49 protein-coding genes (2 of these 49 cut by a window edge) are annotated in these 57,671 nt (G+C 53.1%); 13 read left to right on the top strand and 36 right to left on the bottom strand.

Translation table 11 applies throughout. The features are described 5' to 3' along the window. Positions 1 to 1,859 carry the 3' portion of an ATP-binding protein gene (locus tag ACIKP9_RS10375; RefSeq protein WP_400882341.1) on the top strand. Its footprint begins 277 nt before the window's first position, so the window shows 1,859 of its 2,136 coding nt (coding positions 278-2,136); its start codon lies beyond the left edge, outside the window; its stop codon occupies positions 1,857 to 1,859. Between the two features lie 3 nt (positions 1,860 to 1,862). Here the strand turns inward: ACIKP9_RS10375 and ACIKP9_RS10370 are convergent, their stop codons facing one another. Beyond that, positions 1,863 to 2,753 carry a crotonase/enoyl-CoA hydratase family protein gene (locus tag ACIKP9_RS10370; RefSeq protein WP_230348433.1) on the bottom strand — a complete coding sequence of 297 codons (891 nt, stop codon included), beginning with the start codon at positions 2,751 to 2,753 and terminating at the stop codon, positions 1,863 to 1,865. Between the two features lie 164 nt (positions 2,754 to 2,917). Here ACIKP9_RS10370 and ACIKP9_RS10365 point away from each other — a divergent pair, with 164 nt between their 5' ends. Beyond that, positions 2,918 to 4,219, top strand: coding sequence for an OmpP1/FadL family transporter (locus tag ACIKP9_RS10365; protein ID WP_400882336.1), 1,302 nt, complete (start codon positions 2,918 to 2,920; stop codon positions 4,217 to 4,219). 19 nt (positions 4,220 to 4,238) lie between these two features. On the opposite strand, the gene ACIKP9_RS10360 is transcribed toward ACIKP9_RS10365, so the two are convergent. The 3 genes from ACIKP9_RS10360 to ACIKP9_RS10350 all read right to left on the bottom strand — a co-directional run bounded on the left by ACIKP9_RS10360 (position 4,239) and on the right by ACIKP9_RS10350 (position 8,174). Continuing rightward, a complete protein-coding gene (locus ACIKP9_RS10360; protein ID WP_400882333.1) occupies positions 4,239 to 4,496 on the bottom strand; it encodes a DUF2171 domain-containing protein in 258 nt (85 codons plus the stop codon). Positions 4,497 to 4,609: 113 nt separating this feature from the next. After that, positions 4,610 to 5,476 carry a universal stress protein gene (locus ACIKP9_RS10355; protein WP_400882330.1) on the bottom strand — a complete coding sequence of 289 codons (867 nt, stop codon included), beginning with the start codon at positions 5,474 to 5,476 and terminating at the stop codon, positions 4,610 to 4,612. Between the two features lie 16 nt (positions 5,477 to 5,492). Then, positions 5,493 to 8,174 carry a cation-transporting P-type ATPase gene (locus ACIKP9_RS10350; protein ID WP_400882327.1) on the bottom strand — a complete coding sequence of 894 codons (2,682 nt, stop codon included), beginning with the start codon at positions 8,172 to 8,174 and terminating at the stop codon, positions 5,493 to 5,495. Between the two features lie 309 nt (positions 8,175 to 8,483). Here ACIKP9_RS10350 and thiD point away from each other — a divergent pair, with 309 nt between their 5' ends. The 7 genes from thiD (at position 8,484) to ACIKP9_RS10315 (ending at position 13,685) form a co-directional block, all read left to right on the top strand. Further along, entirely contained in the window at positions 8,484 to 9,323 is an 840-nt protein-coding gene (thiD, locus tag ACIKP9_RS10345; RefSeq protein WP_400882325.1) for a bifunctional hydroxymethylpyrimidine kinase/phosphomethylpyrimidine kinase, read from the top strand. Beyond that, positions 9,310 to 9,939 (top strand): thiamine phosphate synthase, encoded by a 630-nt coding sequence (thiE, locus tag ACIKP9_RS10340; protein WP_400882322.1) that lies wholly within the window; start codon positions 9,310 to 9,312, stop codon positions 9,937 to 9,939. The genes thiD and thiE overlap by 14 nt, the downstream gene beginning before the upstream one ends. 9 nt (positions 9,940 to 9,948) lie before the next feature. Further along, positions 9,949 to 11,229: a glutamate-1-semialdehyde 2,1-aminomutase gene (gene hemL, locus ACIKP9_RS10335; protein ID WP_400882319.1), complete on the top strand. Its 1,281-nt coding sequence runs from the start codon at positions 9,949 to 9,951 to the stop codon at positions 11,227 to 11,229. 13 nt (positions 11,230 to 11,242) lie between these two features. After that, entirely contained in the window at positions 11,243 to 12,307 is a 1,065-nt protein-coding gene (gene hemE / locus ACIKP9_RS10330; protein ID WP_400882316.1) for a uroporphyrinogen decarboxylase, read from the top strand. Between the two features lie 125 nt (positions 12,308 to 12,432). Further along, entirely contained in the window at positions 12,433 to 12,909 is a 477-nt protein-coding gene (gene lysM / locus ACIKP9_RS10325; RefSeq protein ID WP_400882313.1) for a peptidoglycan-binding protein LysM, read from the top strand. 20 nt (positions 12,910 to 12,929) lie between these two features. Beyond that, positions 12,930 to 13,181: a hypothetical protein gene (locus tag ACIKP9_RS10320; RefSeq protein ID WP_400882311.1), complete on the top strand. Its 252-nt coding sequence runs from the start codon at positions 12,930 to 12,932 to the stop codon at positions 13,179 to 13,181. A 213-nt stretch (positions 13,182 to 13,394) separates the two neighbouring features. Beyond that, positions 13,395 to 13,685 carry a DUF5666 domain-containing protein gene (locus tag ACIKP9_RS10315; protein ID WP_400882308.1) on the top strand — a complete coding sequence of 97 codons (291 nt, stop codon included), beginning with the start codon at positions 13,395 to 13,397 and terminating at the stop codon, positions 13,683 to 13,685. On the opposite strand, the gene ACIKP9_RS10310 is transcribed toward ACIKP9_RS10315, so the two are convergent. Together ACIKP9_RS10310 and ACIKP9_RS10305 are read right to left on the bottom strand one after the other, a co-directional pair. After that, a complete protein-coding gene (locus ACIKP9_RS10310) occupies positions 13,682 to 14,746 on the bottom strand; it encodes a glycosyltransferase family 2 protein (RefSeq protein ID WP_400882305.1) in 1,065 nt (354 codons plus the stop codon). The two genes, ACIKP9_RS10315 and ACIKP9_RS10310, sit on opposite strands and share 4 nt — an antisense overlap. A gap of 3 nt (positions 14,747 to 14,749) precedes the next feature. Further along, entirely contained in the window at positions 14,750 to 16,960 is a 2,211-nt protein-coding gene (locus tag ACIKP9_RS10305) for a primosomal protein N' (RefSeq protein WP_400882302.1), read from the bottom strand. A gap of 107 nt (positions 16,961 to 17,067) precedes the next feature. Here ACIKP9_RS10305 and argS point away from each other — a divergent pair, with 107 nt between their 5' ends. From argS to ACIKP9_RS10285, 4 genes are all read left to right on the top strand, one after another. Continuing rightward, a complete protein-coding gene (gene argS / locus ACIKP9_RS10300; RefSeq protein WP_400882299.1) occupies positions 17,068 to 18,726 on the top strand; it encodes an arginine--tRNA ligase in 1,659 nt (552 codons plus the stop codon). 112 nt (positions 18,727 to 18,838) lie between these two features. After that, positions 18,839 to 19,447 (top strand): SPOR domain-containing protein, encoded by a 609-nt coding sequence (locus ACIKP9_RS10295; RefSeq protein WP_400882296.1) that lies wholly within the window; start codon positions 18,839 to 18,841, stop codon positions 19,445 to 19,447. 64 nt (positions 19,448 to 19,511) lie between these two features. Continuing rightward, positions 19,512 to 20,147 carry a thiol:disulfide interchange protein DsbA/DsbL gene (locus tag ACIKP9_RS10290; RefSeq protein ID WP_400882293.1) on the top strand — a complete coding sequence of 212 codons (636 nt, stop codon included), beginning with the start codon at positions 19,512 to 19,514 and terminating at the stop codon, positions 20,145 to 20,147. A gap of 16 nt (positions 20,148 to 20,163) precedes the next feature. Then, positions 20,164 to 20,958, top strand: a complete 795-nt coding sequence (locus tag ACIKP9_RS10285) for an SDR family oxidoreductase (RefSeq protein ID WP_400882290.1) — start codon at positions 20,164 to 20,166, stop codon at positions 20,956 to 20,958. 15 nt (positions 20,959 to 20,973) lie between these two features. Here the strand turns inward: ACIKP9_RS10285 and ACIKP9_RS10280 are convergent, their stop codons facing one another. The 30 genes from ACIKP9_RS10280 to ACIKP9_RS10135 form a co-directional block, all read right to left on the bottom strand. Then, positions 20,974 to 22,383, bottom strand: a complete 1,410-nt coding sequence (locus ACIKP9_RS10280) for a porin family protein (protein WP_400882287.1) — start codon at positions 22,381 to 22,383, stop codon at positions 20,974 to 20,976. 116 nt (positions 22,384 to 22,499) lie between these two features. Further along, on the bottom strand, positions 22,500 to 23,270 hold the full coding sequence (locus ACIKP9_RS10275; protein ID WP_400882284.1) for a transferrin-binding protein-like solute binding protein: 771 nt from the start codon (positions 23,268 to 23,270) through the stop codon (positions 22,500 to 22,502). Between the two features lie 195 nt (positions 23,271 to 23,465). Continuing rightward, positions 23,466 to 26,615 (bottom strand): TonB-dependent receptor, encoded by a 3,150-nt coding sequence (locus tag ACIKP9_RS10270; RefSeq protein WP_400882281.1) that lies wholly within the window; start codon positions 26,613 to 26,615, stop codon positions 23,466 to 23,468. Positions 26,616 to 26,829: 214 nt separating this feature from the next. Continuing rightward, a complete protein-coding gene (locus tag ACIKP9_RS10265; protein WP_400882279.1) occupies positions 26,830 to 27,792 on the bottom strand; it encodes a FecR domain-containing protein in 963 nt (320 codons plus the stop codon). A 13-nt stretch (positions 27,793 to 27,805) separates the two neighbouring features. Continuing rightward, complete coding sequence (locus ACIKP9_RS10260) at positions 27,806 to 28,300, bottom strand: RNA polymerase sigma factor (RefSeq protein WP_400882277.1); 495 nt, start codon at positions 28,298 to 28,300, stop codon at positions 27,806 to 27,808. Positions 28,301 to 28,735: 435 nt separating this feature from the next. Next, positions 28,736 to 28,972, bottom strand: coding sequence for a DUF2789 domain-containing protein (locus tag ACIKP9_RS10255; protein ID WP_400882274.1), 237 nt, complete (start codon positions 28,970 to 28,972; stop codon positions 28,736 to 28,738). Positions 28,973 to 29,061: 89 nt separating this feature from the next. Next, the gene (locus ACIKP9_RS10250) at positions 29,062 to 29,397 is read right to left on the bottom strand and encodes a hypothetical protein (RefSeq protein ID WP_400882271.1); all 336 of its coding nucleotides are present in this window, start codon (positions 29,395 to 29,397) and stop codon (positions 29,062 to 29,064) included. Position 29,398: 1 nt separating this feature from the next. Next, on the bottom strand, positions 29,399 to 30,202 hold the full coding sequence (locus tag ACIKP9_RS10245) for a DUF3325 domain-containing protein (protein WP_400882268.1): 804 nt from the start codon (positions 30,200 to 30,202) through the stop codon (positions 29,399 to 29,401). Beyond that, on the bottom strand, positions 30,199 to 30,489 hold the full coding sequence (locus ACIKP9_RS10240) for a DUF3649 domain-containing protein (RefSeq protein WP_400882265.1): 291 nt from the start codon (positions 30,487 to 30,489) through the stop codon (positions 30,199 to 30,201). Before ACIKP9_RS10240 ends, ACIKP9_RS10245 begins: the two co-directional genes overlap by 4 nt. Further along, entirely contained in the window at positions 30,486 to 32,087 is a 1,602-nt protein-coding gene (locus ACIKP9_RS10235; protein ID WP_400882262.1) for a PepSY-associated TM helix domain-containing protein, read from the bottom strand. The genes ACIKP9_RS10240 and ACIKP9_RS10235 overlap by 4 nt, the downstream gene beginning before the upstream one ends. Before the next feature lie 295 nt (positions 32,088 to 32,382). Then, positions 32,383 to 34,836, bottom strand: coding sequence for a TonB-dependent siderophore receptor (locus ACIKP9_RS10230; protein ID WP_400882259.1), 2,454 nt, complete (start codon positions 34,834 to 34,836; stop codon positions 32,383 to 32,385). A 102-nt stretch (positions 34,837 to 34,938) separates the two neighbouring features. After that, the gene (locus ACIKP9_RS10225; RefSeq protein WP_400882256.1) at positions 34,939 to 35,925 is read right to left on the bottom strand and encodes a FecR domain-containing protein; all 987 of its coding nucleotides are present in this window, start codon (positions 35,923 to 35,925) and stop codon (positions 34,939 to 34,941) included. After that, positions 35,922 to 36,452 (bottom strand): sigma-70 family RNA polymerase sigma factor, encoded by a 531-nt coding sequence (locus ACIKP9_RS10220; RefSeq protein WP_400882253.1) that lies wholly within the window; start codon positions 36,450 to 36,452, stop codon positions 35,922 to 35,924. The genes ACIKP9_RS10225 and ACIKP9_RS10220 overlap by 4 nt, the downstream gene beginning before the upstream one ends. A 216-nt stretch (positions 36,453 to 36,668) precedes the next feature. Continuing rightward, on the bottom strand, positions 36,669 to 39,068 hold the full coding sequence (locus ACIKP9_RS10215) for a TonB-dependent siderophore receptor (protein ID WP_400882251.1): 2,400 nt from the start codon (positions 39,066 to 39,068) through the stop codon (positions 36,669 to 36,671). Positions 39,069 to 39,149: 81 nt separating this feature from the next. Further along, positions 39,150 to 40,121, bottom strand: a complete 972-nt coding sequence (locus tag ACIKP9_RS10210; RefSeq protein WP_400882248.1) for a FecR family protein — start codon at positions 40,119 to 40,121, stop codon at positions 39,150 to 39,152. A gap of 8 nt (positions 40,122 to 40,129) precedes the next feature. Next, positions 40,130 to 40,660, bottom strand: a complete 531-nt coding sequence (locus ACIKP9_RS10205; RefSeq protein WP_400882245.1) for a sigma-70 family RNA polymerase sigma factor — start codon at positions 40,658 to 40,660, stop codon at positions 40,130 to 40,132. A gap of 124 nt (positions 40,661 to 40,784) precedes the next feature. Next, positions 40,785 to 43,211 (bottom strand): TonB-dependent siderophore receptor, encoded by a 2,427-nt coding sequence (locus ACIKP9_RS10200; protein WP_400882242.1) that lies wholly within the window; start codon positions 43,209 to 43,211, stop codon positions 40,785 to 40,787. An 84-nt stretch (positions 43,212 to 43,295) separates the two neighbouring features. Then, a complete protein-coding gene (locus ACIKP9_RS10195; RefSeq protein WP_400882239.1) occupies positions 43,296 to 44,279 on the bottom strand; it encodes a FecR family protein in 984 nt (327 codons plus the stop codon). Then, a complete protein-coding gene (locus tag ACIKP9_RS10190) occupies positions 44,276 to 44,794 on the bottom strand; it encodes a sigma-70 family RNA polymerase sigma factor (protein ID WP_400882236.1) in 519 nt (172 codons plus the stop codon). Before ACIKP9_RS10190 ends, ACIKP9_RS10195 begins: the two co-directional genes overlap by 4 nt. A 400-nt stretch (positions 44,795 to 45,194) precedes the next feature. Beyond that, complete coding sequence (locus tag ACIKP9_RS10185; protein ID WP_400882233.1) at positions 45,195 to 45,848, bottom strand: FxDxF family PEP-CTERM protein; 654 nt, start codon at positions 45,846 to 45,848, stop codon at positions 45,195 to 45,197. A 199-nt stretch (positions 45,849 to 46,047) separates the two neighbouring features. After that, on the bottom strand, positions 46,048 to 48,546 hold the full coding sequence (locus tag ACIKP9_RS10180) for a TonB-dependent siderophore receptor (protein WP_400882230.1): 2,499 nt from the start codon (positions 48,544 to 48,546) through the stop codon (positions 46,048 to 46,050). A 117-nt stretch (positions 48,547 to 48,663) separates the two neighbouring features. Further along, positions 48,664 to 49,620, bottom strand: a complete 957-nt coding sequence (locus ACIKP9_RS10175; RefSeq protein ID WP_400882227.1) for a FecR domain-containing protein — start codon at positions 49,618 to 49,620, stop codon at positions 48,664 to 48,666. 6 nt (positions 49,621 to 49,626) lie between these two features. After that, positions 49,627 to 50,142 carry a sigma-70 family RNA polymerase sigma factor gene (locus tag ACIKP9_RS10170; protein ID WP_400882225.1) on the bottom strand — a complete coding sequence of 172 codons (516 nt, stop codon included), beginning with the start codon at positions 50,140 to 50,142 and terminating at the stop codon, positions 49,627 to 49,629. 187 nt (positions 50,143 to 50,329) lie between these two features. Beyond that, positions 50,330 to 52,801, bottom strand: a complete 2,472-nt coding sequence (locus ACIKP9_RS10165; RefSeq protein WP_400882222.1) for a TonB-dependent siderophore receptor — start codon at positions 52,799 to 52,801, stop codon at positions 50,330 to 50,332. 79 nt (positions 52,802 to 52,880) lie between these two features. Then, positions 52,881 to 53,861, bottom strand: a complete 981-nt coding sequence (locus ACIKP9_RS10160; protein WP_400882219.1) for a FecR family protein — start codon at positions 53,859 to 53,861, stop codon at positions 52,881 to 52,883. Continuing rightward, positions 53,861 to 54,388 (bottom strand): sigma-70 family RNA polymerase sigma factor, encoded by a 528-nt coding sequence (locus ACIKP9_RS10155; protein ID WP_400882217.1) that lies wholly within the window; start codon positions 54,386 to 54,388, stop codon positions 53,861 to 53,863. The genes ACIKP9_RS10160 and ACIKP9_RS10155 overlap by 1 nt, the downstream gene beginning before the upstream one ends. 91 nt (positions 54,389 to 54,479) lie before the next feature. Continuing rightward, the gene (locus ACIKP9_RS10150) at positions 54,480 to 54,656 is read right to left on the bottom strand and encodes a hypothetical protein (RefSeq protein WP_400882214.1); all 177 of its coding nucleotides are present in this window, start codon (positions 54,654 to 54,656) and stop codon (positions 54,480 to 54,482) included. Continuing rightward, a complete protein-coding gene (locus tag ACIKP9_RS10145; RefSeq protein ID WP_400882211.1) occupies positions 54,653 to 55,798 on the bottom strand; it encodes a PepSY-associated TM helix domain-containing protein in 1,146 nt (381 codons plus the stop codon). The genes ACIKP9_RS10150 and ACIKP9_RS10145 overlap by 4 nt, the downstream gene beginning before the upstream one ends. Before the next feature lie 56 nt (positions 55,799 to 55,854). Beyond that, the gene (locus ACIKP9_RS10140) at positions 55,855 to 56,772 is read right to left on the bottom strand and encodes a tetratricopeptide repeat protein (RefSeq protein ID WP_400882208.1); all 918 of its coding nucleotides are present in this window, start codon (positions 56,770 to 56,772) and stop codon (positions 55,855 to 55,857) included. A gap of 187 nt (positions 56,773 to 56,959) precedes the next feature. Beyond that, positions 56,960 to 57,671 carry the 3' portion of an efflux transporter outer membrane subunit gene (locus ACIKP9_RS10135; RefSeq protein WP_400882205.1) on the bottom strand. The gene runs 674 nt beyond the window's last position, so 712 of the gene's 1,386 nt are visible here — the last part of the coding sequence; its start codon lies off the right edge, out of view; it ends in the stop codon at positions 56,960 to 56,962.

The raw sequence follows: 57,671 nt of genomic DNA, 5'->3' as shown, positions 1-57,671 counted from the left end.
TCGATATCGGTTTGCCCACCATGTTCATGGCCATGACCGGCGAACTGGGGGTGATTCTGGTCGGGGTATATTTGTGGGTCACTTTTGGCAACGGCTTCCGCTTTGGCAACAAATACCTGTTCCACTCCCAGTTCCTCAGCGTTGTCGGCTTTCTCTATACCATCAACATCAATCCATTCTGGTTGCAGCATCAGGCTATCAGCTACAGCTTGTTGCTTATGCTCGCCGCCTTGCCGATTTATGTAGCCACACTGATCACGCGCATTGAGGAAGCCAAGCAAAAAGCCGAGGTGGCCAATCATGCCAAGACGCGCTTCGTCGCCAACATGAGCCATGAAATTCGTACACCATTGAATGGCATCATCGGCATCAGCACATTACTGCGCAATACCCCGCTCAATAGCGAGCAAGATGAGCTGTTGCGCACCCTGGAAAGCTCATCCAAACAACTACTATCGCAACTCAACAATGTGCTGGATTTCGCCAAGATTGAGCAGGAAAAGCTACAGGTAGAACAAGCTGAGCTTTCCCTGCGCGAATTGGCAGCACAGACCATTGAGGTGTTCAAGGGCCAAGCCTTTAATAAACGTATACGGCTGGAAAAAATCATTGAGCTTGATGAAATTCGCGTCAAGAGTGACCCCTATATCCTGCAACAAATCCTCGCGAACCTCGTTGGCAATGCAGTGAAGTTTACGGAGCAGGGTGCTGTCACCCTCACTGTCAAAACACTTGAATCAACAGCGCATCACGGTGTATTCCGCATTGAGGTGCTTGACACAGGGATTGGGATTTCCGACGAACAGCGCGCCCGTATTTTTGACAGTTTTACCCAAGCAGATATTTCCACCACCCGCAAATTTGGCGGCAGCGGCCTCGGGCTCACGATTGCCAAAGGCCTGGTTGAAGCGCTGGGTAGTGAGCTAAACCTGAACAGTGCACCAAATGTTGGCAGCCGGTTCTGGTTTGATCTTACCCTTGAGATTAGCAGCCGTGCCCCGGCCGCCACACCAGTACCTATCAACGAGATACCGCCAGCCACGACCAAGCCACTGAGGATATTGGTCTGCGAAGACAATGTCACCAACCAGACCATCATTGTCAAACTGCTACAACTGCCTGGTCATCATGTTTCCGTGGTCAACAACGCCGATGAACTGCTGGACAAGCTGGAAGTAGAGCAATTTGATCTGGTGGTATCCGACCTAAACATGGCTGGCATGACCGGGATTGATGCATTAAAACTTTACCGCTTCCTGCGCCCAGATGACCGGGACACCAAATTTATCCTGTTTACCGCAGATGCCACGGTGGAAACCAAATCTGCTGCAGAGGTGGCCGGGTTCGATGCCTACCTGACCAAGCCAATTGAAACCAAGCTACTCTTTGATACCATTGCCAATCTCAAGGGCGGCTTACCTGTATCTGGCCAGGTTGCCCAGCTATATGCAAAGAAAGAGGAAGCAACAACCCCCGCATCATCTGCCCATGTGAGCGATGTGCTGTCTGCTGCTACATTAGCCGAACTGGAGTTGTTAGGTGGGCAGGACAGCATGTTTGTGCCGCGCTTGTTAGGTAAATACGTGACCGATTGCGGGGCGCTGATCAAGCTGATCAAGCAGAACCTTGCCGCCAAGCGCTATGGTGAGTTGCATGAATTCCTGCATGCCTTAAAAGGTAATAGCCTGAGTATAGGCGCCATCGCCGTAAGCCAACAGGCAGAGTTGATGGACAAAGCCAGCCCCGAGGAACTGCGCTTCCGCGGTACCATCATGTTCGAGCAACTGGATAAAGCTTTTGAGGCAGCCAAGCAAGCAATCAACGATTACTTGAGTAGCCGGCAGGCTGCCTCAAGTTAGCTTTCATCTTGCAACTCTAACCACTTCTTCCTGCTCACCAACCTTGGTGTTCTGTGCACGGACCAGACGCTCCATAACCTTGAGGTTACGCTCGGTCAAACGCAGTGCCGCATCGACCCATATCTCGGTAATATCCAGCAACTCCTGCTTGGTAAGCGGGTTCACACGCTGCTTGGCCTTCTGGATAGCCTGGAAGGAGTTCAGCGACTTATGCGTTTTACGCACCCAATCCTGTAACGCCTTTTCGCCCTCACCAGCTTCCGCCAACACATCCACAACCCCTAGGTCATACAACTCCTCAGCGGTGTAGACCTTGCCAGAACGTATCATCTTTTCTGCAGCAGTCAGGCCTATACGACGTGAAAGAAAGCTCATTGCACCCATGCCAGGGAATAGATTGAACAACACCTCCGGCAAGCCCATCAACGAGCCTTTTTCCGCTACCAGCACATGGGCAGAAAGCGCAGCCTCAAAACCACCACCCATGGCCTGGCCTTGCACCAGCGCAATAGTGGTGATCGGAGCCTGCATATTGTAGAAAGTCCACAGGTTCTCAATGCATAACTGGGCATATTCAAGCAGCTTTGCTCTTTCCTGCTGCTCAATTGCCGCCTTGAAAATCGCTAAATCGCCACCGAGGTTAAAGATACCTTCCACATCCGATGCCAACACCAGATAATTCGTCGCCTGTTGTGGGCGATGTTGAGGATGCAAGTGTGCGGCTTCGATCTGGGTTTGATTCAGCAGCAGTTCGCGCATGCAAATACGATTGAAGCAAGGCCTTGGATTCGGCTGCATGAACAGCCAAGAAATACCGAACTCGGCATCATAGCGAGTGCGTACTTGCTCAAATTGAACAGTGTCTAACGGATTGAAATCAACAACAGCATTCATGATAAAACTCCCCATAATGAAGGTTAAAAAAAGCACTACATGTACACACGTAGCATAATTGTGTTGCAAGGTAAATGTCTGATTGATTATTGAAAATTCAACAATCTTTACGCTTTGCCGTTAATATGAAGACTTGATGCCAATATCACCGATGGAATTAAAAAATGATCAAGCGTCTATGCTTTTTATTGGTTTGGGGAGTGAGTAGTGGAGCGAGCCTAAGTGCTCATGCAGCAGGCTTTGCCCTGATTGAGCAAAGCGCCTCTGGCTTTGGTAATGCGTACGCTGGCATGTCAGCGCGCGCCGATGACGCTAGTATCCAGTTTTTCAATCCTGCCAGCCTGTCATGGTTGCCCCCAGGCAAGCAAATTATTGTTGGCGGCAGTGCCATCTTGCCCAGTGCAAAACTGAGGAATGCCCAAGCCAACTATATAAACCCTACCACTGGAGCACTCACACCAATTGCCGGTAACGATGGTGGTGATGCCGCTTCGTTGGAGTTGGTGCCCAATTTCTACTTTGCTGGCGACCTGAACCCCGACCTAAAGTTTGGTTTAGGCATCACGGTGCCGTATGGACTGACTTCGGAATACGATAACGGCTGGAAAGGCCGCTACCAGGCGCTGAAGTCCGAGGTCATGACTATCAATGTCAACCCGGCGCTTTCGTTCAAGGCCAGCGAAAAGCTGTCAATTGGTGGCGGTATCAGCCTGCAATACGTGAAGGCTGAACTCACCAATGCCATAGATGCTCGCACCATGACCAGTGGTCTGGTAACTACAGATAGCTATGGAAAAATGAAGGGGGACGATATTAGTTGGGGCTTCAATCTAGGTGTGCTTTACAAGCCATGGGAAGGTACCGCGCTAGGCGCGAGCTATCGCTCCCATATCAAGCACAAGCTGGAAGGTGAGGCCAGTTTCCGGCATGCATCTCCAATACTGGCCTCTCGATTGAGTAATTCCGACATTAGTGCCAATCTCTCCATGCCAGAAACCGTCTCGCTTAGCTTGGCACAACAGCTGAATGACAGAGTGGAGTTACTTGCCGATGTCACCTGGACCAACTGGAGTCGCTTTAAGGAATTACGCGTACAGTTTGACAGTAGCTTGCCTGACAATGTCACGAATACCAAATGGAATGACAGCTACCGATTTTCGCTGGGTGGCAACTACCGATACAACGACCAACTCACACTGCGTGCAGGCGTCGCCTATGACCAAACACCTGTGCCTGATGCCAGCCACCGCACCCCACGCATTCCAGATGCTGATCGTACCTGGTTTGCGGTTGGTGCAAGCTGGAAGCTAGATCCATTCAACACTATTGATGTTGGCTATGCCTATCTGCGGATGAAGGATTCCAGCATCAATCACAGTAGTGAAGGGGCAGTACGCCATAATATCCAGGGAGAATTTTCCGCCCGCGTGGATATTCTAAGCGCGCAGTGGAGCCGCTCGTTCTGATCGGGCAAGGCATTAGTACTTACTGGTAAGCATTCGGTTGTTCAGGTTTGGGGGTGGTAGACCATTGCCGCTTCACCTCATCACCAGGACGGTTCAGCGTCACTTCTGCGTTATCCGTGGCAGCTACCCAACTCACGGGAATGAAGTGATGCTGACCGCTTTCATCCTTGGTGAGCTTGATCTGGTTGCTACCTTCCATGTGATCCACGGTGGCAAACTGCTTGCCTTGGGAACAGATCACAGGCATGCCGGGGAGTATTCCGTGAGAGAGACTCATGATATTGCTCCTTGCAAATGCAAAAATGATGAGTCTCCAGATTAGCGGGGGATGACATCGCGCTGGATAGGGCACTGACTGAAAGCGCTGTCAGAATTACCTAAAAGTCCATATCAGCTGCGCACGATCAGTACATCACAGGCAACGCTATCCAGGATGCGAATTGCGATGCTACCCAGCAACACCCCCAATAAGCCACTGCGTCCATGTGTCGCCACCACCACCAACTCTATGCGCTTGTCTTGCACATAGGACTCCAGCAGCAGGTCAGGCTCTCCATATTCCACCACTACATCAATGTTGGCTGCCGCTGTTTCACCGGCAACATCCCGAATAAAATCACGGCAATTCTGGATGGCGTCCTCGCGCAATTCACTTTCATAAGCCACGCGATCATCCATGCGGCTGGCAAAGTGAGCAAAAGCAGCGTGGAAAACAACGAGGTTCTCCGGGCCAAACATATCGACCGCCCTGGCAAGTGCCGCACGCGACAACTCTGAAAGATCAGTAGCCACCACAATCTTGCCGTAAGGCTTGCGTAGACGCTTTTTCACCACCAGCACAGGCACGGGGGATTGGCGTGCCAGCGCTGCCACGGTATCGCCAAGCAAAGCCTTCTCAAAAGCGCCATCACGCTTGACCCCGGTCAAGATCAATTCTGCCTGCACATCCTCAGCCACTTGCAACACCACCTCACTCGGCTTGCCGCGCACCACACGCGCACTGATACCTGGGAGGCCTGTCTCGCTTAACTCCTCTACCAACTCAGCCTGGATCGCCAAGGCAATATCCTGCGGCTGACGCCAGCCGGGTGTATCGGCAATCGGTTCAATCTGCTCAAAAGCATGCACAACCGTCAGCGGTGCATGCCAAGCCTGCGAGAGTTGTACCGCACGATCAAGGGCACGATCGCAACGCGCACCGAGATCTGTCGCCAGTAGTAACTGGCGGGGTTGTTTGGTCTTGAATTCTGTCGTCACCGGGGGATTTCCTTCCTTAAGATTCTGCCAACACATTGGTTTTGCCGCGTTTTCGCATCAGAGTTTTCTCAACTTCCAGCACCAACATGAAGACAATACCGATCAATATGATCACGAGACCATCTTTCCAGTCAATCGGCGCGCTGGCAAACAAGGCATGCAAAGGTGCAGCATAGGTGAACGCCAGCTGCGCCAATATCACAGCGGCCAGTGCAATCAAGAGTATGGGCGTGCCAAGCAAGCCGCGCCAGCTGAACGACTTGGCATTGAGGTAACGCACGTTGAATAGGTAGAATATCTCCAGCACCACCAGAGTATTCACCACCATGGTACGCGCCACTTCCTCACCCAGCTCACGTCGCATGGCATATTCAAAAATGATGAATACGCCGATGGTAAACAGCACTGACACAAAGCCCACGCGCCAGAGCAGGAAAGGAGAGAGCAGGGCGGCATTGCGCGGGCGCGGAGGGCGCTCCATGACATCAGGCTCGGCAGGCTCGAAAGCCAGCACCAAGCCCAATGTCACCGTGAGCACCATATTGATCCACAGAATCTGCGCCGGGATCATCGGTAACGACATGCCCAGCAACAAGGCCACCACCACGGCGAGCGCTTCACCGCCGTTGGTGGGTAAAGTCCAGGCAATCACCTTACGCACATTATCGTAGACCGTGCGCCCAGCATGCACGGCCGAGACAATGGTGGCAAAGTTGTCATCTGCCAGTACCATTTCCGAAGCCTGCTTAGCCGCCTCCGTGCCTTTTTTGCCCATGGCAATGCCTACATCGGCCTGCTTGAGTGATGGCGCATCGTTGACGCCATCACCCGTCATAGCGACCACTTCGCCTTGTTGCTGCAAGGCTTTGACGATGCGCAGCTTGTGCTCAGGCGTGGTACGCGCAAATACACTGGTTTTCGCCAGCACAGCGCTCAACTCTTCATCTGGCACCTTGTCGAGGTCTGCCCCGGTCATAACGCCAGGCTCTTCCGCAAGGTGCAGCTGTTTTGCAATCGCCTGTGCTGTCGCGGCATGATCCCCAGTGATCATTTTCACCTTGACCCCGGCAGAGCGGCAGCTGGCGATTGCATCAAGCACCTCTTCACGCGGCGGATCAATGAAGCCCATGATGCCGAGAAAATCCAGGTCATTCTCGACATCCTTGAACTCAAGCTGCTGCTTGCCATCATCGCAGCGCCGGGCAGCAAAACCGAGCACGCGCTCACCGTGATGGGCCGCCTCGCTAATGCACTCAGCCCAATAGTCGTGATCAGGTTGCTGGCATCGCTCCAACACGCTTTCCGGAGCACCCTTGATGAACATCCAGGTGCCATGCTCCTCATGGCGGTGCAGCGTTGCCATGAACTTGTGCTTGCTATCGAAAGGCACTTCATCAAGCCGCTTCCAGGCATTGCGCTCCTGCTGAATGTCTTGCCCAGCCTTCATCGCCAGTGCCACCAAGGCACCTTCCATAGGGTCGCCCAGCACGTGCCATTGCCCGGATTCTTGCTTCAGCTTGGCATCGTTGCAGAGGAAGCCTGCCAGCACCAGATCTTCCCACCCACGACCAGAGGCACCTTCCTGCGGCTTGATCTCGCCCTCGGGCACATAGCCTGTCCCCTCCACCAAATAATGCGCCTTGCCTGCAACCAAGCGTCTGACTGTCATTTCATTCCGGGTGAGGGTACCGGTTTTATCCGAGCAGATCACTGAAGTCGCGCCCAGCGTTTCCACCGCGGGCAAGCGTCGAATAATGGCGTTGTGCCTCGCCATGCGCTGCACACCAATCGCCAGGGTGATGGTAATCACAGCAGGTAAGCCCTCCGGCACCAAACCCACCGAGATCGCTACCACCACCATAAATCCATCGATCCAGCTATAGTTCTGCACCAGCTTGGCAAACGCCAGCAGGCCAAGGGCCAGGCTGAGGGCAAACCAGGTGAACAGGCGCCCGAAATGATTGATTTGTTGTAACAAGGGTGTTTCCAGGGTTTCCACCTTGGCAATCATGCTGCTGATACGGCCGATTTCCGTTGCGCTACCGGTTTCCACCACCACGGCACGCCCCTGGCCTGCCGCAATGATGGTGCCGGAATACAGCATACAATGTCGATCTCCCAGGTCGGCATTCTCTGCCACCGCATGCTCCTGTTTCTGGCTGGGCACCGATTCGCCAGTAAGAATGGCCTCCTCGCTGGAAAGCTGCCTGGCCTTGAGCAAACGTGCATCAGCCGGCACGCTGTCGCCAGCTTCCAGCACGATCACGTCGCCGGGTACCAGATCGCCCACTTCCAGGGTTTGGCGGTGCCCATCCCGCACCACCGTGACATGGGGCACCATCATATTGCGGATCGCATCCAGCGCCTGCTCAGCCTTGCCTTCCTGGATATAACCGACAATTGCGTTGATCAGCACCACCGCCAGGATCACGGCTGAATCGACAGCATGATCAAGGAAGAAAGCAATCACTGCCGCCGACAACATGAAGTAGATCAAGGCATTATTGAACTGCGACAGGAAACGCATCACGGGATGTTGACGTTTAGGGGGAGGCAACTCGTTCCTGCCATACTCCTGCAAGCGCTTATCCGCTTCCCTACTACTTAGGCCTTCTTGGGTGGACTGCACACGCTCAAGCACTTCGCTGGTCTTGAGTGCATGCCAAAGAACTGCATCATTCTGGCTGGATTGCGGCATGGGCAATGGCCTTTTCAATGGTAGGTGTCTTTTTATTCTAAAAGGCTTTAGCGCCATCATGCAAAACCATTTTTATAAAATGGCTTATTTATCAGAGCACACTACTCGATATACAACTGCCCAAGAAATAAGCGTAGCAAGCGCTCAAGGCAACACCACCCAATAGCACTTTCACGACATCTTGCCTCTCAACACAAGCCTATCCTCTCCTTTCAATGTCGATTAGGCTAAAATGACGTCCTACATGAATATTTATCTGACCAACTCTTTGCCTGGCTCAAGCCCGCTTATCCATTGACAGGACCCGCCATGGAAACAATCAACCTCATGCCACCCTGCGTGCTGACCTTCGCAGCCACTGACCCAAGTAGTGGTGCAGGCTTGCAAGCCGACCTTCTGGCGCTATCCAGCATTGGCTGCCATCCCGTATCTGTTGTCACCGCCATTACCGTACAAGATACGGTGGGCGTGGAAAATGTCGTCTCGCTGGATGCCGAGCTGATCAACGAGCAAGCCCGTACCATCCTTGAAGACATGCAGATTTCTGCCTTCAAGCTGGGCATGTTGGGCAGCGTGGAAAATATTGCCGTGATCGCCGAAATCGTCGCCGATTATCCCGATGTGCCCTTATTGATTGACCCAGTGCTCTCCTCCGGGCGAGGCGATGAATTGGCCAACGAAGCCATGCAGGAGGCCATGATAGACCTGCTGTTCCCACAGGCCACACTGATCACGCCAAATAGCCTGGAAGCCAGGCGACTGGCATTTACCGGCGACTATAGCGATGAGGTTGAGCATGCCTCCATCGATGAAGTCGCAGAGCGCCTGTTGGCACTGGGGCCTGAATATGTACTGATTACCGGCACCCACGAACGTGCGCCGCAAGTCATCAACAATCTTTACGGCTCGCAAAAACTGCTGCGCTCCTACCCTTGCGAGCGCTTGCCTGGTAGCTATCATGGTTCCGGCTGTACGCTGGCATCTGCCATCGCGGCCTGCCTGGCACACGGCTTGGGCATGGAGGAAGCTATCGCAGAGGCGCAGGAATACACTTGGCACTCGCTACGCCATGCCTTCCGCCCTGGCATGGGGCAATATATTCCCGACCGCCTGTTCTGGGCACGCGAAGAGTCTGATGACGAAGAATAGCCCCGTGGCCATCCGCGGGTTGTATGCCATCACCCCGGATGAAACAGATACCGCCCGCCTGCTGGACCTCTGCAAAATGGCACTCGCAGGAGGGGCCACCGTACTGCAATATCGCAACAAGCGCGTATCCGGCGAGCAAGCACGGGAACAAGCCCAAGCCCTGCTGGCAATGTGCCGGGCTTACCGGGTGCCATTAATCATCAATGATGATGTTGAGCTTGCCGCCAAGCTGGATGCCGATGGCGTTCACCTTGGCATAGACGATGGCGACATCACTGCCGCACGCAGCACACTGGGAGCCAGCAAGATCATTGGTGCCTCATGCTACAACAACCTTGGACTTGCCCAGCAGGCAGCCAGGCTGGGGGCTGATTATGTGGCCTTCGGCGCCTGCTTTCCCTCATCCACCAAACCCCACGCACCACGTGCGGATATGACATTGTTCCAGCAGGCGAGAGAACTAGGCGTACCTGTCGTTGCCATCGGCGGGATCACGCTGGACAATGCTGCCAGCGTGGTCAGCGCGGGTGCCGATGCCATTGCGGTGATTGGTGCCTTGTGGAATGCAGCGGATATCAAGGCGCAAGCCAACCAATTCAACCAACTTTTTAGCTAGAGCCAGGCCATGAGTAGAAACCAGCAATTATTCGAGCAATCCCAGACACTGATCCCCGGCGGCGTGAATTCACCAGTACGCGCTTTTGGCTCGGTGGGCGGCACACCGGTGTTCTTCAAGCGCGGCCTAGGCTCCCGCTTGTGGGACGAAGATGGGCAGGAATATATCGATTACGTTGGCTCCTGGGGGCCGATGATCCTGGGGCATGCCCAGACCGATGTGATTGCTGCAGTGCAGGCTACAGCCGCTAACAGCTTGTCTTTCGGCGCACCCACTGCGCTAGAGTTGGACATGGCGCAACTCATCACCCACTTAGTGCCGAGCATGGAACAGGTACGCCTGGTCAGCTCCGGCACCGAAGCCACTATGAGCGCCATTCGCCTGGCACGCGGTTTCACCAGCCGCAGCAAGATCCTCAAGTTCGAGGGTTGCTACCATGGCCATGCCGACTCCTTGCTGGTCAAGGCTGGTTCGGGAGCGCTCACTTTTGGCCAACCCAGCTCTGCGGGCGTTCCTCCTGAACTCGCAGCGCATACATTAACCCTGCCATACAATGATGTTGCAGCGCTGGAACAGTTATTCAGTGAGCTTGGCGAGCAGATTGCCTGCGTCATCCTTGAGCCTGTGGCAGGCAACATGAATCTGGTGAACCCCAGCCCCGCGTTCCTCAATGCACTACGCACCTTATGCACACAATCCGGCACCTTGCTAATTTTCGATGAGGTGATGACCGGTTTCCGCGTTGCCTTGGGTGGTGCACAGCAGCTGTTTGGCATCAAACCCGACCTCACCACGCTAGGCAAGGTGATTGGCGGTGGCCTGCCCGTTGGCGCATTCGGTGGCCGTGCCGATGTCATGGCATTCCTCGCGCCATTAGGGCCGGTCTACCAGGCAGGGACATTGTCTGGCAACCCTGTCGCCGTGGCTGCAGGCCTGGCGACATTACAGCAATTGCAACGCCCAGGTTTCCATGACGAACTGGCCGCCAAGACGCGCCAGCTGACTGATGGCCTGGTGCAGGCAGCGCGTGATGTTGGCGTTACCTTCAGTGCACAAAGCGTGGGCGGCATGTTCGGCCTCTATTTCAGTGAGCACTGCCCCAATAGCTTTGCCGAAGTCATGCAATGCGACAAGGCAGCATTCAACCGCTTCTTCCACGGCATGTTGGAGCAGGGGGTTTACCTGGCTCCATCTGCCTTCGAGGCCGGTTTTGTGTCAATCGCGCACAGCGAAGCCGATATCGACCAGACCATAGCGGCCGCCCGCCAAGTGTTTGCCAGCTTGCGTTAATCAGGAACTATCCATGACCACATTGAAAAACGATGTTTTCCTCCGTGCACTGCAACGCCAGTCCACCCCCTACACACCAGTATGGATGATGCGCCAGGCCGGGCGCTACCTGCCTGAATACCGCGCCACGCGCAAACAGGCGGGTAGTTTTCTTGACCTGTGCAAGAACTCGGATTTGGCGACTGAAGTCACCATGCAACCGCTGGATCGCTACCCGCTGGATGCCGCCATCCTGTTCTCCGACATCCTCACCATTCCCGATGCTATGGGGCTGGGCCTGTATTTCGAGGAGGGCGAGGGACCAAAATTCGAGCGCACCCTGCGCGAAGAGGCTGATATCCGCAAACTGGCAGTTCCCGATATCGGCACTGAGCTCAAGTATGTCACCGATGCCGTCAGCCAGATTCGTCGCACCCTGGATGGACGAGTTCCTCTCATCGGCTTTTCCGGTAGCCCCTGGACGCTGGCAACCTACATGGTGGAGGGCCGCGGCGGTACGGATTTCCTCACCATCAAGCAAATGGCCTATGCACGGCCAGAACTCTTGCACCATATCCTCAGCATCACTGCACAGACGGTGACGCAATATCTCAATGCCCAGATTGCTGCTGGCGCACAAGCGGTCATGATCTTTGACTCATGGGGCGGGGCGCTTTCTCATCACGCTTATGAAGAATTCTCGCTGCAATACATGAAGCAGATCGTCAGCGGACTCACCAAGGAAAACGATGGCCGCACCGTGCCCAGCATTGTCTTCACCAAGGGTGGTGGATTATGGCTCGAAGCCCAGACCGAGACTGGGGCTGACGCGCTGGGGCTGGATTGGACAGTGTCGCTAGGCGAGGCACGCAAGCGCGTTGGCCACAAAGTAGCGCTGCAAGGCAATATGGACCCTGCCATCCTGCTTTCCACGCCCGAAGCCGTGGAAAAAGAAGTCGCGCGCATCCTCGCCAATTACGGCATAGGCAATGGCCATGTGTTCAACCTTGGCCACGGTATCACGCAATTCACACCGCCCGAAAATGCCGAGGCGATGATCAAGGCCGTGCACGCCATCAGCCGCAATTACCATCTCTGATGCCGACTTCACCGCGATTGACAAAAAATGACAATCGCGGCCGCCAGCGCCCTTCAGATGAGAGTAAGATGAACTATTACCGCGTTGCGTTTGTCACGACTTCATAACAACAAGGAGATAAGCAAATGGGTTTGATTTCATTCATCAAAGACGCTGGCGAGAAACTGTTTGGCACGCACCCGGCTGTTGAAGCAAAAGCCGAGAATCCGGTCACCTCTGCGAATGCCACTGCCAGTCAAGCCATTCTCAACTACATCCACAAAATGGAATTGGATGCAGAAGGCCTGCAAGTGGATTTTGACGGCGCCACAGGTAAAGTCACCGTCGGCGGCACCGCAGCTACCCAGGAAATCAAGGAAAAAATTCTCCTCTGCTGCGGCAACATCAATGGTGTCAGTGAGGTTGTGGACAACCTCAAGGTCACAGCCGCAGAAACCGCCCCGGTATTTTACACAGTAGTGCGTGGCGACACCTTGTCCAAGATCGCCAAGGAACATTATGGCAACGCTAATGCCTACATGAAGATTTTTGAAGCGAATAAGCCCATGCTCAACCATCCGGACAAAATCTATCCGGGCCAGACCTTACGTATCCCCCAATAACCTCAATCAGGAGACCCAGAATGACATTACGATCAACATCCATCCTTGCTATTTTCCTTGCCGGCTTGGTGCTGGGAGGCTGTAGCAACAAGGAAGAAGAGAACGTTGAAGCTGCCGCTGCACAAGCCGTAGAACAAGCACATGAGCACGCAGAACATGCGGTAGATAAGGCAGAAGAAGCCGTTGACGAAGCCAAGGATGCTGCGGAAGATGCTATCGAAAAGGCACGTGAAGCCGCTGCCGAGCATCAGGAAGAACATAAGTCCGAGTAACAAGCCTCCATCCCCGGGCCAAGCCCGGGGATCTTCCTGTCACTCCCAAATACTGCTGCACCGCCCCCTATACCAACCTCCCTCCTATGTTTACCAGCAAGCCAGCCTGCCGGTAGTACTCCTACACCGAGATCAGCCTGATACCGATACGGTGCTTCAATCTCCATAGTTATGCTGTGTTCATGCAAGCTCAACCATTGGAAAGGATGCATCATGAAGCTCTCCCATCTATTCAGTACCATCTCCCTGCTGACTGTTAGCACATTGTTGGTTAGCACCCCAGCCCTCGCAGATAAAGAATTCGTCGGACGTATTGATGCGCGCCCAGCTGGCAACCTAGGTATCTGGACGATCAGCGGTCAACAGGTGGAAGTCACCGAAAAAACAGACATTGAGCCGGAACAAGGCCCATTGGTCGTAGGCGCTTGTGTCGAGGTAGAGCATGACAAGGGTGTCGCTTCCGAAATCGGAACCATCAAGCCTGAAAAATGCGGCAAAAATTAAATACTGCGTTGCCGCAGCAGCTCACGTTCAAGATTGGCAAAGTATTCAGCTTGGTCCGTCTGTCCCAAGCTCAGGTGAAAAGCATGCAGGTTCTTGGCCGCCAGGAAGCTTCCCCTACCGATTACTGTGCTGTTGAGGGTGGGGTTATCGCCGATTTCCAGGCATCTTTCCCAGCTTGAGGCAATCATGGGCAACAAGACTTCTGCTTGTGCTGGGTCAGCAATGGCCCAGTCAAGCAAAACGTCGCCAATCGCAAAAAAGAAATCGGGAGAATGCTGCCAATACGGCATCTCTGCTTCTGCCAAATGAAGCGCCCGCTCGAATTTGCCTGCTTTTTTCAGACTGAACAAACTGCGCACGACCAGATCGTGACGCCAGTTCGCCTCTGCCTCCGTATGCAGCAAAGCCTTTTCGTAACATGTTACCGCCTCAGCAAAGCGTGCATAAATTTCCAGCTCCTTGCCTAGTTGGTAATTGAAATAGGCATCCTCCGGGTTACGCGCCAACTCCATACGCAACAACACCTCGTTGCGACCTTGCTTAACTGCTTTATGCTGCTCCAGATAACCATCATGCCCCACGACTAGGGCCAATTGCCGCCTAGACATGCCAGGAGACACTGGCTGTTCATGAATGCGTCCGACATAGCGCACATGCTGGGGCAAGATACGAGAAAGCCAAGTCTTGGAAACTTGGCGTTGGCCCTCTACCTCCGCCTCATCATCCAGACGCAATACCCCAATAAACTCTTCATTGACATGCCGCAAAGCAGCCAGTGTTTCGCCGCCTGAAATAATCCACTCATCAGCATCCAGCACCAAGTTCCAATCGGCGGAGGAAAGTGCCAGCGCTGCATTCCTCGCAGCAGAGAAATCATCACACCAAGTAAAAACATGCACTTTGGCACCTAGCGACTCGGCAATGCTGACCGTGTCATCATCAGAACCCGTATCCAGCACGATCATCTCGTCCACCCAGGGCCGGACGCTTTGCAGGCAGCGCGCTATCGAACGGGCCTCATTGCGGACTATCATCACCAGAGCAATGCGCTTGCTGGGCATCAGCTAAAACTCCTGTGGATCGACATCTACCGCCCAGCGTATCTTGTTGCTGAGCGGGTGCGCACGCAATTGCGGTGTCAATTGCCTGAGAACGATTTGAAGCGCCTGTCGTGTCGTCGCCTGGAACAGCAACTGCCCGCGCTCCATGCCTTTCAGCCGTTCCATTTGCGGGCGTATCGGGTCATAGACCAAGGCATCGGTCGCCATTGCGCGGGTAGTATCGGCAGCAAACTGCAAAAAGCGCTGCACAGGGCCGTATTCATTGGCCTCTGCCTTGATCAAGGCCAGAAACTCATAGGGTGGAAACTGGGCGATCTCGCGCTCCTGCAACAGGCCAGCCGCATAGGTGCCATATTCCTGGCTACGCAAGGCATTGAATAACTGATGCTCGGGGAAAGTCGTCTGGATCAACACCTCACCGGGCTTATCTGCACGGCCCGCGCGACCTGCCACTTGCATGAGCTGGGCAAACAGGCGCTCTGCCGCACGAAAATCGGGGCTGAAAAGGGCACTGTCAGTATCCAGCACACCGACCAAGGTGAGATTAGGAAAATCATGGCCTTTGGCCAGCATTTGCGTCCCGACCAGGATATCCACCTCCCCAGCGTGTACTGCAGAGAGCATCTCGCTCAGGGCGTGCTTGCGGCGCGTGCTATCACGATCTACCCGCAAGATGCGCGCCTCTGGCAACAGCTTGGCCAGCGTTTCTTCCAGCCGTTGCGTACCATGCCCGGTAGGGTGCAGGTCCGCATTGCCACAGCTCGGGCACTGGCGCACGATCTTTTGTTCGTGTCCGCAGTGGTGGCAACGCAAAAAGCCCTGGCGCAAGTGCACGACCAGGCGGCTGCTACAGCGCATGCAAGGCGCAATCCAGTGACAGGCATTACATAGCAATACAGGCGCATAACCGCGACGGTTGATGAACAGCAGGCTCTGCTCTCCACGCTGCAGACGTGTTTTCAGGGCCTTGATGAGTGGAGGGGACAGCCCCTCCTGCATCTGCACCCGGCTGACATCCACACAATTCACCTGGGGCAATTGTGACTGGCTAACAGCGCGTTGCTGCATGCTGAGCAGGCCATAGCGGCCACTCTGGGCGTTATGCCAGGTTTCCAGCGCTGGAGTAGCAGAACCCAGCACAATAGGGATATTGCGGCGCTGCGCTCGCACCAAGGCCACATCGCGCGCATGGTAGCGCATGCTGTCCTGCTGCTTGTAGGAAGTATCATGCTCTTCGTCCACGATCATGAACTTGAGGCGGGGCAAAGGCGTAAACACCGACAAGCGCGTGCCGATGACAATGCGTGCCACTCCAGTTTGCGCCAACCGCCAATTTTGCAAGCGCTCACTCTCACCAAGATTGCTATGCAACGTGACTAACGGGTATTGCGGCAAACGGGTACGGAAGCGTGCCTCCAGCTGAGGCGTGAGGTTGATTTCAGGCACCAACACCAAGGCCTGATCCTGATTACCCTCCAGCACCGCCTGCAACAGGCGAATATAAACCTCGGTCTTGCCACTGCCGGTAATGCCGTGCAGCAGCCATGGCTTAAAACGCTCCCGCTGCTGCAAAATGCTCTGCACCGCATGGGCTTGTTCGTCGTTCAACTCCGGCTGCACATTGGAGGCGTGCAGTGTCGCGCTCAAGCCAGCATAGATTTGCTCCTCGTCTATCCACCCCTGCTCACGCAGTGCCAGCAGGCCCTTGCGCCAGCTCGGGCTCAATTCGGATAGCTCGGCCTCGCTCAGGCGACCACGCTCACGTAAAGCAGTAAAAATACGCCGCTGCACCATTTGCCGGGCGGGAATGGCTTCAATGTCAGCCGATTGACCTGCCTCATTCAGCCAATAGCAGAACTGCTGCCGAGCTTGGGCAGGCTCGGTTTGACGCAAACGGGCAGGCAGGGCAGAAAGCAGGGCCTGTCCGTAAGGGTATTGGTAGTAATCTGCGCAGAATTTCAGCAGCGAGAAAAACTCGCTATCAAGCACAGGCTCATGGTCGAAATGCTGGAGAATGGATTTGAGCTTGGCCGGGGCAATCTCGCTATTGTCGGCAATATCCACCACGACCCCGACTTGCTTGCGTGGGCCAAACGGCACAACCACGCGCTGCCCCACCTGCACCGGCACATCGCTGCGGTAATCAAAAACACCATCAAGCGGAACATCCAGTGCGACCTTGAGGATAGTGGCATGCTGAGCGCTTTCGGTCATGCGCCCCCCATCATCTGCCATCTATATGACGAAGTTCGACAATTGCATATCAGTGCAAGCTTGCAGTAGGTTAAAATAGTGCTTTTATTCACGTTTCGTCGCTCGCCTTGAAAGCACATCTTACCGAATTACTACAGGTCGCCGCAAACAGCCTCAATGCTGATGCAGACCTTGTCGCCATCCAGCTAGAACGTCCCAAGAATGCTCAGCATGGGGATTTTTCCACCAACCTGGCCATGATATTGGCCAAACCCCTGCGCCAGAATCCACGCGCCATTGCTGAAGCGCTGATCCAGGCACTGCCTGCTTCGGAATATATCGCCAAAGTTGAAATTGCCGGGGCTGGCTTCATCAATTTCACCCTAAGCCCAGCCGCCAAGCAGGCCGTGGTGCGCGACATCCAGCGGGAAGGTGCGCAATTCGGACACAATCAAGTTGGCCAGGGCCGCAAGATACAAGTGGAATTCGTCTCTGCCAACCCCACCGGCCCATTGCACGTTGGCCATGGCCGTGGCGCGGCAGTGGGAGATTGTCTTGCCCGCCTATTGGCTGCCAATGGCTGGGCCGTCACACGCGAGTTCTACTATAACGATGCCGGTGCGCAGATTGATAACCTGACCGTTTCCGTACAATCTCATTGCAAGGGCATCACGCCCGAGCATGCTGCATGGCCGGAAGCAGGCTATCGCGGCCATTACATTGCCGATGTCGCTGCTGCCTATATGGCAAAAGAAACCGTTACGGCGGATGACCAAGTAGTGACGGGCATAGGCGATGCCGATAATGCCGAGGCGATCCGCCAGTTTGCCGTGGCCTATCTGCGCCACGAGCAGGACTTGGACCTCAAGGCCTTCCAGATCAACTTCGACGTATTCTCGCTCGAATCGGCGCTTTACAGCGATGGCAAGGTGGAAAGCACCGTAGCCAACCTGATCAAGAGTGGCCACACCTACGAGCAAGACGATGCCCTCTGGCTGCGCACTACCGATTTTGGCGACGACAAGGACCGTGTCATGCGCAAGCGTGAAGGCGGCTACACTTATTTCGTGCCTGATGTCGCTTATCACCTGGACAAATGGCAGCGTGGCTTTGAGCGCGTTATCAACGAACAGGGTGCAGACCACCACAGCACCATCACCCGTGTGCGCGCTGGCTTGCAGGCGTTGAATGTCGGCATTCCACAAGGCTGGCCGGAATACGTATTGCACCAGATGGTCACGGTGATGCGCGGCGGTGAAGAAGTCAAAATCTCCAAGCGTGCAGGTAGCTACGTCACCTTGCGCGACCTGATCGAGGAAGTGGGCTGTGATGCCACACGTTATTTCCTCGCCGCACGCCGTGCCGATTCGCAATTAGTGTTCGACATCGACCTTGCCCGTGCACAAAGCAACGACAACCCGGTGTATTACATCCAGTATGCCCATGCCCGCATTTGCAGCGTGCTGAACGAATGGGGCGGCGATATTGCCAGCTTGTCACAAGCCAAACTGACTGCGCTGGATACCGAGCATGAAGCAACACTCATGCAACGCCTGGGCGAATTCCCCGAGCTACTCACCAATGCCGCACAAGAGCTGGCTCCACATATGGTCGCTACCTATCTCAAGGACTTGGCGGGCGATTTGCACAGCTATTACAACGCCCACAAGTTCCTGGTTGACGATGCTGACCTGACCACCGCACGTATGGCCCTGATCAGCGCCACTCGCCAGGTATTGCGTAATGGCCTGGCACTGCTGGGCGTAGGTGCGCCAGAGAAGATGTAAATTTGTAAGATAGAATATGATGGTTGACGGGGAACCATCGCCACCCAAGTCGCTAGGCAGGCCTCCAAGCAAGGCCCGCCAGGACATGAATGAATGAGGAAGAGGAAATATCGTGAGTCGAGATTACAAGCCTGCACAGCGCAAATCGAGCTCCAGCAGCAGTAGCAAGGGCAGCCCATTTTTTACCGGCTTGCTGGTGGGCCTGCTATTAGGCGTCGGCATTTCTGTGGGCGTTGCTATCGTTGTCATGAAGAGCGATAGCCCATTTGCCGACAAGGCTGGCAAAACCAAGCTGGAACCTGATGAAATTGCACTGCCCAAGGCAGAAACCAAGCCAGCAGAAGCCAACAAGGCTCCAGCTGGCAGCGAAAAACCACGTTTCGACTTCTATACCATCTTACCCGGTAGCGAAAGCCAGGTAACGGAGCAGGAAATCAAGCAGAAGGAAGCCGACCCGGCCCCGGCACAAACCCAGGAGAGCTACTTCCTCCAGGTAGGCGCATTCCAGACCGAACAGGAAGCCGACAACATGAAGGCCAAGCTGGCCTTGCTGGGCCTGGAAGCCATCGTGCAGACCGCCACCATTCCCGACAAGGGCGTATGGCACCGTGTACGCGTTGGCCCATTTGCCGACCTGAACCAAATCAACAATGCCAAGTCTGATCTGGCGCAGAACGGTTTCAAGGCAGATTTGATCAAGGTGAACTCACCTGGGCAATAAGCCAGTGTCATCCCAACCAGATTTCTCTACGTTAACTCTATCAATTCGATTGTAAGGACAAGATATGAAAAAGCTGCTCGCTGCCTTGATGTTGCTGGTCTCTGCAACTGCCATGGCAGAACCGCAACTGGGTAATGACTTCAACCAGACAGCAAAAACCATCAAGACTGATAACCCAGCCAAGATCGAAGTGCTGGAAATCTTCTGGTATGGCTGCCCGCATTGCTACCATTTGGAGTCAAGCCTGGCTACCTGGGTCAAGAAGCTGCCGCAAGATGTCTACTTCAAGCGCGTACCCGGTGTCCCGCGTCCTGACTGGGCGCCTGCTGGCAAGGCATTCTATGCCCTTGAAGCACTCAATCTCACCGATAAGCTGCACACTCAATTGTTCGATGCTATCCACAAGGCTCGCAACGTCAACCCAGCGTCCGAAGCACAGTTGATTGACTGGATCACCAAGCAGGGCGGCCAGGATCGCACAAAAGTGGAAGAAGCTTTCAAATCCTTCTCCACCAACAACAATATTGTGCGCGCCATGAATGTGTTCCGCGACTCCGGCGCCACAGGCGTGCCAGCATTGGTGATTGATGGTCGTTACATTACTTCCAGCTCAATGGCGGGGGGCAACCAGAACGTGCTGCAAGTGGCTGACTACCTGATTGAGAACGTGCGCAAGGAAAAGAGCGGCGGCGCCAAGTAATACCCGCTACTCGCCCATGACACACACATCCACACCCGCTGCCAGTCAGCGGGTTTTTATTACCGGTGCTTCCAGTGGCATTGGCCTGGCATTGGCACGACACTACCTCAAGCAAGGTGCCATCGTCGGTGTCACAGCACGCCGCCTAGCACTGCTTGACGACCTGGCGCACGAATTCCCAAGCGGGCAATGCCACATTTACCAGGCTGATGTACGTGATGCCCAGGCCATGCAGGCCACTGCACAAACCTTCATCGCCAAGGCTGGCGTGCCCGATATCGTCATTGCCAACGCAGGCGTGAGTTGCGGCACCCTCACTGCTGAAGTGGAGGATATTGAGGCTTTCCATACCGTGTTCGAGATCAACGTCTTTGGCATGGTGCATACCTTCCAGCCCTTCATTGCCGCCATGCAGGCGGCAAACAAACATGGGCAACTCGTTGGCATTGCCAGTGTCGCGGGTATACGTGGATTGCCTGGTGCCGGAGCCTACAGCGCCTCGAAATCTGCTGCTATCACCTATCTCGAAAGCCTGCGTACCGAGATGCAACACTTTGGCATTGCCGTCACCACCATCGCCCCTGGCTATATCCGCACCCCGATGACTGACGTCAATGGTTACCGCATGCCTTTCCTCATGGAAGTGGACATCGCCGCAGCAAAGTTCGCCGCTGCCATCGCCAAGCGCCAGCGCTTTGTCATCATCCCTTGGCAAATGGGCTGGATAGCGCGCATCCTACGCATTATCCCGCGCTGGCTATGGGATAGGCTCACACGCAATGCGCCGCATAAGCCCAGGATAGATATTTAATAAAACGCATACAACTCAGAATGACTTCTCCATCCTGATCCCTGCCTGGGTCCTGCGATAAGAGAAAAATAGCGGTAGCGTACTTTCAGTGTCGTAGTGCTGTACATACAGCGAAGGCTTGATACCTTGCACCTGCAAGCTGGGGAAACCCACTGCAAGACTATAGAAATCCTCGGTATCCTTTCTTAATCCTCCAAAAATCGGATTGTATTCGTCATATTTCCGCCAGCGCCTGGACGCGGACATGGTCACGTCCAACCATGAATTGAAAGTATGAAATATACCGACGCGCACACCGGAACGATGAAAACTGGCAATTGGATAATCCAGCTTGCGGCGAATGTAATCCACACCGCCAAAAAGCAATGTTTTATTGGAAAGCGCATATAGCTGATTCAACGTCACAAGATATTGCTGAGCATCATTGTCTTTTTCTTCATCCCTGACATATTGGATATCCTGCCAGTTAATCGTCAGGGTATTCTGCCAATTGGGAGTCACTTGGCTACGTACCTCTGCAATCAGGCCACCCGCTGTGTAGAGCCTACGATTGCTCTGCCAGTAAGTTTCAAAAGTTGGTGCCAGAAACCAACGGTGATTAGGTGTACGGTAAGCATAGCCAAGCGCCATGTTCAATATCCCGATGTTATAGAGATTATCCTGCGTATAGTCTGATCCATAGACCAGCGAACGGAACATCAACCCATGGCGACCTTTCCAAGGCGTGAACTTCTCTGCGGTCAACGTATAGTTCACCCCGTGGCTCGGCAACGCCGAGGGTGCAGACCACCGGGCCACGCATAGATCATTGCCGATTGAAAGCAGGCAAAGCGACGCGTCGGAAGTCAGGTTGATGTTGTCGTCCTTGAAATAATCCAAGCTCGCATAGAATTTCCACTCATTGCGCTTTTCCAATGCGTCCAGATATAAATTGATATTGCTTTGCACTGCTACAGGCAAGTCGGGCGTCAATACTGAAAGAAAAATCTGTCTAGCCTCTTTATCCTCACCATATTTAAACAAGGCTCGCGCATAATCCATTTTCCCTCGCGTGAATTGCGGCAGGTAGGACAAGACTCGCTCATATTTCTCCAAGGCTAGAGGTAAGTTACCTTGGGCTTCTGCCAAATTTGCTTCAGCATAAGCCACCAAGCTAGGATCACGCTGTGGAGAAACCAGATAATGCCCCAATAATTGCTTCACGCGGGGCCAATTCTGCTGATTGATCTGAACGAAAATTTCCTGCGCCAATGTCGCAGTGCTGTTCTGATCCTCTCCCAAAGCCATGACAGGCTCAGCCTGAATCTGTTCCTCCAACGTCGGCTGGCTGCGGCTGTTATCAAGCCGGTCTCGTGCTTGGTCAATCAACTGCCACTGGTTAGAAGTATTATCGAGGAAATCGTTGGCCCATGTCAGGGGTGACAAGCACAGGCCAATCAGAAGGGGGAAAAGAGCTTTCAAAAGTCCACCTGGTCAGCTACAAGATACATAACAAAAAAGTACAAGCCCGCAGGCTTGTACTTTCATGGCTAAGAACTCAATTAACGGGTGCCAGCAAAGCCAACGCTCTTGCTTGGATCAGCCAAATGATCAGCCACTCCACCCAACGCCTCTGCATTGGCACCATAGAATAGGCCTCGGACATCATAAGCTCCAGTATTGGCAGAGCCTGAGAAACCTGCCGTTGCTACAGCACCAGCACCGCTAATGCTGATGTTGGTACCGCTATCCAGGGTAATAGTATTGCTTGCGCTGGCAATACCTCCAGTCACGGTACCGCCTGTGCCGGCAGCATTGAAATTGGCAGTCAAAGTACCGGTATAGAATTCATTACCCTGACCAACACCGTTAGTGGTGTAACTGTAGGAATTACCCTTGACTGTATCTAGGCTACGGGTGACGTTGTCGCCGACTACATAGGCAACATAAGCCGTGGTAGGAGGGGTAGAGGCATCAGGGCCAGCCCACACACCGTAATAGACCTGATTACTGTCGCTGCCAGTCACCCTACCTAGCGCCCACACACCCATAGCACTATGGGCCGAACCACCAATGGTAGCGATGCCATTGCCGTCTACCGAAGTACGCAATGTGTCATACAGCACCTGGGCATTGATGCGAGTGCCTCCACCAACGGTATGTACACCGACGCCCGGCTGATTTGCCGCACCATGGGTGGGGCCGGTATATGCCGATGGCCCAACATTCACCAAGGAATCATCTGTTGAAAGCCCAACCACATTTTCACCAGCAGCAAAGCTGGTACCGTAAACTGCCAACAAAACCAATGAAGCTAAAGACAACTTTTTCATCGTATTTCCTTTCCTAGTTTTATATGGATAGATGCCTTTTCAAGTCAGGCTTAATATTGACTACAAATAACATCAATAATGATTTTTATTATTATTTATTGTTATTAAAAATTGGCGATCACTTCGTCTCATAAAGCCAACTCCGTCATCGCCAATACAGTTGTGCCAATCAATACTCCAGCACATCCAGCTCAATTACATATCAATCCGCAATCCCAAACGTAGTGTACGGCCCGGCGCTGGCATCCAGCTTCGTGCTAGCGGATCGACGTAATAGCGGTCCGTTAGATTCATTGCCGAGAATTCCAACAGGGTGTTCTTGGTGATCTGGTAATTGGCATAAGCATCCACCACGGTGGTGGAGCCCCAATTCACCGGCATACCCACCATATTCATGGTCAACTTGGTATATTTGGCTTCGCGATCATAAGTCGTGAAATACGTCACCCGACTACCAAGCTCCAGCTTGTTATCAAAGAACCGGCTGCCTAGCAGTAAGTTGAGGGAGTATTCCGGCTGCTTGGTATTGAGCAATCCCCCATGAGGAAATCCGTAGTTCACGCACTCGGGAATCTCCCCAGGAAAGTTTGAGTACATCGTCGCTTCATTCTTGTCGCAGACCTTGTTTTTGAGATTGCGCGTAGCGCTAAAGTCGGCAAACAAGCGCCCATTATCAAGACGGCTCTGGAACTCCACGCCACGAATGATTTGCCGGTCAAGATTAGCGGAGGTAAACAATCCTCCTACCGCAACGGTATCAATAATGTTTCTAGTGTTCTGGTCAAAATAGACAAGCTTGGCATCAGCCACCGTACCTGGGCGGAAGAAGCGGCTGAAATCATGACTCAGCCCCAGTTCGATATTGCGCGACTTTTCCGGCTGCAGTGGATCGAAACCGAAATAATCCCGGCTATAAAGCAAGGCGATATAACCACCATATGAGCCCTCTGCCATCGACGGCATGCGGATATCCTGCGCATAGCGCAGATAAAGGCGGGAATTGAAGCCTTTGAATGTCAAGCCAAAGGAAGGCACCCAATCATCATCTTTGACCCTGCTCGGCGCAGCACGATGGGCATTGAGCAACTTCAAGCTAGAGCCACTCAATGCCTTCATGGTAGATAGATCCAGATCATCCAGCGTGATTACGCCTGCACCAAAAGTAGTATCAAGCTTTTGCTGTAAATCAGACAGGCCATCGCCAGTGAGCTTTCCATCACTATCCAGCAATACATAAGTATTTAAATAATTGCCAGTTCTAAATACACGATTGAGATAAACATTGAGATATTCAGCTTCTACATTCTGAGAAGAAGAGAAGCTCCATGCTGTATTTAACGCACGTCTCAAGCGCGCACGATGTTCAGCTTTGACAGACACCTGAAACGGGATAGCAATGAGAGGCTGCTGCCTGTTTGCAGCTGCATCTGCATTTTTCGCCAAATATTCCAGCCAGCCCTTGTCTTTCATCGAGAATGCGCGACGTTTGGCTCCGGCATCAATTTCTACCCATTTGGTTGGTTGCCAGTTGAGATTGAAATAAATGTCGTTTTCATGGCGTTGACCCGCACGGGCATTGCCACTCCAACGACCACTCGCCATGAGAGTTTCATACTGATAGTTACCTCCAACTAACAGGCTTAAAGTATCGTGCAACTGGAATTTATTGCTCAAAGAGAAGCCAGTACGATCATTCTGGACATCCAGCTTATTGGTCTGGGCTGTAACATATGTTTGATAGCGTATGATTTCAACCAACCCATTCAATACGCCACGCCCAGTGAAATCCGTGGAGTCTGTCTCGGTTTTCCATAGCTTGGCCTGCAAATCCACCCACGGATTAGACTCGGGCTTCCAGGTGTAATCCAGGTTATATGCCTTTTGTTTTGACTCGCCCTCCGGCCACTGAAACACTTGGCCCTCGACCATTTGTTCAGTTGTGATACCTTTAATCGCCGCAGGAGAAATCCCCCCTGTGTGCATCTGGGTAGTCCGTATACCCAAGCCCAACAGCATATCGTCATTGATATGCCACTCTCCCTTGGCCAGCAATGATTCCGCTTCACTGCTGGTATTAGTGACTTCCTTGCCTGGCCGATAGAATTCCGCTACGGCAGCATTCGATGAATATGTCTGCGGCAGGCTATCACTGTACATCGTGGCATTTTGATATTTTTCCGCACCATGCCGCCCCGCGAAATAATTGCCACGCTTGCGATAGCTATAAGCCGCCAGGGCACTGAAATGTTCGTTCTGCCAGGCTACGGCTGCCATGGCAGAACCAGATTTAGAATTGAAAATGGTAGGATTGTCGCGTGGATCAACGCTAGTGGGGTATAGGCGGGTAAGCTCCTGCTCTTTTTGCGTGACTTCCAACCCATTATTCACTTGGTAAATCTGGCCTTCAGGCACGGTATCGGGGAAGCGCGGGCTAGTAGTATTGGTTTCCCCATCCATGCGTAGACGCACACCAAAGCGCTCTCCAGGCTTGAGGATATCTGATGCACTGATAGTACGCAGAGCGATACCGCCGCCACTGGACGTCTGCACATTCCGGTCAATCGCCGCCCCCTTGACTACCGTGCCACCAGCAATCAAGTTAGGGTCGATATAGTTGGCGTTATTCGCACCAACATAAAAACCTTTATTGCGAGTGATGGCCTGCTCGGTGCCGTCTATGGTCAAGGGAATGCGGCCCTGACCTTGTATACCACGGATATTGGGGTCAAGCACATCCCCGTTGCGCGCATCGCCACTATAGACGCCCACTTGCCCGCGAAAAATGTCAGCGACGTTGCTACCCTTGAATTTATTAAAGTTGGTGTCGTCCATATAGATGGTGGACACGGATTGCCGATAGACCGCTCGCTTTTGCTCTTCATCAGGACGCAACGCAGTGACTTCAACCTCTTGCAACTGGACAGCTGAGGCAGGGTTGGCCAGATTACCACTGGCTGGCACCGAGGGGCTAAGGCGGTATAAGGTATACCCATCCTCGCCCTTGGGCATCAAGCCCAGGCCGCTATTTCGAAGTATTTGCTCCAGCCCCTGTCGCGGCGAATAGTTACCTTGCAGGCCGGGACTTTGCTTGTCAGCAACCAACGAGGGCTCAAAGGACAGGGCAATCTTGTTGCTAACACTATAGGAGGTCAGAACATCATGTAACGATCCTGCCGGGATATTGTATTGCCTGATTTCCCCCGCCAAGTCCATTGCGATGGCCGGGGGCGTGACAATCATGCCAACAGCCATGCTAGCCAGCACAAAAGCCATTGTGCTATGAATCAATTGATGCCGCACTACTTGGCGCGGCTTGCTATCGCCTCGGCTGGACGATTTACCCATTTTAATTTCCTTGTTTCCTGTTCAGTTGCAAAAAATTTGCTTACTTCAATAAGACGAACTGGAAATCAAAATGGATCACAATGAGAATTATTTCTAAATATAAATACTAAATTAACCCCTTGGCGTAACCATCCCCAGCCAATATTCTCAATATTGATCGTCATAAATAAAAAGATGCCGGGAAGACGCTAGCATTCCATGCATGGAATGGCCATCACACCACGGGAGTTAGGCTGATCCAGTAAGGCGAAACCCTAGTGATACTGATAGGAAGGGTGCTTTGCAGAAGGTTTAGGCTACGACCAACCTCTGTAACCGGAAAAGTGCCAGAAACACGTAGGGCAGAAATGTCTGGATGGCAGCGCAATACACCCACATGATAGCGACGCAGCTCCTCAATCACGACAGCAAGGGGCTGAGCATGAACGACCAGCATGCCTTGCGTCCATGCTTCCTGAGCTTGGGCGACCGGCCTCGGCTGCTGCATCGCCATCTCGCCAAAGTCCATTTGCTGGCCTGCCTGGATGATGGCCTTGCGATCCGGCATGGATTTGAGAGTCACTTCGACAGCGCTTTCAAATACGGCAAGATGGCTGCCGTAATCCAGTTGCCGGACGCTGAACCGGGTACCTAGCGCTCGCGCCACACCATCTCTGGTCTGCACCCTGAATGGACGATCCATGCCGCTTGGATCAGCGGCGGTAGTGATATGCAGCTCGCCTTGTTTCAGCCATACCAGACGTTGATGCTGATCATAGATGACGTCAATACTAGTTGACGTGTTGAGCACCAGCACGGTGCCGTCCACCAGCCTGATATGTTGCTGCTGACCGGTAGCCGCATGGTAGTCGCTGGTGTATTCAAGCCAAGGTTGCGTCTTCCATGCCTGCCATGCTGCCGGGCTGAGCGCCAACAATACGGCAAGCTTCTTGATCGCCCGGCGGCGGGCAAGAGAAACCGGGCGTTGCAATGCAGTCTTTCCCAACTCCGTCGGTAGGTTGTGAACGATACCGATGAATTGCTGCGCCCGCTGCCATGCCACTTCATGCTGCTCGCTTTGCGCTCGCCACCGCTCTATTTCGGCATTGTTAACTACACAGGTTTCCCCGGAATGCATTTGCACCAGCCAATCCGCTGCTTGCTCAAGGATAGCCGGATCAATATCGACAGGTTTCATGATGGCTTAGCTCCTACAGCGGCTCCACTTGCATACAGGCGATAAAGGCCTTGTGCATATGACGCTTGATGGTGGGCACCGAACAATTCAATTGTGCTGCGATTGTCGCGTAAGTAAGCCCCTCCAGCTGAGAAAGCAGAAATACCTGCTGGGTAACTGACGGTAAGGATTGCAACACCTTATCTACCCGCTCGAGTGCCTCCATCACAAGCAAGGATTGCTCAGGCGAAGGAGCTTCATGCTCGGGCAACAAGGCCAGGGCAGCCAAATACGCCTCCTCCAACTCCTTTCTGCGCCAATAGTCGATTGCCAGATTCTTGGCAATGGAAGATAAGTAGGCACGCGGCTGCTCCAGGCTGGCGATATTAGGCCGCGCAGTCATCACCCTGATGAAAGTTTCCTGTACCAGATCCGCCGCCTGCTCACTGCAACCCAATTTCCCACGCAGCCAGTTATGCAACCAGCCACGATACGCGCTATAGAGCTGTCCTACATGACAGATTGTCATTTCCGTTTTGCACTCAAGATTGAATATGTATTGGACTTGTCATCACACTCTGACAACCATCATCATTATCGCAAATAAGAATTATTATCATAATAAACCACGAATAATACTGATGCAATTTATTTTGAGCAGGCGCACTCCATGCCATTCCCTGTTGTCACCGACATCCTCTGCCATAAAGCTAAGAAGTATTGGCGCTGAGCTTGCCTAGGCAATCTGCCACAATGCATTACCCGCCTTGGACAAACACCGCTGTTAATGCATTGAATGGTCGCCTTGCTTCAGCCTCAGCTCACATGACGTCAATTGCTTTAGAGAGGTGCCCATGAGTGGTGTGATCACAGTAGAGGTGAAAAGTGGTCTATGCATTGCGCCCAGACGGAGTGACGTTCAGCTGAGCAATAGAAAAGATGGACTCTGAACAGAATTTAGAACTCAGTGCGCTCGCAACGCGATGTTCAATTGATCAATCATTTCTGCCCAATCTGCATCCTGCAATAAGCCCTCGCGCAGAAAAGTCGCCTGGGCAGGTGTCCAGAATGACGCATCCGGCAGGGCAATATCGTCTGCGAGCGGAGCATGGGTGGTAAGAAAATGGCTGATGCCTTGATCGTCGGATGGCAAGCCTAGCTGGGCAAACAACTCAGAGAAACGGTGAAAAGTCTGGCTCATGTCATACTCCGATCAATATCGATGCGAGGGTAATATTGCGCTGTTTCATTGGAACACAGCCTGCCATGAGGGTTCAACCCAGCCGGCGATCAAATGCCCTTGATGTCTTTCCAATCAATTTCTATCACTTGCCCAGGGCCCGCATCAATGAGAATGTAAAATTCGCCAGCGGGCTTAGGGAAACGGATGCGGGAATGGTCGTCCAGCTTGCCGGAGAAAATCTGGCTTTCATCATAACGGATCACGTCCACCACAGCGTTCAATAATGGGTGGCCATCAGACTCTCCGCCTTCGCAGGCAATCTGCTTGGCCTCCACCCAGCACTTGCCAAGTGGGATATGCACGCCATGCCCCCAGGCTGAAGCACTGGCCAATAAAGCCAGCATACTGGCAGAACGGATCATGTTCGCTGCAATCGTCGGCATGTTATTGCTTCTCCTGGATGAATTTCGCAGTCGCTGGCGACAAGCGCTCAATGTCGAAGGCCTGGTGATACACCTCGCCAGACTTGCTTTCCACCGTCAGCCAGATCTGGTCTTCCAACCGGGCAGCAGGAGGAATGTAAATAGCCACTTCGCGCGTCCACCTTGCCCCGTGGAACGCAAGCCCCGCAGCCCGCAGCGAGCGAGGTTTGCGGAACTTGAGGTAAGCAGCACGAATTTCACTATCGCAGGCCTCACAAAAGCGCAGGTGGAACTCCTTCACCGGGGTATCCCAGGCAAATTTCTCCGGTGCTTCCTGGCTTTCCTCGGCAATGACAAATGTCCAAGGGCCAATCTGGCCGTGGATAGCATCGTCACGCAGCACCGCTTGCTCCGACATTTTCCAGGCATTGAAGCCCAGCCATGCAGGCACGGCGACCAAGGCCAGCAGCAATAATGCACGTACTGGTACTGGCAATACCGTATCGCGCAATTGCGGCACCGATTTTTCCTTACGCGCAGCCTGTTTGGGCTGTAATGGCCACCAGGGCATCAAGAAAGCCAGCAACACGCCAATAGCACTCAACCAGCCCACCATCACGACAGGGCCGATGTTCCAATGCCAACCGGCCACGGCAAATGCCGAGGCAATGGCCAAGAGACCCCAGCCCAGCCAATAGCAGCACTGCCGCTGGCCTGCGCTCAACTCCCGGCCGGTTAACTCCTTGCCATGCTTTTCCATACTGACAGCTAAGGCAAAAAAACCACCCAAGGCAAACAGCAACACCGCCATGTGATATGCCGTCATGCTACACCTCCCGGCATCAACAGCCAGCAAGCCAACGAAAGCACCGCCAATGGCACCAGCAGGCCTACCCATGCCCGCGCAGCGCTACGTGCCTGAAACACCCAGATCACCACAGCAGCATAGATGGCAAAACTCAACATGGTAGAAGCCAGCACTGCCTCTGCCTTGGATACAGGCAACAGCAAGGCCAACAAGATGGATACGGCCGAGGTCAAGGCATAGCCCACCACGACGGCGGCAAGAATGCGCGAGGCCACCATCAACCGATAACGTGCGATCTCACTCATGCCTGTGCCTCCTCTTTCTTTAGCCAGCGCTTCTTGAGCTTATAGGCGATGTAGGCAAAAGCCGCGGCAAAGCCCAGCATGGTCAGGTCGAAGCCGGCCAGTACCCAGTCACCATGGGGAATGGTCACGCCCAAGTGTCGTTCCGTCGTCAGGAAATTCAGTACGGGAATCAGGCCAAATGCCGCCACGGCGATATAGAGGCTTTCCAGCCATGAACGTTTGAGCGGGCGCAAGGCCGCATAAATAAACATCCAGCCCCAGGCAGCGAATAGGCAGTGCATTTCCCAATCTGCACGATCTGCCATTTCGATTGGTAGCAAGCGATTAGCCCAGAAATACGCCGCCACGGCGACCGGCAAACCTACGATGGTGCCTACATTCAGTGTCTCGACCAAGCGATGGCCAAATCCCGGCGTGCCGCCATGCTTGCCCAGATAATTGTTACGACGTTTCACTGTCCACAACACCAGCCCGGTGCCTATCATCGCGCAGCCTAACAGGCCGGAGAAGAAATATAGCCAACGCAGCCACCAGCCAGCGAAATGCCCTTCGTGCAATGCCAGCATCACATTGCGCGTCAGCATGGTGGCATTGGTCTGGTTGTCGAATGCTACCGGCTCGCCAGTGACCGCATTGAAGCGCACCTTGGGCGGGAAGCCGCGATTCAGCGTGGCGGAATAATCACCCACAATCTCTACATAAGGACCTTCCGCTACGGGGTGGCGCATGACAACGGTAGCCACTGCCACCTCGCCCCAGGCCTGTTGGGTTTGCTGCACCAGCTTTTCCACCGAGACTTGCGGACGTTGCACTGGCGCAAATCCCTTATCTACCGGGTCGCGTTTGTATAACTCATCGTAGAGCTTGCGCAGTTGTTTCTCAGAGGAGCCATAGAAGACATCTTTGACTGTCGGCATGTACTGAAAGGTAAAAAACACCAGGCCGCTATACGTGATCATGAGGAAAAATGGCAGCGCCATCACACTGACCAGATTGTGCGCATCCAGCCAACTACGCTGGCCTTTGCCGGGGCGGAAAGTAAAGAAATCCTTGAAAATCTTTTTGTGCGTGATCACGCCGCTGATGATCGCTAGCAACATAAACATGGTGCAAACGCCAACAATACGATAAGCCACATCGTCATTGATGTAATGCAGCGCATAGTGCATTTCATACAGCTCCCAGCCACCACCGGTAGGGCGCCCCTCAATCGGCCGATCTGCCACACCAGTGACCGGATCGAAATTCTCGTTGCCACGTCCGCCGCGCTCCAGCCCTGGGCGTGGCATATCCTCCCACGCAATCCCGGCCTCGCGGTCTATACGCTCAGCCAAACCGCGATGCGGCAAAGTGATGCTCCACATGCGTGCATCCGGTGCCACCTGCTCCAAGCGGTCAAAGGCAAACCCCAGCACCTGCGCCGTTGGCACCTCCACCAATGGCTTGGACAAAGGCAGCTCAGGCTGCATCCAGCGTGAAATCTCGGCATTCACATAACCAGCAGTCCCGGTCACGAATACGAAAAACAACACCCACCCAACCAACAAGCCAACCCAGGTGTGTAGCCACGCCATGCTCTGGCGAAAACCTTCTTTCACGGCAAATCCTTGCTTAATTAATCCAAAGGCGAGCAGGGCATCATGCTCCATTCGCCACACAGGCAGAAAATGTGAGATTGTATATCATTAACATTTATCTAATGACGCAAGGGGATGCTAAAACAGTACCCCTCTATTAGTCATGACACTTGAGAATGAAAAAAGGACACCTTCAACTGTAAAAATTAGATATTTTTCGCAATTACCCGATAACAGCCGTCGATGTATAAAGGACGATGGGCGTGTTATCGCATCATCGTCCTTTATGTGTAGCCTGGCACTACGGCATGCCAGTTCAGAACTGGTATTTCAGGTTGGCCATGATCCTGCGCGGCTCTGCAAAGGTAGTGTAGTTCAGGCTATCCACGGTGGCATAGTAACGGCGATCAAACAAGTTATTCACAATCAGATTAAGCTCTGTCTTTTTGTTGATCTGATACTTTGCCGTTAAACCGACAATCGTCAATCCGCCACGTTTAATGTCATAGTTAGTCGCATCCTGGTTATAAATGCGACCATAGGCACGAACATTTCCCCCAATGCTCCAGTCAGTACTAGGAATACGATAGTAGCTTACCAAGCTCAAGCTATGCATAGGTAAGGTCGTCATGTAACGGTCGCCTTTTTTCTCGCCTACCGTGTATTCGCTATGCATATAGGTATAACCAGCTGCCACATTCCAGCCCGCACTGATTTCGCCGTTCAGGTTAAGCTCCAACCCTTGGCTCACTATCTTGTCCGACGCTGTATAACAGCGGCCCTGGCAAATATTGCCCAAATTGAAAGGTATTGAGGTATCAGCCCTAGCAAGATTCGTTTGCTCAAGCCGGAAAAATGCTGCCGCTACATTCAATTGCTTGTTCAACAACTCACCCTTGATACCCACTTCGTAATTGGCCCCGATCACTGGCTCCAATCGGCTGCCATTCGCACTGCGAAACTCCTGCGGCTTGAAAATATCGGCATAGCTGGCATACACCGAATATTCACTATCAAAATCATAGACCAGGCCAGCATATGGCGTGACTACACCAGTTTCAGTTTGACTACTCGTTCCCAAGCGGTCTGTCAGGCGATACCAACTGACTCGCGACCCTAAAATCATCTTAAGTGAATCACTCAGATTGAAGCGGCCCACTGCAAACATCCCGTGCTGTCGAGTCACATCATCACTGCCATAAGTACCGCCGGGCACTGGTGTCACAATCGAGTTGGGATCAAAGTCATAGCCATTAGGAATAGTAGCTGCCAGCCTATAGTCCGTCCCTTTGGTTTCGGACTGTAACTTAGACCCGTTGATGCCCAATGTCAGTTCGTGGGTTCGCCCGAACAAAGTCACGGGCCCAGAAGCATGCACATCCAGCGCATCTGACTTAAGATCCCTTGTCAACTTGACGTTCTGATAGAGGCTCAACCCAGCACCAGTAGTTGGATTGAGGCTACCGTTCAACCAGCTGTCCTTGGACTGATAGACATCAGTCAACCCGCGCATGTATGTAGCTTTGAGCAACCAGTCATCAAACAGTTTTTGCTCAATACCCACTGTATACAGCGTGTAATCCTTATTGTTATGGCTATCAGGATTACCAAAGAAAGAAGAGCGCTTAAGGCCAGGATCACTGCCATCTGCCGCATATGGCACCCCCAAATGATTACGCCCCAAGTCTTTTTGGTATTGCACACTGGCACTGACCAACGTGGTAGGCGTCACCTCTGCCTCAATAATGCCGTATACACCCTGCTTGTTGTTGAAGGCATAATCGATGAAAGAATTAGCATCATCCACCAATGCTACAAAGCGGCCCCGCACCTTGCCTGACTCCGTGAGCGGCCCTGATACGTCACCCACAAAACGACGTTGATCCCATGAACCAAGCTGCACTTCCGCCCGCGCCTGAAACTCTTGCGTAGGACGCTTGCGCACCAAGTTAATCGTACCGCCGGGAGAGCCCGCACCATTGAGTAAACCCGATGCACCTTGCAATACCTCTACGCGATCAAGAAAAGCATTATCAACCAGTGGATTTCGGTTGGAATCGCTGATGCCTGTTGGATTGAGCATGCCATCGTACTGTGATTGCATGCTGAATCCACGGCTGTAATAGTCGTTACCATTCGCCCCTCGCTCATACACAAATACTCCGCTAGCGGTCTTCAATGCATCATCCACGGACATCATGCCGAAATCATCCATCTGCTTGCGGCCAATCACCGTGACGGTCTGCGGGGTTTCGCGCGGAGAAAGAGCAAGCTTGGTGGCAGTACTGGTATATTTCGCACGATAAGATGCAGTACCCTCAGTCGTACCGTCACGATCGGCCTGCACAGCCACTTTTACCTCTGGCAGGGTATCCGTGTTCGACTTCTGCATTTGGCTGTTAGTAATAGCTTTCAGGGTAAATCGCCCCGGCTGCACCTCCACGGCCTGCAAGCCACTGTTTTCCAGAAGTGCATCAAAGCCGCGTTTAACGCTGTAATGACCTTTCAAGCCATGAGTGGCAAGGTGCCTGGCTTGCTCCGCTTCGAACGAAAGCACCACGCCTGCCTCGCCAGCAAAGCGGCTCAACGCGCCATCCAAGGCACCGGGAGGAATATCATAGGTACGGCTAGCCTCGGTTTCCGCTGCAATTACAGATGACATACCGAGGTAAAAAGGTAATGAAGTGATACCGAATGCTGTGGCCAACATGGTGCTGAGCACCTTGTGTTGCCAGTGCTTTTTACTGCCGGCTTTGGTTTGCTTGTTCATACTGTCTCCCAATAACAAATTGAATGTTGTCATGGGATGGGTCGAACGAAATCAGGAAAGGGACAATGCAAATGGAAACTTTTACGTTTTACCTGATTGGGTTTATGCAGTGGAACGTAACGTCACCCAGTACCGTGAGAAATAATTGATCCGCACTTGCGGCAGGGCAGTCTGAATCGCCTCCAGAGCGATATTGGTATCATCCACTGGGAAAGCGCCTGAAATCCTTTGCTCGGCGAGCTGCGGGTCGCAGCGCAAGACACCTCGGCGATAACGGCCCAGTTCGGCCACGAGGTCTGCCAAGCGCCAATCAGTGACCACCAGCATCCCGCGTCGCCAGCTTGCCTCATTGCCAGCCAGCGCACGCACTGGCTCAGAGGCCTCCTCTCCAATCATGACTTGCTGCCCAGCAGGCACGATGTAGGCTGGGCCTGCATGCGCAGCATGCACCTCAACGGCATGCTGCATTACGCCCAGCCAAGTTGCATTTGCATGCTGCCTGACGGTAAATTGTGTTCCCAGCGCCCGTAACCTAGCCTGTGCGGTTTTGACGATAAATGGTTGTTGCAACGCTGCGGATGCATGTCCGGTTTCAATGTAAATCTCGCCCTTGATGAGCTGCACCATGCGCACATGCTGATCAAAAACCACATTTACGGCACTATCGGTATTGAGGGTAAGGCGAGTGCCATCTGCCAGCACCCATTCACGACGCTCACCGATCGCCGTGCTGTAATCAGCCAGCACAGCCTGCCATGGCTGAGTGCGCCAGCCCTGCCAAACCAATGGCGCAGTGACAGCCACAACGCCAAGTCCCTTGAGCAGTGCTCGACGGCTAGCCCGCATTTCTTCAGCGCCGGAATCCAGCACATTGCGTGTCAGACGACCAGGGGCCACTGACATTTGCTGCTGCAAATGCTCCACACGCGACCAGGCCCACTGTTGTTCCCAGCCTTGATCCAGCCAGTGTTGCCAAGCCAGCTTATCTGCTGCGCTCGCTTCGCCTGAACATAACTGGCTATACCAGCCAGCCGCTTCGCGAATCACACGCCGGGCAATATGCGGATCGGGAGAGATGGTATCGCTCATGAGAGGGAAAACAACAGGCAGTGTTCGATCGCGCGCGCCATATATTTCTTGATGGAACTGACGGAGAGATTCATGCGCTCGGCAATTTCCTGATAGGTAAGGCCATCTAATTGCGACATCAGGAAAGCCTGCCTCGGCTTTTCGCCCAACGCATCCAGCATGGCATCAATCTCACACAGGGTTTCGATGACCATACTGCGCTCTTCCACGGAAATCTGCACCGGCTCAGGAAAGTGGGCAATCGCTTCCAGGTAGGCCCGCTCCAGCGCACTGCGGCGAAAATAATCCACCATCACCCGCCGCGCCACCGTGGCAAGATAGACGCGCGGCTCCAGTATCTGGCTCGCATTGCGCGCGGCGATGACACGCATGAAGGTGTCTTGCGCCAAATCAGCCGCGCTCTCGCTGCAATGCAGCTGCCGCCTCAACCATGAGCGCAGCCAACGGTGGTGGCCGGTATACAGCGCCTCTAGGTCTTGCTGCAACGCAGCATCATGAATATCAGGATGAAATGTGGGGGTGGGCATGCACTAGGCCAGCACAAATTTTGCAAATAAGAACTATTATATTCTTTAGCGTTAAAAAGTGAGAGCGATTTAGTCATTGCAAGCACCTGCCATGCCATGCTGCTTCCCCACCTCGCTAAAAACTGGCCTTTGTGTTGATCTGTATCAGTGAGCCGCACTAAAAAACCCCTTCCAGGCGGATGCCCAGAAGGGGTGGTGATGACGCGACCCGATAAGTTAGAAACTACCGCGCAAAGTCAGCATGAAGTTTCGCGGATCACCAAAGAAAGTTTGCCTGGTCCATCCCTCCACCTTTGAGAAATATTTCTTATCAAATAGGTTGTTACCTGTAAGGCTGATATCCCAATGCTGGTTGATGCGGTACGCCACTTGCAATGAGGCAAGGGTATACCCCCCTTGTTTCCAGGTAGTGTCTCCATCCACAGCATAAATACCACTATTGATATTGAGTCCACCACCAATGCTCCACCCCTGTGTGCTATCTCCACTGAGCTTGTACTTGTTCCATAGCTTAAGTAGGTGTTTGGGGTTATTCGGGGCAAATCTCGCACCTTGCAGCGTTTCCTCTGCATCCAGATACTTGGTGTCGGTATAGGTATAGCCAGCGATCACATCCCACTTAGGCGAAACACGTCCACTTATCTCGCTTTCAAACCCTTGGCTGCGAACCTTGCCAGAGGCCAGTGAGAAATCGGGATTATTCGGGTCACTGATAGGCCGATTTTCATCAATGATACGGAATATGGCAGCATGCATATTCACGCGCCCCTGATCAAACTCGCCCTTGATACCAAGTTCACCCTGCTTGCCCACCCGTGGTTTCAATAGGCTGAAATCCGCCTTTTGGGAAGTTTGCGGCACAAAAATGTCGCTATAACTACCATAAACCGAGAAATTCTTTTTCAAATCAACAACCAGGCCGATATAGGGGGTAAATTTCTGGGTGATGTTGTCGTAGGCCTCGGGAACATTCTTGGTCTCGGTTTTCCAGTTACTTACGCGTCCACCCAAGATCAGCTTGGTCTGATCCAGCACTTGCAAAACTGCCCGACCATAAATGCCTGTTTGGGTTATCGTGTTAATGTTGGGATCAGCAAAATTAAAATCTGGCTTGGCAATATTATTATCCGGATCAACAATATTTTGCATTGGCCCACTGCCGTAAGCATAATTGCTGGAGAAGCGGTAAATTCGTGAATTCATTCCTACCATGAACTGATGCTCGCGCCCCAGAAATTCCAAAGGCTTGCTGACATAGGCATCCAGACCATAATCATGGGAGCGTGTCTTGGCGCTTAACGTCCTGGTGGCAAAGTCACCAGTCACCTGGTCAATATAGCCATTACCATTGATAAACTCGACATCCATATCTCGGTTCAGCACACTCAACCTAAGCTTGGCCTCCCCTCCAGCCTCAAGCTTGTGCTCCAGCTCAACAAAATAACTCTGACTGTGCTCTGTTTTGTTGTCCCAACGTGCGCCAATAAAGGTTGAACGACTGATGCTAGTGGGGTTTCGGCCATTCAGATAGATTGGCAAACCTATAGTGGGCACAACATCCATGCTCTGCAGAGTAATGCCTGCCGAGAGGGTAGTACGCGGTGCAAGATCGTACTCCAGCGTAGCGTAGAGCAGTGGTTTTTGCGCGCTGACATGGTCAATAAATGACCGTCGGTCATCATACATCGCGACCAATCTTCCACGTAACTTTCCTTCGCCATCCAGTGCGCCTGTGACATCAAACTCTCCACGATAGGTGTCCCAGGAACCCGCGAGAAAGTTGGTCTTGATGGCAAAGTTCGATAGCGCTCGCTTACGTACCAGGTTGATCGTACCTCCGGGCTCACCAGCCCCCTGCAGTAAACCGGCAGCACCTCGCAACACTTCAACACGATCATAGGTAGCAAGGTCAAAGCTGCTATTCCCCCACGTTCCCTGATCGGTATTGACCGCAATACCATCCACCTGAATGGCCTGTATCTGGTAGCCCCTCATCATCAAGCCGCTGGTACCACTGCCATAACTCACCACCGTCACCCCCGTGGTCTGCTCCATCGCTTCTGCAACGGTTGTCAGGTTTTGGTCTTCCATACGCTGCCGGGTGACGATAGAGATGGATTGCGGAATATCGCGTAAGCGTTGCTCCCCCTTACCAATAGACACCAAATTAGAAGTATAAGAGCCGCTGTTTTCAGTCACGGCTGTCTTTTCTGCACTCGCCTTGACCGATACTTCCGGCAACACATCGGCTTGTGAGGATACGCTGCTCAGAGGCACTTTCTTCAGGGTATATCCGCCATCTGCAGCCGGAGCTACTTGCAGGCCTGCATCGCGCAGCAGGGTATCAAACCCCTGCTTGAGAGTGTAGCTGCCCTTGATGCCATTGCTGGTTTTACTTGCGGTCAACGCAGGGTCGAATGACAGCACCACACCAGCCGCTTGGGCAAAACTATTTAGCACACTGGTCAGCGAGCCAGCGGCAATGTCATAGGATTGCTGATTGGCTACCTGGCTAGTGGTATCGGCATGGGCCCATTGCGGGATAGTAGAAAGTGTAATGGCAGAAACTGCCAGCAGCATGGCCAAGGGTTTCTGCTTGAAATGGAATGACTGCATTGAGTTAACTCTCCCTGAATAATGATGTTCACTATCAATGACGCATCAGTACAAGAGAGGGACAGTGAATGCGAAATATTTTTATTTCGCAGGCCTAATTATCGTCAGCCAGGGGGTGTATTGCGTCATCACCACAGGGGTAGTATCCGCCAGTACCTTCAGCGTATGCGCAGTATCATCCAGTGCAAATACACCAGACACATGCACATCGCTGATCGCGGCTTCATCCACATAAAGATGCCCGCGATGATAGCGTTGTAACTCTTTGAGCAAGGTCGCTAGCGGCATATCGTCTGCCAGCAGCTTGAAGTGCGTCCAGGCGGTTTCCTGTGGCACATTGGCCACCATCACAGGCTCAACCCTTACATCATGTATGCGTGTTGCATCGCCAGGGTGCAGCGTCACGCAAGATGATTGTTTGCTGGCGCAAGCCTCAACACTGGATTCCAACACCGTCACCTGGGTCACTTTTCTATGCCGCGTGACTTGATATTGCGTACCCAGCGCGCGTGCCGTGCCCTCAAGGGTTTCCACAATAAAAGGCCTGCGCTTGTCCTTGGCAACAGTCACCAAAAGCTTGCCTTGCAGCAGCTCTACATGGCGCACACGGTCATTGAAGCTGATATTAACGGCACTGTGCGTATCCAGCGTCAATTGGCTATTGTCAGCCAGCGTGATCACGCGCTGCTCGCCAATGCCGGTGCGGTAATCCGCCATCATCACGCGGGCGGGTTGGGTTTGCGACAGCCAACCCGTGGCAAGCACCACTGCTGCCAATGCCAGGGTACGAACAGCCAGCTTGCTGCGGCGCTTGGCTGTGGGCTGGAGAACAGCCTGTACGGCTTTCTTGGCGGGATCAGCCTGCACCTGCTCAAAGTTTGCCCACAAGGCTTCCATCCGCGTATAAGCCTCGGCATGCGCAGGATCAGCAGCATGCCATTGCGCAAACGCTGCCTGCTCGCTATCGCTCACCTCGCCAGATTGCAGGTGGGCATGCCAGGCCGCCGCTTGTTCAATGATGGTGTTAGGCAAAGGCGTCATTGAAGTTTGCATGATGCAGTTCAGCTATCCATGCCATAAACAATGGCATGGCAATGCACCATCGCCTGGGCGATGTATTGCTTCACCATACTGCTCGAAACGCCCAGGATGGTGGCGATTTCGGGGTAAGTCAGGTTTTCCAGGCGGCTCAGCATAAAGGCCTGGCGCGCTTTCTCCGACATGCTTTCCAGCATAGCGGTAATCAACGTCAATGTTTCCACGGTCAGCAGGTGCTGCTCAGGCGAAACCGCATGACTATCCACCTGTGTCAGCGACAAGGCCTCAAGATAAGCTTGCTCTACCTTGCGACGACGGGCTTGATCAATCAGCAAGCGGGTGGCAGTGGTAGTGAGATAGGCGCGTGGAGTTTGCAACGCGGCAAGGTCGACACGAGAAAGCGACAATAAGCGGAAAAATGTATCCTGCGCCAAATCCGCTGCCTGATGATGACAACCCAGCTTATGCCTTAACCAATTGTGCAACCAGCCTTGATGATCAAGGTACAAGGTACGCAGAATCTCGGTGTGGGAAGGGGTATTTGCCGAAGACATGGCAGCAGGAACCACAGTCAATGAATAGAAATGGTTCTCATTTTATTATTTTATGCGTAGGTTAAGCAATAAAAAAACCGCTTTCCAGAACGAAGCCTGGAAAGCGGTCAATTCGGGAGGATGGTTAGAATGTATATCTAGCAGTCATGCGGACGCTCCTAGGCTCTCCATAACTTTCCCACGCCCAAGTGGCACTGTTGGAAATGCCACGGTAATAGGTCTTGTCCAGCAGATTGTTGATATTGAGCTGGAAATCCAGATTCTTGCTGGCCTTGTAGCCCACGATCAAATCCACTAACGAATAAGCCTTCTGCTCGACATCCTGGGTAGTACCGGATTCTTCAGCTGTCGCATACATACGGCTTTGGCTATACAAGTTGGCACCCACTCTCCAATTTTCCCAATCGCCGAGGAAACGATAGACAGTCGTCAGCTTGAACATGTGTTCAGGTAACAGTGTATTGAAACGGTCACCCTTGTCATAAGTGTTGTCTTTGATGTATTCGGTGTTGGTATAGGTGTAGCCAGCCCCGATTTGCCAATTGGGCCGCAACGCGCCTTGCAGCTCCATATCCACACCCCGGCTACGCACTTCGCCCGATGCTTCCGAACAGCTCGTGCCTACCTGGCACTCGCTGACATCCCTGACAGCGCGAGAGCGATTCTTCTGGTTCACCTGGAACAAGGCAATACTGGCATTCAACGCACCGTCCAGGTATTCGCCCTTGAGTCCCAGTTCATAATTCTCGCCATCAATCGGGCGAATCACGCTGCCATCACGTCCGATGCTGCTTTGCGGGCTGAAAATATCCGTGAAACTGGCATACAGCGAGTGCTGATCGTTGATATCGTATATCAACCCCGCATAGCGGGTGACATTACGCACTACTTTGTAATCCGAGGTATTACGGTAGTTGTCGTAGTCATACCAATCCAATCGGCCGCCCAATATCAGTTTCCACTGCTCGGCCAGATTGAGGCGCGTCGTCACATAAGCTCCATCCTGCTGGGTACGCGTATGGCCAGTAGTCGTGTAAGGCAGGTTGGGCTTGAGCAATGCGCTCCTGCTCCAGTTGTAGATATCCGTATTGCTGCCAATATACGTCGTTCCGTAATTTCTTGGGCTGGAGTCGAACTGGTTGCGATTGGTGCCGAACACCAGCTCGTGTTGCCGACCAAGCAATTCATACTTGCCGTTCACGACCAGGTCATAGCTGGATGCCTTGTTTTCCTGCTCCCCGCGCCATGCCATGAGGTCGCGATTGATATTGCCGCCAATCACTCTACTCCGCATGAAGGTACCGAGACCGTCAATATGGCTCCACATATATGTGGTATTGAACTTCAGCTTCCAATCTTCATTGAAGCGATGTTCAACAATCGCAAAAATGCTCTTGGTTTCTTGGTCCAGGTATTCCCAGCTATTCGTCAGTGTTGCAGAACGTTTGAGGTTGACATGGCTACCATCCCGGTTGATGGGGAGTCCGCCCCACCATGCCCCGTTTGTTCCATCTTTCTGTGTATAAGCGCCCACGGTTAGCGTGGTCTTTTCGGAGAGGTCGGCCTCCCCAATTGCGTAGAACAGATGATTGTCGTAACTCTGCCCGTCGCGGAAACTTCCTGCCTCCTGCACGGAAGCCACCACGCGCCCGCGCAACGAAGCCGCCTCATTCAAGGCACCGCCCAGGTCAAGAATGCTGCCATAGCTATCCCAGCTTCCTGCGTAGGCAGTCAAGGAGCCCTTAAATTCGCTCGTAGGCCTTTTACGCACCAGGTTGATCGCGGCCGAAGGATTGCCAGCCCCCTGCATGAGCCCGGTCGCGCCGCGTACCACTTCCACCCGATCGAACATTGCCAAGTTGACCTGAGCGCTTGGAATGTAGGACGACCATGGCACCAGCGCTCCGTCGTACATGATATTGCTGATCCCGAACCCCCGCGCTTCGAAATTGGGACGCCCCGGGCCATCGGCGTTACTGAGGAAAATGCCTGGCGTGCTTCTGACCACATCGTTGATATTCAGCATGCCCTGGTCATCCATGCGCTGGCGTGTGACCACCGTGACAGCCTGCGGCGTCTCCCGCATGGACAGAGGCAGGCGCGTGGCTGTGCTCATGGACGGCGTGGTGTAGGAGCTACTGCCTTCCGTTACCGCCTCGAAGGCAGTCGCCTTTACTGCCACTTCCGGCAAGGCATTTTCCTGCACCGCACTATTAAGCTGTGCGCTGGCACGAATCACAAAGCCACCAGCCTCATTAGCAACCACTTGCAACCCAGTCCCCACCAGTGCCTGCTCTATAGCCTGGCGCGGCGTGTAATGGCCTCGCACCACATTACCGCGCTTGCCTTCAATCAGCTTGGGCTCCGCTACAATATTCTGGCCACTGGCAACTGCAATTTGGCTCAGTACATCTGCCAAGCCAGCGGCAGTGATGTTGTATTGCACCGCCACAACTTGTGAGGCTGGCTCTGCCGCAAATGCAGGCGTCAGTGGAAATATTGAGGAAATAGCCAATGCCAGGAGGCATGGCCGCAACATAGTGGACTGCATGAGTTACTCCCTGAGTTTTATCGAAGGTTTATATTTCCTTGTCCAACACCTTGAGGAAAACCCCTCACTTTTCTGGAAACTTTACTAGACCAAATCAATCATGGTCACCAAACTGCCGTAACGCCGAATGCTGATTGGCAGAATGGACTGCAATGCATGCATGATCTGCCCAATGTCATCCAACTGGAACATGCCAAACACCCGCAGGCCTGCCGCACGAGGCGCAAGCCTGATCCAGCTAGCATGGTAGGCCCGCAGACGCTCCACCACTTCCTCCAGGCGCTGGTCACGCACATCCAGCATGCCGTGTTCCCATGCCATACTGGCATTCACGTTAGCAGGTTTCAACATCAAGGCATGTTGATCAAACCAGGCTGCGACGGCTTCACTAGAGGTGAGTACGGCTTCTGGCTGATGAAGCGGAGCAACCACTAACGATTGCTGCTGCACCATGGCATAAGTTTGCCCGCCGGAGATTCCCGCCAGCATGCGGCACCCACCACCAGCCTTCACTACACCATGCACAGTGCGCAGCATTAAAGGCCGCAATGCATCAGGTGCTACATCGACAATACAGGCTCCCTGATGCAACGTGAGCACACGTTGCTTCTCGGAAAAATCAACGTCGAGCGCAGAGCGCGCATTGAGCTGCACCCGCGTACCATCAGCCAGGACAAGCTTCTTTCGCTCACCCGTAGAGGTCACATGGTCTGACATGATGTGGGAGAGGGGAGTCACCCGGTTGGCCAGATAGGCAGTGCCCAAGCCCAACGCCACCACGGCAGCACCGCTTTTCAGGAAGTGACGACGATCAGCAAGAGGCTTGCCTGATAACACCTGACGCACGGCAGGTGCATGCCCTTCTTGCCGACCCGCCAGGTGTTGTACTTGCTCGAAACCCGACATGCTTTGGGAAAGCTGCTGCCATGCCATAGCGTGATGCATGTCGGCATCCAGCCACAACTGGAATTGTGCGTTCAACTCATCACTGACCGCTCCCGAACTCAGCTTGACCAGCCAGTCGACGGCGGCTTCCAGCGTTTCATGTGGCAAGGCTGGCTGGCTCATAGCCTGCCCTCAATCCGCGCAAGATGACAATGCATGATGGCCTGCTTCATGTAGCGTTCAATGGTCGCGACAGAAACATGCATTTCTTGCGCAATCGCCACATAGGTCAGGCCTTCCAGACGGTTGAGCAGGAATGCCTGCTTCACTTTTGCTGGCAAGCCATCAAGTTGACGATCAATGATGAGGATAGCTTCCTTCAGCAAGGCATACTCTTCCTGAGAAAGACCAAGATCCTCGGGCATCTGGGCCAAGGCATCAAGATAAGCCTGCTCCAGCTCGCGCCGCCGCCAGAAATTATACAATTCGCGCTTGGCCACCACCGTCAGGAAGGCACGAGGCTCACGCACATCCTCCAATTGCGGCGCCTTGAACAGGCGCACAAACGCCTCTTGCGCCAAATCATCGGCATGCGCCGCGCCCTCAAGCTTGCGCTTTAGCCAGCCGACCAGCCAACCATGATGATGACGATACCATTCGGCCAACAAGTGGTGCCGAGATGCTGAATTGTTACCCATAACTGCCGTCGCGCCGACCCAATAACATAAAAAGAAGGCCAGCAATCAATGCTGGCCTTTGGAATGACATTATTGGCGGAGAAAGTTAGAGTGCCAAGAATGTATGACACTCATCATCCATTAAATGAAAATGATTGTCAACATCGTTTACATGCGTGCGCTTATCCATATTTCCATTCCAGTACTCCATGATTTGTCATTTTTTAGTCATGAAAAGAAAATAAAACCATCACACTCGCTCACTACACTACTCACAGTAGCTTGGTAATATCATCCATTCCCCCCGAAGATTGCGATCATTTCTGGCTACTACCCTGACTTGTCAGGGGTTTGATTTTGATACAAAAAAAACGGCAACCTCTAGAGGTTGCCGTTTTCACTTCAAGCGTCAGCTTTTGGCTTAGGCTTGTTGTTTGCGACGTGCAGCGAAGCCAACGAAAGCCAAGCCAGCCAGCAACAGCGCATATTCAGAAGGCTCTGGCACAGCGGCGACTACTTGGTCGAGCTGGAATGCGAAGGAGTTGGCATGCGCCCCAGTGGAGAATGTCACCTTGATAGCATCAATACCGGTCACGCTGCTCAGATCCCAGGAGAAGTACTTATACTCACTGGCCTGCGCATTGTTATCCATCAGTGCTGCCAAGTAATCTACACCGTCAATGGTATAGCTCAGAGAGACATCATACAGCCCTATACCTGCACCACTGGGGGCACTGTGACTTTGGAATACCACGGAAGTCAGACTATCTGCGACAGTAGCATCTGTCAGGGTGAATGTAGAGAAAGGGCCACCCCATTCATACAAACCACCACCAGCAGGGTAAGCGGTACCTGCAATACGTGTGAAGACAGCATCCCCAGAACCAGCGACGTTCGCATCGTAACCAGCCACGAGTTGATCTATCGTTACCTTGGAACTAACCAGACTGTTCCAGCCGTTGAACTCAACGGAATCAGCCACATCAACAAATGGTGCAGCAGTGTCATTCGCTTGCGCAACAGAAACCATCATGGTTGCAGCCAATGCTACTGAACCGACTAAATACTTCATCATTAGAATTCCCCTTAGTGTGGCAAAAACTATGAGCGCCCCTGCCATAAAGTTAATTAGGAATGTAAATGATAAACCTTATCATTTAATGATGTCAATGTAGATGAGGATGAGTGACTTAATCTGCTTAAGCATCTTCTACCCCACGCCAGTATGCACTGGCTCAGGGTAGGAAGATACTCACGTCCACGCTGCTGTTGCGTCAGAAATTACCGCGCAATGTCAGCATCACGCTTTGCGGCTCAGCATATTGGCTCCGCAATGCATCGGTGTAATACCGCTTATCGAAAAGATTATTGACGTTTAATGCAGCAGTCCAATGTTCGTCAATCCGGTAGCTCGCATATGCATTCCAGACTGAATAACCATGCTGATTTCGGGTTACGATTCCAGCTGGGCCATATAGATCAACATACGATAATTTACTTTGCAAGGTAAACCCGCCACCGACAGTAAATCTATCCCAATCGCCGGGCAACTTGTAACTAGCCCAACTACGTAACAAATGTCGTGGATTGTGATCTCCCATCCACCGATTTCCCTCGCTCGCAGTTGGCGCACCCGTTTCATCCCTATCCTTGAGATTTTTGACTGCATTGAAGGTATATCCTGCAGAAAGCTGGAGATTGGGCAGAATCTCACCGTTCACCTCAGCATCAACCCCTTCGCTCCTGATCTTGCCACCATTAATTGAGCATCCGCCCCCTATAGGTGAGGCCGGGCAATTGGTAGGAAATCTGGGATCGGTCATGGCACGGTTGTCCTGGTCAATCCGGAATACCGCTAGGGAAGTATTCAATTTACCGCCATAAAACTCACCCTTGATACCTGCTTCATAATTACTACCAACAGCGGGCTCAAGTGGATTGCCAGCGGCGGTGTAAGCAGAACTTTGTGGCTGGAAAATATCCGTATAACTACCGTAAGCAGACCAAGTGTCATTGATCTGCCAAATCAAAGCAGCATATGGCGTAACTTCACGGGTCTGTTTATAAGAAGTATTACTAGAGTTCTCAAACTCATACCAGCTGACACGTCCCCCCAGAATCAGCTTCAGCGAATCCACTAGTTGCAAGCGCAAATTCCCATAAAGACCCTGTGTGGTAGATTCTTGGTTAGTAGCAGGGCCATAAGTCCCTCGGTATAACCTCGGCAAACTTGAAATATCCAGATCATAGACATTAGCGCTTACATTGGGACTGTAAGGTGCAAGATAACTACGCGACGACAGTGTCTTCTCTTCTTGCCAATTAGCTCCAATGAATATTTCGTGCTCTCGCCCCCAGCCCATGAATTTGCCATTCAACTGAGCGTCTGCAACATTCTTCTCGAGTTTGTTCTCAGAAAAATTCATTCTCGTAAAAGATATGATCCCGGTTTGTGGATTGACATATGTAGATCTTTGCATCGCAGCATCGGTGCGAGTCACACGCTGGTGTGTAGCACTAAGTTTGAGTTTCCAGTCATCATTAAAATGACGCGTCACATCACCGAATATCTCTTTCACTTCGCTTTCATAGCTAGTCCAACTCGGCCCTAAGGATGTAGATCGGGAAAGCTTAAGGTCAGACCCATCACTGGACAAAGGCAAGCCACCTACCCAGCGCCCGCCATTCTGTTTGTGATCCTGATACCGTATGCCTATTGCCGCCACCGTATTGGTGCCGATATCCGCCTCAAGAATACCGTAGAGTAAAGGTAGCTTGGTCTGCGCTTCATCATAGAAGTAATGCCTGTCTTCATAGCCAGCTACCAGCCTCCCGCGCAGGGTGCCAGCGTCATTAAGAGAGCCCGTAATATCACCGTCAAGGCGGTAATAATCCCAGCTTCCCGCTCGAGCTATCACCTGTATCTGTTTTTCAGCCAAGGGACGTTTTCGTGCCATATTCACCGTACCACCAGGATCACCGTTACCAACCAGAAGACCGGGGGCGCCGCGCAGCACCTCAATCCGATCTAGCATTGCTGTATCAGGAGCTACCCCTATCCCACCATAATCCCCCATAGGAACGCCATCTAGCATGAAATTACTGATGGAAAAGCCGCGAGAATAATAAACAGAGTGACCAAAATTACGGAATTGACGAGTGACACCCGTCGTTTGCATCAGCACACTATCAAGCGTTGTCAGGTTTTGATCATCCATGCGCTGGCGCGTGACGACACTGACGGATTGCGGGGTTTCACGCAAGGATTGTTCACCCTTGCCTATCGTCACAGCACGCGCGGCATAAGAGCGTGTGCCTTCGCTGATGGCCCTTGAGTCGCGATCATGTGCCGCGACCACGCTCACTTCAGGTAGGGTAGTGTTGGATTTCTCAGCCGAGCCTTGCAGCGCGGTGGCCTTGCGTAGTTTCCAGTTGCCACTGCCATCCACGACAGCTTCCAGCCCACTACCGGTCAGCAAGCGGTTAAAGCCTTCTTTAACGCCGTAACTGCCTTGCAAGCCCGCGCTTTGCAGGCCTGAGGTCAATGTGGGGTTAAGGGAAAGATTAATACCGCTAGCACCGGCAAAAGCCGCCAGCGCCTTATCAAGTGGGCCCGCCGGAATGTTGTACGTTTGCTTGTTATTGATAGCCGCTGGTTCAGCCGCATAAGTGCTCATGGAGCTAGACACACCCGCCATGACCATCAATGCCAATTGCAACGCCACGACACTCCCTTTACGGCGCAGCATATGCTTGTGATTACCCTGTTGCATAAAGAATGATTCCTGTTCATTGGTTTTTAATCGTTACATTCCCAATGTCAGGCGAGATGAGAAAAGGTGACATGCCGTATGCAATCGGCAGAAAAAAATAAAGAGTAGGAGTGAGTGCTATGCGCGATACGCAACCGTTACCCAATAGCGGGTGCGCCAATGTAGCTGCACGGGCAGGGTATTTTGCAGGGCGGCGAGAATACGATCGGTATCATTAAGCTGGAAAACACCAGATACCTCCAAGTGCGCAACATCCGCCTCACAACGCAATACACCAGGCCGATAGCGCCCAAGCTCGGCAACAAATTCATCCAGCCGCATTTTGTCGACATAGAGTATGCCATCTGCCCAAGCCGTGCGCTTTTCATCCAAATTGGTAGCAGCATGCACCTCATGTTCTGTCAGGCTTGATTGCCTGCCTGCTGTAATCACGCTGGCATGTTGTTTTGCGGCAGCAGGCGTTGCCTCCACAGCACCCTCGAGCACTGCAAGCTGCGTCCAGGCATCTTGCTGGCGCACATTGAAGTGCGTGCCCAGCGCACGCAAGCGGCCTTCGGCGGTCTGGACAATAAAAGGCCGGTGCACGGGATGCGGATCAGGCGCAGTCTGGATCAGTATTTCTCCCGCCAAGAGCCTAAGCTCGCGCTGTTGATCGGTGAACACCACATTAATGGCGCTGGCGGTATTGAGCATGACACGGCTACCGTCAGCCAGCACCAACTCCCGGCGCTCACCTGTCGCTGTGCGGTAATCAGCCGCCCATTCACGCCAAGGCGCATACCGATACGCCAACATGCCTGTCGGCATAGTCACCAGCAATAAAGCCAAAGGCTTGATGAAATCACGCCGGCTGATTGCACGATCAAGCACTGGCATACCCAATTGGGGAGGAATGTGGGTAAGTTTCTGTGCTAAAAGCTCTGCCTGGCGCCAGGCATGCTCATGCTCAGGCTTGGCAGCACGCCAATCAGCGAGCCTGAGCATGTCAGCATCGGTCATGCTCCCCGAATGCCACAATGCCAGCCATTGGGCGGCTTGCCGGATAACAGTATGATTAGCTGTGGATTGACTCATCTGGCTTCACAGCATCGCTAACAAGCATTGCTCGAATGCCAGCGCCATATAGCGCTTGACCGTACGCGTTGACACTTCCAGCCGCAGGGCAATCTCGTCATAGGCCAAGCCCTCCAGCTGCGATAACAGGAAAGCACGACGAGCTTTGTCAGACAGGCCATCAAGCATGGCATCGATCTCATGCAATGTTTGCAAAATCAGCAGGCGCTCTTCAGGCGAGATCGCCTGTGGCTCTGGCATGATCGCCAACGCCTGTAGATAAGCCTGCTCAAGCGTTTGTCGCTGATAGTGATTGGCCAGCAATCGCTTGGCCACCGTGGTGAGAAAAGCCCGTGGCTCCTTGATCTCAGCAATCTCGCTGCGCGAAGACAATATCCGGGTAAACGTGTCTTGGGCCAGATCATCCGCCTGATGGCTGCAGCTCAGCTTGCGCCTGAGTAGGTTCACCAGCCAGCCATGATGGGCTTGATATAGCTCACCAAAGGTAGCATGAGGCGCGGCATGTTGATCTGGTATGGACATTCGCTTGCTGGGAGGTCATGTGAAGAAATGCTGATTCAGTCTTCACTCAGACGATCAGCAACAAAAGAGAATGGTTAAGCAAATAAGAATTATTGTCAATAAAAACATGGCAAAAAGCCGCAGGGATACAACACGTAATGTTGTACGCCTGCGGCCTGCTGACAGAAGAATTGCCGTGAGTGGCGCGTTAGAAATTACCGCGCAAGGTCAGCATGAAGCTTTGTGGTTCTCCGTACCAGCGATTATCAGCAACAGTGTAGTAATGCTTGTCAAACAAATTATTGATATTCAACGCAGCTGTCCAGCGATCATCAATCCGGTAGCTCGCGTGAGCATTCCACACCGCATACCCACTCTGGCTATAGCGTATGCCAGAGTCTTTGCTATAAATCTCGCTCTGCAAGTTGACGCCACCGCCCACGGTGACCTTATCCCAATCACCTGGCAACTTATAGGTCATCCAGCTACGGAAAAGCTGACGAGGGATAAAGGCGCTTTGGTAGGCCCCTCCTTCATTTGCTGAAGGATTGCCCATATCATCACTGTCACGCACATACTTGGCAGAATTGTAGGTATAGCCAGCAAACAATTGCAGCCTTGGCAGGATCTCCCCATTAACCTCAGCATCAAATCCTTCGCTCTTAAGTTTTCCACCATTGATGGAGCAACCACCCGAAGCAGGTGTCCCAGGGCAACTCAGCCGATTCTGTGGATCGGGCTGGGCAATATCGTCTAGGTCAATGCGGAATATTGCAAACGAAGTATTCAACTTGCCGTCGGCAAACTCTCCCTTGATGCCTGCCTCATAATTGCTGCCGACTGCTGGCTTGAGTGCATTGCCGCTTGCAGTATAAGCATCGCTTTGAGGACGGAACACGTCGGTATAGCTGCCATATAGCGACCATTGGTCATTAAGACGCAGAATAGCCGCCACATAGGGAGTTACTTCATGGGTTTCCTTGAATGAGCTACCGCCAAAATTACTATTTTCATACCAGCTTACCCTGCCACCCAAAATGACTTTCAATGGATCGGCCACCTGCAACTTGACGTTGCCGTAGAACCCTTGAGTCGTCACCATACTCGCCAGGGGCGTGCCATTAGGACGGTTATATATGCGTGGCAATGCCGATAAATCTGGCGAGCTGGGATTAACCAATATCGGACTAGCATATGACACGCTATTACCTTTATATGCGAGCGTTTCTTCCCTTTGCCAGTTAGCACCGACAAATAGCTGATGCTCCTGGCCCCACGCATCAAATTTGCCATGAAGCTGCGCATCAACGCCCCTACGCCGATATTTACTATCTTCGAAATCTACACCGTACAATGCGAAACTTTGCAGGGTGCTGGGATCTATAGCATCGCTCCCAGCCGACGTAAAAATAGGCGCATCTTTTCGCTCACTTAACTGATAAGTACCACTCAGCTTAATGGACCAATCGTCGTTGATGCGATGGCTAATATCTCCAAACACCTCTCTGACTGTACTTTTAAAATAAGTCCAACTAGGCCCATAAGAAGTAGAGCGGGGCAGGCCTAAATCACTACCATCAGTTGCATAAGGCAAGCCCTGCGCCCATCTCCCCCCTTGCTGCGAGTAATGCTGATAACGTAGCCCAGCTGCAACCACGGTGTTTTCACCAATATCCGCTTCCAACATGCCGTACAACAACGGCAATTTGCTTTGCGCCTCATTATAGAAATAGTGCCTGTCCTCATACCCTGCAATCAGGCGACCACGCAGGGTACCGGCCTCGTTCAAAGGGCCCGTGACATCTCCATCAAGGCGGTAATAATCCCAGCTACCTGCCCGTGCCGTTACCTGTACCTGCTTTTCTGCAAGCGGACGTTTGCGCACCATATTCACGGTGCCGCCTGGATCACCATTGCCGATCAACAAACCGGGCGCACCGCGCAACACTTCAATTCGGTCAAAGATGGCAGTATCGGGCGCAATACCAATGCCACCGTAATAACCCACAGGCACACCGTCAGTCATAAAATTATCCAGCGCGAAACCACGCGAATAATAGACAGTATGTCCATAATTACGGAATTCACGCGTCACGCCCGTCGTTTGCATCAGCACATTGTCCAGCGTGGTCAGGTTCTGCTCATCCATACGCTGACGCGTCACCACGCTCACGGATTGAGGAATATCACGTAGTGATTGCTCACCTTTCCCTATAGTCGCAGCGCGTGCAGCATAGGAGCCTGAGCCTTCTGTTGTGGCACGTGATTCACGGGTTTTGCTCGCAGTAACGCTGACTTCTGGCAAAGCGCCACGGCTAGTATCTTCACGAACTGCCGATACTTTGCGCAAGGCATAGCCTGCTGATGTTTTCTCCGCGCCGTAGCCTGTGCCTGCCAGTATTTTGTTAAAGCCATCGTCAATGCTGTAGCTGCCCTTCAAACCCGGGCTTTGCAACGGCTTGATCTCATTGGCATCAACAGAGATCGCCACTCCGGATTGTTGCGCAAAGCGCGTCAGCGCCGCTGCTAATGGCCCAGCAGGAATGTCGTATTGCTGCGTGGCAGCAAGCGTCTCTGCATGGGCAAGGGTGCTGCTGGCAAACAGGATAGGCAGACAGGTCAACTGGACGGCGAGCACAAGAGGTGCGAGCCGGAAGCCTGATTGAATGGATGATTGCATGTTGTGTTTTACTCCCTGATAAACGGTTTCAATTACCAAGACACTTGGCAACCTGAAACTGGAACCAGGAAGTAAAAATTTAATGCGAATCAGTCACTGAAATATTCTGCACAGTGACTATCCATGGCGTGAAGCGTTTCACCCTGACCGGGAAGCTTTCAGTCAGCAATTGCAGCGCCTTGTCCGTATCATCCAGCGGCAATACGGCCGTGACTTGATAATGAGCGAGTGCTTCAGCATTGAAATGCAGGTAACCTTTGCGATGGCGCGCCAGGACTGCCAGCACTTCGGACAAAGGTTGGTCTTGCACCACCAGTTGATGCAATCTCCAGGCATCGCTAATGCTGGCAGGGTCTATCACATGAATCTGGCCCAGGCCCTGCGAAGTGATCTTGATGGCTTCCCCTTGTGTGACTACCGCAGTTTGTGGAGCTGTTGACGGGATTGTCGCCACCTTGGTGCGCGACTCCAACATGGCAACGGCTGTCGCCTGCCCATCTTCACTCACCACAAAGCGAGTGCCCAGCGCGGTGACGCTGCCATGTGCAGTGTTGACGACAAAAGGCCGCGTCGCATCCTTGGCAACGTCAATCAGGATTTCTCCCTGGCGCAGGTGGATGGTGCGGGCCTGCGCGGTGAAATCCACATCCACAGCACTATGCCCGCTCAGGGTAATCTGGCTATGATCCGGCAGTTGCGCGGATTGCCACTCGGCAGTAGCGGTCCGCACATCAGAAAGCCAATAGGCAAGTGGATAGTGCTGTAGCAACATCCCCAAGGGCAACGCCAGCACCAGCACAGCAATAAGATTGACACCTCGCTTGAGCTGCTTGCGGCGATGCTGTTGCGTGATGCCTGCCTCCAGCGCGTGATGCGCAACTCCGGATTGCGGGCGCAGGCCTTCCAATTGGGCAATCAGCCCCTGCATGTGCTTCACCGCTACCGCATGGGCAGGGTCTTGTGCTTGCCAGCGCTGAAACTGCGCTAGCAGTGCAGCATCACCAGGCTCGTCCTCCAGGCGCAGCAACCATTCCGCCGCCTCTTCTGCCACGGATGCCATCAATGTGCCTCCATCGGCGCACCGACGACAGCATGACAATGTACCAAGGCATTGATGAGGTATTTTTGTACCATTTTGGTCGACACACCAAGATGCTGCGCAATCTCCGCATGTGACATGCCATCCAGATAACGCATGAGGAAGGCTTCTCGCGGCTTGTGCGCCAACCCCTGCAATACCTGGCTGATCTGCTCCAGCGCCTCAATGGCTGCCGTCACTTGCTCGGCAGAAGGCGCATGATCCTCACCCAATGCTAATACCCCAGCCAGGTAAGCCTCCTCGACAGCACGGCGCCGGGCCTGATTGAGCAGCAGATGCTTAGCCGTGGTGGTGAGATAGGCGCGCGGTTCCTGCATATTGAACAATGCGTCACGGGATGCCAGGATGCGAGTAAAGGTGTCCTGAGCTAAATCCGCCGCCTCATGCGGACAACCCAGCTTCTTGCGTAGCCAGGCAAACAGCCAGCCATGGTGATGAACATAGAGCTCACCCAGGCGCTGTGTGGTTGATAGCGGGGACGTAGGCATGACGCGACAGGATACAAGCAGCAATTATTAATAAAAACAATTCTCATTTTATTCTGTGCCATGCCGTTTGCACAAGTCATGCCCGCAAATACTACTTGTTGCCCGGCCTGAACCAATAATGCCAAATGACCACAATAGGCACTGACAATGCTATCCAGGATAGCCAATGCCAGAGACCAACTCCCAGCAAGGCCGCCAACAGGCCAAATGTGCTTAGCAATGCCAAGATGATAGGCCAGCCCCATATCTGCATGAATCGCTTGCTCATGGCTTGCCTCCTGCCATGGCAGCGTGCTTTTGCTCCAGCTCACTGATGCGTTTGTCGGTTTGCTTGCGGCGCTGCAGCCAGAGATACAAACCGCTGCCCAACACCACGATGGTGATCAAGTCCAGCAAGGTCCAGATAATCTTCAAGGGCAAACCACCATAATCGCCGAAATGCAGGGGTTGCGACAGCAGCAGGGTCTTGACGTACCAAGGCACCTCGCGCGCATCAGTCAACTTGGTGGTTTGTGCATCCACCAGTGCTGGCTTGAGCAAACGTGATGTGACAGGCGTATTACCTTTCATGAACACGGTGTAATGGTGCGGGCTGGAAAACATGCTGCCGGGGAAAGCAACAAAACTCGGATGCATATCCGGGATGGCCTGCTGGGCTGTCTCCATGGACGCTTGCAGCGAACCCAGATTTTTAGGCGCTGGCAAACCTTTGTAGGGCGCGATCATTTCCGCCATCTGGTCACTTTGCCAGATAAAAATCACGATCTGGCTCAGGGTATTGATGGTGCCGGTCAAACCCACCACCAGCGCCCATACTAACGTGGCAACGCCCAACAGGTTATGCACATCCAGCCATTTCAGGCGCGCCTGCTTTTCGCGCCTTATGGTGCCAAAATCCAGCCGCCGCATGAAAGGGTGGTACAAGACGATGCCGGAAACGATTGCGACCGCAAACAACAAGCCCATGAAACCGAGAAACAGCATGCCAGGCAAGCCCGCAAACATATCCACATGCAGCTTGAGCATCACATACATAAAGCCACGATCTGGTGGCGGCTCATCCAGCACCTTGGCGGTACGGCTGTCGATGAGCACAACCTTGCCAGCATCAGGCGGCGCATCCATAGATTCCGCCATCGAGACCAATGTCACATGCGGATGCTCATCCTGCTCCCAGAACATGAAGCGGATGACGTCGCCCGGGCGCTGCTTGTGCGCAGCCTCCGCCACCTTGTCCAGGCTGGCATAGGGCGTATCCTCAGGCATTGGCGGAGCCTCCACCACACCGGAAAGGTGTTCGATCTCTTCATGAAAGATCAAGGGCAGGCCGGTGATGCACAACATCAATAAAAATGCCGTGCATATCAGGCTGGTCCATTTATGAACGAGGTACCATTTTCTGATACTCATGCTGGTCCTTTAAAACAGATATCTTGTTAGAGAGAGATTGATCGCGCGAAAAGCGCTCAACTTAGGTAGATATAGCGCAGCACTGCTTGTTGCGCCTGCACATGGCCCTGACGTGCTGCGCAGCGCAGCCACCAGCGCCCCAAGGAGAGGCTCATGATGTCTTGCTGGCTTAACAGGCGCTTGGCGTATGTATACACATCCCCTTCATCGCCTTGTTGTGCACACTTGTGTAAGGCTTCCATGCCCACTTGACGTAAAGCCGAGTGAGGGTGTTGGAGCAAATTGGCCGCCATGGTACGGGAAAACGCCAGATGCGCATTGATCAGCGCAACACGCATCCAGTGCAATGCATCTCCGACTTGGGTGCGCTCCAGCAACATCAGGGCATAGTTGTATTGCCCTCGAAAATCGCCGGCCTCGGCAGAACGCCGATAATAGTCGAAAGCTTTTCCCTGGTCTTTTTCGCCCAGCCAGCCTTCCTCGAAAAACCTGCCGACCACACCCAATGACTTGGCGTGGCCTAACTCGGCAGCTTTGTTGTACCAGTCGAACGCTTGTAGCTCATCTTTCTCTACGCCCAAGCCATGCAACAGCAGGTGCCCATAGTTGTACATGCCCCAATCCAGCCCTTGGCTAGCCGCCATGCGAAACCAGTACGCCGCACAGGCATGATCCACCGGGCCGCCCCAGCCCTGATCGTAAGCACGGCCCAGCATATTCATGCCGAACAAATGGCCCGCTTCCGCTGCCTTGCGAAACCAGATTCTGGCCTGCCTGGGGTCTGGCTGCAGACCATGCCCGTCAAGGTAAGCCTGCCCGAGCAAGGCTTGTGCTTCGGGTTCGCCTTGTTCAGCCAAGGCCTTTATCCATTGCACCGCCTCCCGCGGATCGCTTGCAAGCTGACGCTTCAGCTCTTCTGTGCTGATGTTGTGCAGGTGTTCAGGAGTAATGGCTTGGGCGCTGCTGGCAGACATGCTGATTGCGAATAGGAATGAATCAGAGGGTGACTATACACTAAATCACCTCGGGCAATCCGGCGTAATCTCGGCAAGAAGACCTGCTTAGCGTCGGGCGAGGCATTGCAACGCAGCATTAACGCTACTGAGGCAACCAGAAAGGGCAGGCTAGTAAGCAGCCTTTAACCGCGTTGCACTACAGCCTCTACTGCGAGCGTTGCCAGCCGCCGCCCAAGGCACGATAAAGATCAACAGAGGCCTGCAGGCGTTGTTGACGCAATTGCAAATCCAGGTCTTGTGCAGTGAATAGGGTGCGTTGCGTATCCAGCATGGTCAACATGGTTTCCGCCCCGGCTTGATAACGGGATTGGGCAAGGGCAAAAGCACGCTCGGCATTTTCCAGTGCCAGGGTTTGCGCAATGGCCTGCTGTTCCAGCCCGGCAATACGGTTGAGGGCCGCCTCGACATCGCTCAATGCGGCAATAATCGCCTGGCGGTAATTCGCCAGCAGCTCTTTGCGGCGTGCAATCGCAGCATCACGCTGCGCTGCCAGACGGCCCGCATTGAAGATAGGTGCAGCCAACCCAGCGGCCAGGTTATATAACGGGGCATCAAACAAATCACGCAAGTGCTCACTCGCAGTAGAAACACCGCCAGTCAAGCGAATGCTGGGCAGCATGGCGGCACGTGCCACTTGGATATCGGCATCAGCAGCAAGCAACCTGGCTTCTGCCAAGGCAATATCAGGTCGGCGGGTCAACAGCTCGGAAGGCACCCCGGCATCGCTCATTGGAGGCTGCAACGCTCGAACACTGGCAGCCACCAATGGTAGCTCAGCCAGTGGGCGCGACATCAGCGTGGCCAATGCTGCCTCGGTATTACCTCGCTGTTGTTGCAACAAGGCCACGGTACGGCGC

Origin of the sequence: Methylobacillus methanolivorans, from assembly GCF_044751345.1 — a bacterium.
GTDB lineage: Bacteria > Pseudomonadota > Gammaproteobacteria > Burkholderiales > Methylophilaceae > Methylobacillus > Methylobacillus methanolivorans.
The sequence above is the reverse complement of the archived record's forward strand: the minus strand, read 5'-3'. Positions and strand labels throughout refer to the sequence as shown.

Bases quoted from the DNA above. Each gene is read 5' to 3' on its own strand.
- ACIKP9_RS10370 (WP_230348433.1), bottom strand. From the start codon at position 2,753: ATGAATGCTGTTGTTGATTTCAATCCGTTAGACACTGTTCAATTTGAG.
- ACIKP9_RS10365 (WP_400882336.1), top strand. From the start codon at position 2,918: ATGATCAAGCGTCTATGCTTTTTATTGGTTTGGGGAGTGAGTAGTGGA.
- ACIKP9_RS10360 (WP_400882333.1), bottom strand. From the start codon at position 4,496: ATGAGTCTCTCTCACGGAATACTCCCCGGCATGCCTGTGATCTGTTCC.
- ACIKP9_RS10350 (WP_400882327.1), bottom strand. From the start codon at position 8,174: ATGCCGCAATCCAGCCAGAATGATGCAGTTCTTTGGCATGCACTCAAG.
- thiD (WP_400882325.1), top strand. From the start codon at position 8,484: ATGGAAACAATCAACCTCATGCCACCCTGCGTGCTGACCTTCGCAGCC.
- thiE (WP_400882322.1), top strand. From the start codon at position 9,310: ATGACGAAGAATAGCCCCGTGGCCATCCGCGGGTTGTATGCCATCACC.
- hemL (WP_400882319.1), top strand. From the start codon at position 9,949: ATGAGTAGAAACCAGCAATTATTCGAGCAATCCCAGACACTGATCCCC.
- hemE (WP_400882316.1), top strand. From the start codon at position 11,243: ATGACCACATTGAAAAACGATGTTTTCCTCCGTGCACTGCAACGCCAG.
- lysM (WP_400882313.1), top strand. From the start codon at position 12,433: ATGGGTTTGATTTCATTCATCAAAGACGCTGGCGAGAAACTGTTTGGC.
- ACIKP9_RS10320 (WP_400882311.1), top strand. From the start codon at position 12,930: ATGACATTACGATCAACATCCATCCTTGCTATTTTCCTTGCCGGCTTG.
- ACIKP9_RS10315 (WP_400882308.1), top strand. From the start codon at position 13,395: ATGAAGCTCTCCCATCTATTCAGTACCATCTCCCTGCTGACTGTTAGC.
- ACIKP9_RS10310 (WP_400882305.1), bottom strand. From the start codon at position 14,746: ATGCCCAGCAAGCGCATTGCTCTGGTGATGATAGTCCGCAATGAGGCC.
- ACIKP9_RS10305 (WP_400882302.1), bottom strand. From the start codon at position 16,960: ATGACCGAAAGCGCTCAGCATGCCACTATCCTCAAGGTCGCACTGGAT.
- ACIKP9_RS10290 (WP_400882293.1), top strand. From the start codon at position 19,512: ATGAAAAAGCTGCTCGCTGCCTTGATGTTGCTGGTCTCTGCAACTGCC.
- ACIKP9_RS10285 (WP_400882290.1), top strand. From the start codon at position 20,164: ATGACACACACATCCACACCCGCTGCCAGTCAGCGGGTTTTTATTACC.
- ACIKP9_RS10275 (WP_400882284.1), bottom strand. From the start codon at position 23,270: ATGAAAAAGTTGTCTTTAGCTTCATTGGTTTTGTTGGCAGTTTACGGT.
- ACIKP9_RS10270 (WP_400882281.1), bottom strand. From the start codon at position 26,615: ATGGGTAAATCGTCCAGCCGAGGCGATAGCAAGCCGCGCCAAGTAGTG.
- ACIKP9_RS10265 (WP_400882279.1), bottom strand. From the start codon at position 27,792: ATGAAACCTGTCGATATTGATCCGGCTATCCTTGAGCAAGCAGCGGAT.
- ACIKP9_RS10260 (WP_400882277.1), bottom strand. From the start codon at position 28,300: ATGACAATCTGTCATGTAGGACAGCTCTATAGCGCGTATCGTGGCTGG.
- ACIKP9_RS10255 (WP_400882274.1), bottom strand. From the start codon at position 28,972: ATGAGCCAGACTTTTCACCGTTTCTCTGAGTTGTTTGCCCAGCTAGGC.
- ACIKP9_RS10250 (WP_400882271.1), bottom strand. From the start codon at position 29,397: ATGCCGACGATTGCAGCGAACATGATCCGTTCTGCCAGTATGCTGGCT.
- ACIKP9_RS10245 (WP_400882268.1), bottom strand. From the start codon at position 30,202: ATGACGGCATATCACATGGCGGTGTTGCTGTTTGCCTTGGGTGGTTTT.
- ACIKP9_RS10240 (WP_400882265.1), bottom strand. From the start codon at position 30,489: ATGAGTGAGATCGCACGTTATCGGTTGATGGTGGCCTCGCGCATTCTT.
- ACIKP9_RS10230 (WP_400882259.1), bottom strand. From the start codon at position 34,836: ATGAACAAGCAAACCAAAGCCGGCAGTAAAAAGCACTGGCAACACAAG.
- ACIKP9_RS10225 (WP_400882256.1), bottom strand. From the start codon at position 35,925: ATGAGCGATACCATCTCTCCCGATCCGCATATTGCCCGGCGTGTGATT.
- ACIKP9_RS10220 (WP_400882253.1), bottom strand. From the start codon at position 36,452: ATGCCCACCCCCACATTTCATCCTGATATTCATGATGCTGCGTTGCAG.
- ACIKP9_RS10215 (WP_400882251.1), bottom strand. From the start codon at position 39,068: ATGCAGTCATTCCATTTCAAGCAGAAACCCTTGGCCATGCTGCTGGCA.
- ACIKP9_RS10210 (WP_400882248.1), bottom strand. From the start codon at position 40,121: ATGCAAACTTCAATGACGCCTTTGCCTAACACCATCATTGAACAAGCG.
- ACIKP9_RS10205 (WP_400882245.1), bottom strand. From the start codon at position 40,660: ATGTCTTCGGCAAATACCCCTTCCCACACCGAGATTCTGCGTACCTTG.
- ACIKP9_RS10200 (WP_400882242.1), bottom strand. From the start codon at position 43,211: ATGCAGTCCACTATGTTGCGGCCATGCCTCCTGGCATTGGCTATTTCC.
- ACIKP9_RS10195 (WP_400882239.1), bottom strand. From the start codon at position 44,279: ATGAGCCAGCCAGCCTTGCCACATGAAACGCTGGAAGCCGCCGTCGAC.
- ACIKP9_RS10190 (WP_400882236.1), bottom strand. From the start codon at position 44,794: ATGGGTAACAATTCAGCATCTCGGCACCACTTGTTGGCCGAATGGTAT.
- ACIKP9_RS10185 (WP_400882233.1), bottom strand. From the start codon at position 45,848: ATGATGAAGTATTTAGTCGGTTCAGTAGCATTGGCTGCAACCATGATG.
- ACIKP9_RS10180 (WP_400882230.1), bottom strand. From the start codon at position 48,546: ATGCAACAGGGTAATCACAAGCATATGCTGCGCCGTAAAGGGAGTGTC.
- ACIKP9_RS10175 (WP_400882227.1), bottom strand. From the start codon at position 49,620: ATGAGTCAATCCACAGCTAATCATACTGTTATCCGGCAAGCCGCCCAA.
- ACIKP9_RS10170 (WP_400882225.1), bottom strand. From the start codon at position 50,142: ATGTCCATACCAGATCAACATGCCGCGCCTCATGCTACCTTTGGTGAG.
- ACIKP9_RS10165 (WP_400882222.1), bottom strand. From the start codon at position 52,801: ATGCAATCATCCATTCAATCAGGCTTCCGGCTCGCACCTCTTGTGCTC.
- ACIKP9_RS10160 (WP_400882219.1), bottom strand. From the start codon at position 53,861: ATGGCATCCGTGGCAGAAGAGGCGGCGGAATGGTTGCTGCGCCTGGAG.
- ACIKP9_RS10155 (WP_400882217.1), bottom strand. From the start codon at position 54,388: ATGCCTACGTCCCCGCTATCAACCACACAGCGCCTGGGTGAGCTCTAT.
- ACIKP9_RS10150 (WP_400882214.1), bottom strand. From the start codon at position 54,656: ATGAGCAAGCGATTCATGCAGATATGGGGCTGGCCTATCATCTTGGCA.
- ACIKP9_RS10145 (WP_400882211.1), bottom strand. From the start codon at position 55,798: ATGAGTATCAGAAAATGGTACCTCGTTCATAAATGGACCAGCCTGATA.
- ACIKP9_RS10140 (WP_400882208.1), bottom strand. From the start codon at position 56,772: ATGTCTGCCAGCAGCGCCCAAGCCATTACTCCTGAACACCTGCACAAC.